At 62.6% G+C, this 57,671-nt stretch carries 53 protein-coding genes (2 of these 53 running past the window's edge); 30 read left to right on the top strand and 23 right to left on the bottom strand.

Annotated features, from left to right (window positions below):
* Window positions 1–748 carry the 5' portion of a sulfite exporter TauE/SafE family protein gene (locus tag L1075_RS04880; protein WP_245798011.1) on the bottom strand. The gene continues 59 nt to the left of window position 1, outside the view, so 748 of the gene's 807 nt are visible here — the first part of the coding sequence; the start codon lies at window positions 746–748; the stop codon falls past the left edge of the window.
* 62 nt (window positions 749–810) lie between these two features.
* Window positions 811–1,296, bottom strand: a complete 486-nt coding sequence (locus L1075_RS04875; RefSeq protein WP_246895528.1) for a DUF192 domain-containing protein — start codon at window positions 1,294–1,296, stop codon at window positions 811–813.
* Window positions 1,297–1,367: 71 nt separating this feature from the next.
* On the opposite strand from L1075_RS04875, the gene L1075_RS04870 reads away from it, so the two are divergent.
* A complete protein-coding gene (locus L1075_RS04870) occupies window positions 1,368–2,231 on the top strand; it encodes a DMT family transporter (protein WP_246940464.1) in 864 nt (287 codons plus the stop codon).
* 6 nt (window positions 2,232–2,237) lie between these two features.
* Here the strand turns inward: L1075_RS04870 and modC are convergent, their stop codons facing one another.
* The 4 genes from modC to L1075_RS04850 all read right to left on the bottom strand — a co-directional run bounded on the left by modC (window position 2,238) and on the right by L1075_RS04850 (window position 6,964).
* Window positions 2,238–3,332, bottom strand: a complete 1,095-nt coding sequence (modC, locus tag L1075_RS04865) for a molybdenum ABC transporter ATP-binding protein (RefSeq protein ID WP_246940460.1) — start codon at window positions 3,330–3,332, stop codon at window positions 2,238–2,240.
* Entirely contained in the window at window positions 3,325–4,020 is a 696-nt protein-coding gene (gene modB / locus L1075_RS04860; RefSeq protein ID WP_175575829.1) for a molybdate ABC transporter permease subunit, read from the bottom strand. Before modB ends, modC begins: the two co-directional genes overlap by 8 nt.
* Window positions 4,020–4,820 carry a molybdate ABC transporter substrate-binding protein gene (modA, locus tag L1075_RS04855; RefSeq protein WP_246940458.1) on the bottom strand — a complete coding sequence of 267 codons (801 nt, stop codon included), beginning with the start codon at window positions 4,818–4,820 and terminating at the stop codon, window positions 4,020–4,022. The genes modB and modA overlap by 1 nt, the downstream gene beginning before the upstream one ends.
* Window positions 4,821–5,005: 185 nt before the next feature.
* Window positions 5,006–6,964 carry a ligand-gated channel protein gene (locus L1075_RS04850; RefSeq protein WP_246940455.1) on the bottom strand — a complete coding sequence of 653 codons (1,959 nt, stop codon included), beginning with the start codon at window positions 6,962–6,964 and terminating at the stop codon, window positions 5,006–5,008.
* Between the two features lie 251 nt (window positions 6,965–7,215).
* Here L1075_RS04850 and L1075_RS04845 point away from each other — a divergent pair, with 251 nt between their 5' ends.
* The 5 genes from L1075_RS04845 to L1075_RS04825 all read left to right on the top strand — a co-directional run bounded on the left by L1075_RS04845 (window position 7,216) and on the right by L1075_RS04825 (window position 11,939).
* Window positions 7,216–8,154 carry a LysR family transcriptional regulator gene (locus L1075_RS04845; RefSeq protein WP_246920126.1) on the top strand — a complete coding sequence of 313 codons (939 nt, stop codon included), beginning with the start codon at window positions 7,216–7,218 and terminating at the stop codon, window positions 8,152–8,154.
* A 191-nt stretch (window positions 8,155–8,345) separates the two neighbouring features.
* Window positions 8,346–8,564 carry a DUF1656 domain-containing protein gene (locus L1075_RS04840; protein ID WP_246940452.1) on the top strand — a complete coding sequence of 73 codons (219 nt, stop codon included), beginning with the start codon at window positions 8,346–8,348 and terminating at the stop codon, window positions 8,562–8,564.
* On the top strand, window positions 8,565–9,434 hold the full coding sequence (locus L1075_RS04835; protein WP_246940449.1) for an efflux RND transporter periplasmic adaptor subunit: 870 nt from the start codon (window positions 8,565–8,567) through the stop codon (window positions 9,432–9,434). It abuts the gene before it with no gap.
* Between the two features lie 7 nt (window positions 9,435–9,441).
* The gene (locus L1075_RS04830; RefSeq protein ID WP_246940446.1) at window positions 9,442–11,493 is read left to right on the top strand and encodes an FUSC family protein; all 2,052 of its coding nucleotides are present in this window, start codon (window positions 9,442–9,444) and stop codon (window positions 11,491–11,493) included.
* A 26-nt stretch (window positions 11,494–11,519) separates the two neighbouring features.
* Window positions 11,520–11,939 (top strand): GNAT family acetyltransferase, encoded by a 420-nt coding sequence (locus L1075_RS04825; RefSeq protein ID WP_246940442.1) that lies wholly within the window; start codon window positions 11,520–11,522, stop codon window positions 11,937–11,939.
* Between the two features lies 1 nt (window position 11,940).
* On the opposite strand, the gene L1075_RS04820 is transcribed toward L1075_RS04825, so the two are convergent.
* On the bottom strand, window positions 11,941–12,699 hold the full coding sequence (locus L1075_RS04820; RefSeq protein ID WP_246940439.1) for an SDR family NAD(P)-dependent oxidoreductase: 759 nt from the start codon (window positions 12,697–12,699) through the stop codon (window positions 11,941–11,943).
* A gap of 54 nt (window positions 12,700–12,753) precedes the next feature.
* On the bottom strand, window positions 12,754–13,464 hold the full coding sequence (locus tag L1075_RS04815) for a glutathione S-transferase N-terminal domain-containing protein (RefSeq protein ID WP_246940437.1): 711 nt from the start codon (window positions 13,462–13,464) through the stop codon (window positions 12,754–12,756).
* A gap of 381 nt (window positions 13,465–13,845) precedes the next feature.
* On the opposite strand from L1075_RS04815, the gene L1075_RS04810 reads away from it, so the two are divergent.
* The 10 genes from L1075_RS04810 to L1075_RS04765 all read left to right on the top strand — a co-directional run bounded on the left by L1075_RS04810 (window position 13,846) and on the right by L1075_RS04765 (window position 26,843).
* Complete coding sequence (locus L1075_RS04810) at window positions 13,846–15,540, top strand: L-lactate permease (protein ID WP_246940434.1); 1,695 nt, start codon at window positions 13,846–13,848, stop codon at window positions 15,538–15,540.
* 244 nt (window positions 15,541–15,784) lie between these two features.
* Window positions 15,785–17,284 (top strand): glycolate oxidase subunit GlcD, encoded by a 1,500-nt coding sequence (glcD, locus tag L1075_RS04805; RefSeq protein ID WP_246940432.1) that lies wholly within the window; start codon window positions 15,785–15,787, stop codon window positions 17,282–17,284.
* A gap of 170 nt (window positions 17,285–17,454) precedes the next feature.
* Complete coding sequence (gene glcE / locus L1075_RS04800; RefSeq protein ID WP_246895538.1) at window positions 17,455–18,579, top strand: glycolate oxidase subunit GlcE; 1,125 nt, start codon at window positions 17,455–17,457, stop codon at window positions 18,577–18,579.
* Between the two features lie 2 nt (window positions 18,580–18,581).
* On the top strand, window positions 18,582–19,841 hold the full coding sequence (glcF, locus tag L1075_RS04795; protein ID WP_246940429.1) for a glycolate oxidase subunit GlcF: 1,260 nt from the start codon (window positions 18,582–18,584) through the stop codon (window positions 19,839–19,841).
* A gap of 32 nt (window positions 19,842–19,873) precedes the next feature.
* Complete coding sequence (locus tag L1075_RS04790) at window positions 19,874–20,275, top strand: heme-binding protein (RefSeq protein ID WP_246940426.1); 402 nt, start codon at window positions 19,874–19,876, stop codon at window positions 20,273–20,275.
* 193 nt (window positions 20,276–20,468) lie between these two features.
* Window positions 20,469–22,820: an FdhF/YdeP family oxidoreductase gene (locus L1075_RS04785; protein WP_246940423.1), complete on the top strand. Its 2,352-nt coding sequence runs from the start codon at window positions 20,469–20,471 to the stop codon at window positions 22,818–22,820.
* A gap of 52 nt (window positions 22,821–22,872) precedes the next feature.
* Window positions 22,873–23,142: a DksA/TraR family C4-type zinc finger protein gene (locus tag L1075_RS04780; protein WP_246940422.1), complete on the top strand. Its 270-nt coding sequence runs from the start codon at window positions 22,873–22,875 to the stop codon at window positions 23,140–23,142.
* Window positions 23,143–23,388: 246 nt separating this feature from the next.
* Window positions 23,389–25,278: an aminodeoxychorismate synthase component I gene (gene pabB / locus L1075_RS04775; RefSeq protein WP_246940419.1), complete on the top strand. Its 1,890-nt coding sequence runs from the start codon at window positions 23,389–23,391 to the stop codon at window positions 25,276–25,278.
* A complete protein-coding gene (locus L1075_RS04770; protein ID WP_075368388.1) occupies window positions 25,262–25,882 on the top strand; it encodes an anthranilate synthase component II in 621 nt (206 codons plus the stop codon). Before pabB ends, L1075_RS04770 begins: the two co-directional genes overlap by 17 nt.
* A 25-nt stretch (window positions 25,883–25,907) precedes the next feature.
* A complete protein-coding gene (locus L1075_RS04765; RefSeq protein WP_075368101.1) occupies window positions 25,908–26,843 on the top strand; it encodes a diiron oxygenase in 936 nt (311 codons plus the stop codon).
* A gap of 72 nt (window positions 26,844–26,915) precedes the next feature.
* Here the strand turns inward: L1075_RS04765 and L1075_RS04760 are convergent, their stop codons facing one another.
* Window positions 26,916–28,646: an NADPH-dependent assimilatory sulfite reductase hemoprotein subunit gene (locus L1075_RS04760; protein WP_246940416.1), complete on the bottom strand. Its 1,731-nt coding sequence runs from the start codon at window positions 28,644–28,646 to the stop codon at window positions 26,916–26,918.
* 10 nt (window positions 28,647–28,656) lie between these two features.
* Window positions 28,657–30,459 carry an assimilatory sulfite reductase (NADPH) flavoprotein subunit gene (locus L1075_RS04755; RefSeq protein ID WP_246940414.1) on the bottom strand — a complete coding sequence of 601 codons (1,803 nt, stop codon included), beginning with the start codon at window positions 30,457–30,459 and terminating at the stop codon, window positions 28,657–28,659.
* A 227-nt stretch (window positions 30,460–30,686) separates the two neighbouring features.
* On the opposite strand from L1075_RS04755, the gene L1075_RS04750 reads away from it, so the two are divergent.
* The 10 genes from L1075_RS04750 (at window position 30,687) to L1075_RS04705 (ending at window position 40,225) form a co-directional block, all read left to right on the top strand.
* Complete coding sequence (locus tag L1075_RS04750; RefSeq protein WP_246940412.1) at window positions 30,687–31,397, top strand: dienelactone hydrolase family protein; 711 nt, start codon at window positions 30,687–30,689, stop codon at window positions 31,395–31,397.
* A 92-nt stretch (window positions 31,398–31,489) separates the two neighbouring features.
* Window positions 31,490–32,173 carry a glutathione S-transferase family protein gene (locus L1075_RS04745; RefSeq protein ID WP_246940410.1) on the top strand — a complete coding sequence of 228 codons (684 nt, stop codon included), beginning with the start codon at window positions 31,490–31,492 and terminating at the stop codon, window positions 32,171–32,173.
* 383 nt (window positions 32,174–32,556) lie between these two features.
* Complete coding sequence (locus L1075_RS04740) at window positions 32,557–33,474, top strand: ABC transporter substrate-binding protein (protein ID WP_246940408.1); 918 nt, start codon at window positions 32,557–32,559, stop codon at window positions 33,472–33,474.
* 44 nt (window positions 33,475–33,518) lie between these two features.
* Window positions 33,519–34,559, top strand: coding sequence for a FecCD family ABC transporter permease (locus tag L1075_RS04735; RefSeq protein WP_246940406.1), 1,041 nt, complete (start codon window positions 33,519–33,521; stop codon window positions 34,557–34,559).
* A 49-nt stretch (window positions 34,560–34,608) separates the two neighbouring features.
* Window positions 34,609–35,691 carry a FecCD family ABC transporter permease gene (locus L1075_RS04730; RefSeq protein WP_246940403.1) on the top strand — a complete coding sequence of 361 codons (1,083 nt, stop codon included), beginning with the start codon at window positions 34,609–34,611 and terminating at the stop codon, window positions 35,689–35,691.
* 56 nt (window positions 35,692–35,747) lie between these two features.
* The gene (locus L1075_RS04725) at window positions 35,748–36,560 is read left to right on the top strand and encodes an ABC transporter ATP-binding protein (protein ID WP_246940496.1); all 813 of its coding nucleotides are present in this window, start codon (window positions 35,748–35,750) and stop codon (window positions 36,558–36,560) included.
* A gap of 102 nt (window positions 36,561–36,662) precedes the next feature.
* A complete protein-coding gene (locus L1075_RS04720; protein WP_246940400.1) occupies window positions 36,663–37,283 on the top strand; it encodes a flavin reductase family protein in 621 nt (206 codons plus the stop codon).
* A 155-nt stretch (window positions 37,284–37,438) separates the two neighbouring features.
* Entirely contained in the window at window positions 37,439–37,705 is a 267-nt protein-coding gene (locus L1075_RS04715) for a DksA/TraR family C4-type zinc finger protein (protein ID WP_246895572.1), read from the top strand.
* A gap of 135 nt (window positions 37,706–37,840) precedes the next feature.
* Window positions 37,841–39,412: a carbon-nitrogen hydrolase family protein gene (locus tag L1075_RS04710; RefSeq protein ID WP_246940397.1), complete on the top strand. Its 1,572-nt coding sequence runs from the start codon at window positions 37,841–37,843 to the stop codon at window positions 39,410–39,412.
* A 39-nt stretch (window positions 39,413–39,451) separates the two neighbouring features.
* Window positions 39,452–40,225, top strand: coding sequence for a M90 family metallopeptidase (locus L1075_RS04705; protein WP_246940394.1), 774 nt, complete (start codon window positions 39,452–39,454; stop codon window positions 40,223–40,225).
* Window positions 40,226–40,229: 4 nt separating this feature from the next.
* Here the strand turns inward: L1075_RS04705 and L1075_RS04700 are convergent, their stop codons facing one another.
* Complete coding sequence (locus L1075_RS04700; protein WP_246940392.1) at window positions 40,230–42,053, bottom strand: DUF748 domain-containing protein; 1,824 nt, start codon at window positions 42,051–42,053, stop codon at window positions 40,230–40,232.
* Window positions 42,050–42,730, bottom strand: a complete 681-nt coding sequence (locus L1075_RS04695) for a haloacid dehalogenase type II (RefSeq protein ID WP_246940389.1) — start codon at window positions 42,728–42,730, stop codon at window positions 42,050–42,052. The genes L1075_RS04700 and L1075_RS04695 overlap by 4 nt, the downstream gene beginning before the upstream one ends.
* A gap of 200 nt (window positions 42,731–42,930) precedes the next feature.
* Here L1075_RS04695 and argC point away from each other — a divergent pair, with 200 nt between their 5' ends.
* Complete coding sequence (argC, locus tag L1075_RS04690) at window positions 42,931–43,878, top strand: N-acetyl-gamma-glutamyl-phosphate reductase (protein ID WP_246940385.1); 948 nt, start codon at window positions 42,931–42,933, stop codon at window positions 43,876–43,878.
* An 86-nt stretch (window positions 43,879–43,964) separates the two neighbouring features.
* On the opposite strand, the gene egtB is transcribed toward argC, so the two are convergent.
* The 10 genes from egtB to L1075_RS04640 form a co-directional block, all read right to left on the bottom strand.
* A complete protein-coding gene (gene egtB, locus L1075_RS04685) occupies window positions 43,965–45,269 on the bottom strand; it encodes an ergothioneine biosynthesis protein EgtB (protein WP_246940382.1) in 1,305 nt (434 codons plus the stop codon).
* 63 nt (window positions 45,270–45,332) lie between these two features.
* Window positions 45,333–46,742 (bottom strand): NADH-quinone oxidoreductase subunit N, encoded by a 1,410-nt coding sequence (locus L1075_RS04680; protein ID WP_246940379.1) that lies wholly within the window; start codon window positions 46,740–46,742, stop codon window positions 45,333–45,335.
* Entirely contained in the window at window positions 46,742–48,229 is a 1,488-nt protein-coding gene (locus L1075_RS04675) for a complex I subunit 4 family protein (RefSeq protein WP_246940376.1), read from the bottom strand. The genes L1075_RS04680 and L1075_RS04675 overlap by 1 nt, the downstream gene beginning before the upstream one ends.
* Entirely contained in the window at window positions 48,226–49,899 is a 1,674-nt protein-coding gene (locus L1075_RS04670) for an NADH-quinone oxidoreductase subunit 5 family protein (protein WP_246940373.1), read from the bottom strand. The genes L1075_RS04675 and L1075_RS04670 overlap by 4 nt, the downstream gene beginning before the upstream one ends.
* A 212-nt stretch (window positions 49,900–50,111) precedes the next feature.
* Window positions 50,112–50,417, bottom strand: a complete 306-nt coding sequence (locus L1075_RS04665; protein ID WP_246940371.1) for an NADH-quinone oxidoreductase subunit NuoK — start codon at window positions 50,415–50,417, stop codon at window positions 50,112–50,114.
* A 27-nt stretch (window positions 50,418–50,444) separates the two neighbouring features.
* A complete protein-coding gene (locus L1075_RS04660; RefSeq protein ID WP_246940368.1) occupies window positions 50,445–51,080 on the bottom strand; it encodes an NADH-quinone oxidoreductase subunit J in 636 nt (211 codons plus the stop codon).
* Complete coding sequence (locus L1075_RS04655; RefSeq protein ID WP_246940365.1) at window positions 51,080–52,003, bottom strand: NADH-quinone oxidoreductase subunit H; 924 nt, start codon at window positions 52,001–52,003, stop codon at window positions 51,080–51,082. Before L1075_RS04655 ends, L1075_RS04660 begins: the two co-directional genes overlap by 1 nt.
* Window positions 51,996–53,306, bottom strand: a complete 1,311-nt coding sequence (locus L1075_RS15800; protein WP_246940362.1) for an NADH-quinone oxidoreductase subunit D-related protein — start codon at window positions 53,304–53,306, stop codon at window positions 51,996–51,998. Before L1075_RS15800 ends, L1075_RS04655 begins: the two co-directional genes overlap by 8 nt.
* Window positions 53,297–53,644: an NADH-quinone oxidoreductase subunit A gene (locus L1075_RS04645; protein ID WP_246940359.1), complete on the bottom strand. Its 348-nt coding sequence runs from the start codon at window positions 53,642–53,644 to the stop codon at window positions 53,297–53,299. Before L1075_RS04645 ends, L1075_RS15800 begins: the two co-directional genes overlap by 10 nt.
* 222 nt (window positions 53,645–53,866) lie before the next feature.
* On the bottom strand, window positions 53,867–54,862 hold the full coding sequence (locus L1075_RS04640) for a DMT family transporter (protein ID WP_246919953.1): 996 nt from the start codon (window positions 54,860–54,862) through the stop codon (window positions 53,867–53,869).
* A gap of 104 nt (window positions 54,863–54,966) precedes the next feature.
* Between L1075_RS04640 and L1075_RS04635 the strand changes: the two genes are divergently transcribed.
* Window positions 54,967–55,896 (top strand): LysR substrate-binding domain-containing protein, encoded by a 930-nt coding sequence (locus L1075_RS04635; protein ID WP_246940356.1) that lies wholly within the window; start codon window positions 54,967–54,969, stop codon window positions 55,894–55,896.
* A gap of 10 nt (window positions 55,897–55,906) precedes the next feature.
* Here L1075_RS04635 and L1075_RS15795 read toward each other — a convergent pair whose 3' ends face one another.
* Window positions 55,907–56,239, bottom strand: a complete 333-nt coding sequence (locus L1075_RS15795; protein ID WP_343310881.1) for an exopolysaccharide biosynthesis protein — start codon at window positions 56,237–56,239, stop codon at window positions 55,907–55,909.
* A gap of 24 nt (window positions 56,240–56,263) precedes the next feature.
* Here L1075_RS15795 and hemN point away from each other — a divergent pair, with 24 nt between their 5' ends.
* Both hemN and L1075_RS04620 read left to right on the top strand, forming a co-directional pair.
* A complete protein-coding gene (gene hemN / locus L1075_RS04625; RefSeq protein ID WP_246895556.1) occupies window positions 56,264–57,652 on the top strand; it encodes an oxygen-independent coproporphyrinogen III oxidase in 1,389 nt (462 codons plus the stop codon).
* 3 nt (window positions 57,653–57,655) lie between these two features.
* Window positions 57,656–57,671 carry the 5' end (the start) of a hypothetical protein gene (locus tag L1075_RS04620; RefSeq protein WP_075368147.1) on the top strand. It continues 458 nt past the right edge of the window, so 16 of the gene's 474 nt are visible here — the first part of the coding sequence; its start codon is at window positions 57,656–57,658; the stop codon falls past the right edge of the window.

Here is a 57,671-nt window from a genome sequence, read left to right as displayed (position 1 = left end):
AAATGCGCTTGAGCGCAGACACGGGTAGACGATGGGCGAGCCGAGCGCCCAATGGCGCGGTGAAGAAGCTCACGCTCGCCATCAGGATCACCGCCGGCCAGTAGACGAACCCCAGCGTCCCCACAGGCAACCCCGGCTCTCCCCAGCCATTGATCAGGTAGCCGATCGCCCCTGCCAACGCGATCGGCAGGCCCACCGCCGCGGACGTGCCGATCGCACGCCGCATGGAGACGTTGCACCAGGTGAGAAACGGCACCGTCAACGAACCGCCACCGATGGCGACCAAAGCGGAGATACCGCCGATGCCCAGTCCCACGCCTGATACGCCCCAGGCGCCCGGCAAGGTGCGCGACGGCTGGGGCTTGAGATTAATCAGCATCTGTAACGAGACGAAGGCCATGAAACAGGCAAAGAAGATGGCCAACCCCGACGTGGGTACGTGGGACGCCAGGAATGTGCCCAGAAACGTCCCCACTAGAATGCCCGGCGTGATGGAGCGCACTACCGGCCATACCACCCCGCCGCGACGATGATGCGCTCGCAGGCTCGCCAGCGATGTGGGTACGATGGCGGCCAGCGACGTCCCGAGCGCCACATGCACCAGGGTGTCATGCGGGAACCCCTGCAGAGCGAACAGCGATGTCAGTATCGGCACCATGATGCCGCCACCGCCGACCCCCAACAGGCCAGCGAAGATACCCACCACACCGCCCAAGGCCAGATAAGCCAACCACCATATCGGATCCACGTGCTCACTCCTTGTCATCGAACATTCGGTACCACTTCAGCGTCGACAGCCGGCCCGCTAGCCTAGCGCGGCGATAGCAATGGCGCGATCGGAAGCCGATCCCCCACTTCGATATCGTGCCGGTCGAAGTATCCGGCATTGACCTCCAGTGCCGCGCGAAACGGCACCTTGGCCGCATAACTGGGGCACTCGGCGCTGGAAGCGGCCTGGCACGGCAGCATGCGCCGGATGGCGCGTACCTCACCGTCCGCGCCTAGAAAGGCAATATCCAGCGGGATACGCGTGCGATACATCCAGAACGCCGCCTCAGGAGGTTGTCGGCGTGGGTAGACGAATAGCATGCCAGCATCCGTTGCGAGCACGTCGCGCTCCATCAATCCCCGGGAACGCTCGTCGGCCTGCCTGGCTACCTCCACCGATAGCGTCTCTCCGGCCACTTCCAAGGTGGCGCGTTCGAGCGTCGAGCGCTCCTCTCCAAACGCCGGCACGAATGTCAGCGCCAACAGGCCCAACACCATCCAGCCCGACACGTACAATGTCCGTTTCATGCGCTATCCTCTTGCGTTCTACCACCCAACGCGAATGATGCCTGACGTCACTCGCCTACAAGGACGCCCCCGTGCCGCTTCGCGACCTCCTGCTTGGCCTTCTGGTCATCGTCATCTGGGCCTTCAACATCATCGTCATCAAGGTCGGCGTGGATGACATGCCGCCACTGATGCTGATGACACTGCGTTTCATGCTGGTCGCCGTTCTGGTCGTCCCCTTCACCCGCGTGACACGACGGCAACTGCCGTGGCTGCTGGTGCTATCGGTCACCTTCGGGGGGCTGCATTTTCCGTTGCTGTTTCTGGGCCTGGGGCAGGCCGAGGCCGGTACCGGCGCTTTGCTGGTGCAGATGGGGACGCCCTTTGCCACCTTGCTCGCCGCCGTATTTCTCAAGGAACGCCTCGACCTTCGGCGCTTGCTTGGGTTGTTGCTGGCCTTCGCCGGCGCCGTGATACTCGCCGGTGGGCCGGCACTGCCCAATGCCACGGCCACGTTGACGCTCTTGACCAGCGCCCTGGCCTGGGCAGTGTCGACGTTGATCATCAAGCGTGCGCCGGCTATCTCGCCGCTGACGCTGACCGGCTGGATCGCGCTGTTCGCGATTCCCCAGGTCGCACTGGGCAGCTGGCTTTTCGAGACTCAGCACTTGCAGACGCTTCGCCATGCCGGCTGGATCGGCTGGGGCGCGGTATTCTACACGGCGGTAATGTCGTCGATCATCGCCTACGGCTTGTGGTATGCGTTGCTGCGCCGTCACCCGATCAACCGCGTCGTTCCGCTGACGTTGCTTATGCCGGTCATCGCCGTTTTCCTCGGCGTCTGGCTGCTCGACGATGGCCTGGATAGTCACAAGTTGCTCGGCGGGGCACTGGTCATCGCCGGGCTGGCGGTGATCAACCTGCCAGGAAGGCGACGTCCTCGCGCCGCGTCCTGAATACACTCACATCACAATCACATCATGGCGGGAAATCGTCACGCTACGCAGCCGCGCCTGCAACGCTTGGCCCGTATGCAGCCCCATTTGGCTGACCGCTTCACGGGTGAGACGCGCCCGCAGCGCCTGCCCGCCGACGTCCAGCATCACCTCGACGAAGGGACCGTGGGTTTCATCACCGATCTCTCGCAGCGTCGCCGGTAGGCAATCGACATCCGGCATCGGCGGCGTCCGCGTGGAGGTGACGCCCACATCGCGCGCTCGAAGTCGCAAGCGCACCGCATCACCGACCCTCCCCTCGAGACGCGCGACGCTCAGCATCTCGCCCTCGGGCATGCCCGGCAGCGCCAAACGCGTCAAACAAAGCGCCTCGTCGTGCGCGACGATACGTGCCTCGAGCAACGAGGACGCCTCGAAGTGCCCTGTGCGCGGTCCCAGATCGAGGCGTGCAAACATCTCGTCCACCGGCCCGCTGGCCATCACGCGCCCCTCCTCGATCAATGCCACACGATCAGCCAGCGCCCCGATTTCACGCGTGTCATGGCTAACGAAGAGAATCGGCACGCCAGTGTCGCGCGCCAAGCGCCGGATATAGTGCAGGAGCTCCTGCTTGCGCACCCCATCCAACCCGGTAAGCGGCTCGTCCATCAGCAGCATGCGCGGGCGCGACAGCAACGCCCGACCGATAGCCACGCGCCGTGCCTCGCCTCCCGACAGCAGCCCCGGCGTACGCGATAGCAAATGGCCGATACCCAGAAGCTCGACAAGGTCATCGAAATCCGCGCGCGCCGCGCGCGGCATACCGTAGCGTAGGTTGCCGCGCACCGAATAATGTGGAAACAGTCGCGCTTCCTGAAATACGACGCCCAGCTGGCGCCGGTGGGGCGGCACCCAACGGCGACGCTGGGTATCCACCAGCCATGTATCGCCCAACCGAATACTGCCACTATCCGGCACGCCCAATCCGGCGATCAGCCGAATCAGGCTGCTCTTGCCGCTACCAGAGCGTCCGAACAAGGCCGTGACGCCTTCCGCCGGCACCGCCAGCGAGGTATCGAGCGTGAAATCGCCCAGCCGTTGCGAGACCTTCGCCTCAAGCATGGCGTCCCTCCAGACGCCGGCGCGCACGCCGCGCCAACCATTCCGACGCCACCAACGCGATCAACGCCACGATCACCGAGATCACACACAGCCGCGCTGCCGCGGCCTCTTTTCCGGGCGTTTGCACCAGGCTGTAAAGCGCCAGCGGCAAAGTGCGCGTCTCACCGGGGATGTTGGAGGCAAAGGTAATCGTCGCGCCAAACTCGGATAGCGAGCGTGCGAACGCCAGCACGCCGCCGGTCAGAATGCCCGGCAATATCAGCGGCAGGGTCACCGTCAGAAAGGTCTTCCAACGGCTCGCGCCGAGCGTGCGCGCCGCTTCCTCCAGCTTGCGATCGACCGACTCCAGCGACAGGCGCACGGCACGTACCAGCAATGGAAACGCCATCACCGCCCCAGCAAGTGCCGCCCCTTGCCAGGTAAAGGGAAGACTCACGCCCAGCGTTTCGTGCAGCCATTGGCCCAGCGTGCCTTGTCGCCCCAGCGACACCAGCAGTAGATACCCCACTACTACCGGCGGCAGCACCAACGGCAAATGCACGATGCCATCGAGAAGTGTCTTGCCCGGAAAGTCGAAACGCGCCAACACATAGGCCATGCCCAGCCCCGGCAGCAGGATCGCAGCCACCGCGACACCGGAAACCCGCAGACTCAGGGACAGCGCTTCCCATTCCAGCGGTGTCAGCATTATGACGCGTCTTCCGCCGCCACGCTCGCAAAGCCAAAGCGTTGAAAGATCGCGGCCGCCTGACGGCCATCGAGCCAATCCGCCAGAGACTTGGCCGCATCACTCGGTGCGTCGCCGATCAATGCCATCGGATAGATAATCGGCTCATGGGACGCGTCCGGGAACAGGCCTAGCGTCTTGACCTTGTCGCTGGCTTGGGCATCGCTGGCATAGACGACACCCAACGGTGCCTCGCCACGCTCGACCAGTGCCAAGGCACTACGCACGTTGTCGGCACGCGCTAGCCGTGGCGCGAGCGACATCCATTGACCGAGCGATGTCAGCGCCTGTTTGGCATAGATCCCCGCGGGGACATGCTCCGGGTTGCCGAGTGCCAGGCGCCCCTCTCCCAACCGTTCGGCGATCGAGGCGGTCTCATCCGGTGTGAAGTCCTCGAGATCGCTGTCCCGAGGCGCAATCAGAGCCAGGCGATTGCTCAGCACATCGTGGCGATGCGAAAGCGTGATCCCCTCCTGCGCGTCGAGCCAGTCCATCCAGCGCTCATTGGCCGAGAGATACACGGCCGCCGGTGCACCGTTGGCGATCTGTCGAGCCAGTGTCGATGAAGCGGCGTAAACGGGAACGACCTCGACATCATGATCGCGCATGTAACGCTCGGCCAGCGCATCCACGGCATCGGTCAACGAGGCCGCCGCAAACAAGGTCACGCGCTCGGCAGCCTGCGCCGAAGCACTGCCCAGCCCCAGCAGCAGAACGGCGCCACAAGCGAGACAGGTGCGAACCAATGAACGACGCAACATACGACTCTCCCGATAACCAATATTTAAGTACGCGTAACCGACCCATTCGCATCACGAAAATAGCATGAACGTCCTACGCCGGGCAGGTCACGCTCACTCACACGCCGATATTGGCTGCACACGCACGCACGAAAAGGGAGGCCCAAGGCCTCCCATGAAACACTCATCGGCGTATCGATAAACGCTTAGAACTCGACGCGGATGCCCGCGTTATAGCGGCGACCATCCAGCACCTTCTGGAAGTCTTCGTAATTCACGTCCTTGTCCAAAATGTTGTAGACGCCGCCGAACAGCGTGGCGCTTTCGGTCAAGCGATAGGCAGTCCCGACATCGACGAAGGTGTAGGAAGGAATCTTCTCCTCGACACCCCGGTGGCCCGTTCCCTCGCTCGTACGGCCGCGATAATTGACCCGCGTCCAGGCTGAAAGCGGTCCTTCCGGCTGCCAATTCAGCGTAGCATTGGCCATATGCTTGGGCAGATTGTTGAGCGGCTTGCCTTCATATTGGCCGCTCTTCTGCTCGGAATCGGTGTAGGTGTAATTGGCGCTCAACGAGTAATCCATTCCCAGCGGCAGGGTCAGCGTCGCCTCGACACCTTGCATGGTGACCTCGTCGACGTTATATCTCTCGCTAATGAAGTCGTAGTCATGCCCATCGTAGAGGCAGCTGGCATCCCCTGCACTTTGATCGCAGATACGCTCTTCGGTGATCTTGTCCTCGAAGTCAGTGTGGAATACGGTCAGCCCAGCCTGAGTACCCTGCTGGTTATCCCAAATCACCCCCAGTTCATGGCTGAGGCTTTCCTCCGGTTTCAAGTCTGGATTCCCCAGAATCACGGCATTGCCATTGCGCCCACCCGTGGCCTGCCCCCAGCCAGGAGAGGACTGACGCAGATCCGGCGCCCGATAGCCACTGGTCACGCCACCCTTGACCGTCCACTCAGGTGCGACATTCCATACGCCATACAAACGCGGCGACCAATGCGTGCCGTAGTTCTCATCCTTGTTGAGGCGCGCACCGCCGGTCAGCGAGAAATCCTCGGTGAGCAGCCACTCGTCTTCCAGGAACAGCGCCCACTGCCAGCGCGTCAATTCATCCAAGTCACCCGCCTCGTTACCCCCATCGGTCAGTTCCTGCTTCTCGTACTGCCCGCCCAGGGTCAGAATATGCGCCCCCAACGGCATCACGGTCTGGGAGTTGAACACTGTGCTTTCGTACGCCATATCGCGTGACGGATTATCGATCTCCTCGCGCTGCACGTAGCTGTCCGACGTGCCGAAATCCCAGCGCCCCTGGTGAGTCACAGCATAGTGGCGGCGAATATAGCCTGTCTCACTGCGTGTATTCGAAGCAGCACTAGACTTCCCCGGATTAGTAGTACGCTCCTGCTTGTTGACGCCGGCTTCGAAGTCGAGCGTCTGGCGGTCCGTCGGTGTCCAGGTGAGCTTGGCAGTGCCGTTTCTCATGCTCTGGTCGTTGTAGCCGTTTTCGATCTCGTCCTCGTTGCGCTGCGAATACTGGCCGTACACCTCCAAGCCCAGTACATCGTCCTTGAGTGGCCCACCGACATAGAAGCGAGTCTGATTGATATCGCCGGAGTCGCTATCTTCCTGAATCGTGGTTTCGGCGGTCACGCTGCCGTTCCACTCCTTGGCGACCTTGCGGGTGATGACGTTGATCACGCCCCCCAGCGCATCGGAGCCGTATAGCGAAGACATCGGCCCACGAATCACCTCGATGCGCTCGATGGCCGACAGCGGCGGCAGCCAGCCCTGCTCGATGCCAGGCCCATCGCTGTTGGGGCGCGTCTCCCGCGAGCCCTGACGCTTGCCATCGACCAGAATCAGCGTGTATTTAGATCCCATGCCGCGCAGGCTGATGTCCTGGGACGAACCGCCGCCGGTGACCATAACGCCCGGTACATCCTTCAAGGCATCGGTGATATCGCGGTAATGCTTGTTTTCCAGCGCTTCGCGATCAATGACGCTGATCGAAGCCGGCGCGTTCTTGACCTGCTGCTCGTGACCGCTGGCAGTGACGACGACGTCATTCAACTCGACGTCGTCATCGGCAGCATACGCCAAGGGCGTGCTACAGGCGGTAACGGCTAGCGCCAACGTCGATAGACGTGGAAGGTAGGACATGGTGCGTTGTTCTCCCTGATGAATCCCGCCCCGGCTGCTTCCGGGACTCTTGCGTGATGTTTTAAAATTTAATGCGAATTTTTATCATTTAGATTCTTTCACAAGGAACAACAACAGGCCACGGGACGGGGCGTTTCACAATCCGCAACGCAACGAGAGGCCATTACAGGCGTTAATGATTTTCAAAAACGTCATGCAATATGCCAGAATAGTGACCTACTCCACGCATCACACTGACGATGGCCTATGGCATGCACGATCTCGATGAACTGACCGCGTTCGCCTCGGTCATGGCGTCCGGCAGTCTGACTTCTAGTGCCCGCGAACTGGGGCTAGCGAAGTCGACCCTCAGTCGACGTATAAGTCAGTTGGAGGAACGGCTGGGCCAGCCGCTACTTCGGCGACAAGCCAACCGACTGCTTCCCACCGAAGCCGGTACGCTGTTTCTCGCCTACAGCCAGCAGATCCTGCATCTCGCTGAGCAAGGCCAGCAGGCACTCGACGACTTGCGCGCGGATGTCAGCGGAGAATTGACGGTCGAGGTGCATAATGCCTTCGCGCGTGGCTGGTTCAGCCAGCAAATGGAGGATTTCGTGGCACGTCACCCAGGCGTGCGCCTGAACCTGCATACCCGTTTGACCCCGCCTACGGGCCCCGAAGACGAAACCCTGTGCCTGTGGCTAGGCGACGTCGCCGACTGCGGCCTGCGTCAGGAGACGCTCGGCTACATGCGTCGCGGGGTCTACGCGCATCCCGACTACTTCCGGCGCCATGGCATGCCTCACCACCCCCGCGAACTGACCGAACACGCCTGGGTCGACCTGCTTGGCACCAGCGAACAAGGCGTAACGTTGCATCACGCCCGTGAAGGAGAGACCCGGATCACACTGCCACCGTCACGCCTGCACGTGGATCAATACGTGCTGCATATCGATGCCATCGCGCGGGGGCGCGGCCTAGGCCTTCTTCCCCACTGGATGGCCGAGAAACGCCTGCAGCATCATCCTGGCAGCCTGGCGCCTTGCCTCGCAGAATGGGCGCCCTCATCGCTTCCCATCACCCTGCTCTATCCATTCGGACGTTTGCCCCGCAAGAGCGTTACGCTTCTCGAGCAGATCCGCCAGACCGTTCCAGAGAGCTGGCGCCTGCATTCGCCTATCCCGCCCGAGCGCGTTTTCACGCTAGACTGACAACCTCAAAATGGCATGCTGTACTCTTTTAAAAATGCACGTTCATATAAAAGATGCGTGCATATAAAAGACTGGTTCATGTAGAAGTTGGTCCATGCGAAGGTCGGTTCATGCGAAATGCTGATATGCAGGTGTCGCGCATTTCGATAGCGTGCTAATATATTCGCTTGCCTTGGCGAACGGGAGAGGGAATGGGTCTCAAGGAAATCGCTGTAGGGGGTATTTATCTCAGTCCGCTGCTCATCTATGCCTTGTTAGGCTTCATCGGCGCACTCATCGTGCGTACCGTGTTGCACCGACTCGTCGGGCAACATATCCCGTGGTTCGAAGCGTGGTTCGATGCCGCCTTGTTCGTCATCATTACCGCCGCCGTCGCCTTTGCCTTCTCGTCCACAGCTGGAATCGTTTAAATGCGCACACCGCTACGCATGCTGATCACTCTCGTTGTCGTGGCACTGGCCGTCGCTGCCGGCGTCTGGCTTTGGCATTATTACCTTTATACGCCGTGGACCCGCGATGGTCGCGTTCGCGCCGACGTCGTCACGATCGCCCCGGATGTTTCCGGCTGGGTGCGCCAATTGCCAGTAAGTGATACACAACAAGTCGAGCAAGGCGACACTCTGTTCCAGATCGACCAGGCGCGTTATCAAGCGGCGGTCGACAAAGCCCAGGCCGTGGTCGCGTTGAACCAGGCGCAGTTGGAGCTCAAGCGACACGAGGAGAACCGGCGCAACAACCTGAGCAATCAGGCCATCAGCAGCGAGGATCGCGAAGTCGCGCGCATCGATACCCGCGTGGCAAAAGCCAATCTCGACGAGGCCCAGGCCGATCTGGAAAGCGCCCAGCTCGACCTGAAGCGGACCGTGGTCGAGGCACCCGCCGACGGGCATATCCTCAATCTGCGTCTTACCGAGGGCAACTACGTCTCGGCCGGCAATGCGGTGATGGCGCTGGTCAAATCGGATTCCTACTATGTGACCGGGTATTTCGAAGAGACCAAGATGTCGCGTATCGATGAAGGCGACACCGCCAGGATCACGCTGATGAACGGCGATACCGAGTTGCGTGGCCATGTCACGGGAATCGGTCGTGGGATCGCCGATAGCAATACCTCGCCCAACGATCAGCTCTTGCCCCAGGTCGAGCCGACCTTCAATTGGGTCAGGCTAGCGCAGCGGATTCCAGTGCGCATCGCCCTCGATGAGGTCCCCGACGAGACGCTGCTCAGTGCCGGCATGACCGCCACCATCCATATCGTCGACGACACGGACGCAGACTGAGCCGCCCATGTCGCCCTGGATCGAAACCTACCTCACTCCCTCGAAGGCGTCGCTGCAGTTCGCCACCAAGACCACCCTGGCGATGCTGCTGGCGCTTTACATCGCACTATGGTGCGATCTCGACCGTCCCTATTGGGCGTTGATCTCGGCAGCCTTTCTGCAGATTCGCCCAATGAGCGGCATGGTCGTCGAAAAGGGCATCTGCCAGATCGGTGGCACGCTCATCGGTGCGCTGGTCGGTATCGTCATCATGGCCTTCTTCGCCCAGGCACGCGTGCCCGCGCTGATTACGCTGACCCTGTGGATCATGCTCTGTACCTACGGCAGCTCGCTGTTGCGCAACAACTTTTCCTATGGCTGCATCATGGGCGCCGTGACCGCGATGCTGATCGTGGTGATTTCCGCCAACCAGCCTCCGAGTGGCATCTTCGACATCGCCGTGGCGCGGCTATCCGAACTCGGCCTCGGTGCGCTGTGTGCCACCCTGGTCAGTGCCTTGCTGTGGCCCACGCGCGTCAAGGATCATCTCGCTGGGCAGGCCGACGAAGTCATCAACCAGTCCTTCACACATGCCGGACAGCGGCTCGATGCCAGCGATGACCCCGAGGCCATGCAGCAGTCGCTGACCGCCAGCCTCGAGCCATTGACCATGCTCGAGACCGATAGCCAAGCAGCGCGCTACGAGGGGCCCGATGGCAACGGGCGTATGCGTGCCACCCACGTTCTCACCCGGCGCACGTTGCGTTTCTTCGCCACACTGGGCGCGCTTTATCAGTTGCTGCACGATCATCGCGAGCGTATCAGCACGCCCCTGCACCAGTTGGCCAGCGAGATCGCCGATGGCTTTCGCAACGCCGAGCACGTGCAAGGCGTCCCGGCGGCACGCCAACAGTTGCAGGAGCTTCGCAAGCGGGCGCACGCCTACGCCGATACTCAGCTCGATCCCTTGCAGCGCCGTGTCATTCTGGCGCTGCGTGAAGTACTCGGTCATGCCATGATCATGCTCGACGCGCGCGAGGCCATCGCCCACCCGGGGCGTAAACAACTACGCGGCGGCTCGCTTTCCTGGCACCGTGATCATCTGGTGGCGCTGCTCAACGCCGGCCGCGCAGGGCTGGTCTTCTCATGCCTGGCGGTGTTCTGGCTGCAGACCCACTGGAACAACGGCCAGGTGGCCATGCTGCTCGGCACCCTGTTCTCGGCCTTCTTCGCCACGCGCGACAACCCCGTGACGATCTGCATGATGTTCTTCAAGGGCATGCTGGCAGCGTTGCCCAGTGCCTTCCTGTTCGGGCATGTCCTGCTGTCGCAGGCCAACGGCTTTCCCATGCTCGCCATGCTGTTCGTCACGCCCCTGTTCCTGGGGCTGCTCGGCGCCTCCAACCCTCGGTTGATGGGTTACTGCCTGGCCTTCACCATCTTCAATATCCTACTGACCATGCCCGGCAACGGGATGGACTTCTCTTTTGACAGCTTCGCCAATCGCGCCATCGCCGTCATTGTCGGACTCAGCGCCGTGGTAATGGGCTTCCGCCTGTTCCCCGGTCTGGGGACACCGATCAGGCGTCGGCGGTTGATCGGCGCCATCAGTCACGACCTGCGATATATCGATCAGCAGCCTTTACATGAAGCCGAAAGCCGCTTCAGCGGTCGCATGGCCGACCGCCTACTGCAACTCGCACGGCACGACGATATGCTGCCCGAGGATCATCGCCATCTATTCATGATCGGCCTCAACGGCCTCGACCTGGGGCGCTCGTGTTTGCGCCTGCGCCATCGCCTGGACGATGCCGCACCGCCCGTGCGCGACGCCATGCGACATCTCCTGGACACGCTGGCCAACGGCTTCGAGGACAGTGCCCATGGCCGCTCGCCCCAGGGAATAAGCGAGGCCGGCCAAGCCCTGGACGACGCCATCGCACGCCATGGCGGCATCGAGGAAGACGCGCGCAAGCTCCTCGAAGGTTTGATCGAGCGACTAGTCTTGGTGCTGGAACGACAGGCCGAGGTCATGGCCGAACGTCAGACACCGGCCACTGCCACGGCCAAGACCGCCTGATGGCCGGCACCCTGCGAGAGGAACATATGCAGATTCGACCTTTTCAGCCTGTCGATGAAGAGAGCGTCATTGTGCTCTGGGAACGCTGCGAGCTAACGCGTCCATGGAACGACCCACGCCGCGACATCGCGCGCAAGCTGGCGGAAGACCCCAGTCTGTTTCTGGTTGGAGTAGAGGCGGGCACGGTGATCGCCAGTGCCATGGCGGGCTACGACGGGCATCGCGGCTGGGTGCATTACCTCGCGATCCACCCCGACCATCAGGGGCAAGGGCTCGGCACGTCTCTGCTCGCCGCCGTGGAACGCGCCTTGCAAGCCCGGGGCTGCCCAAAGCTGATGCTGATGGTCCGCAACGAACACCCCGAGCTCGTCGAGTATTACCGCCGCCAAGGGTACGACGATGGTGACTTCGTGACCCTTGGCAAGCGCTTGATCGCAGACGACTGACTCAGTCGCGGTCGACGGCGAAGGCCGACCATGCCTGGCGCGTCGGCATGACTTCGAGGCGGTTGATGTTGACGTGCGCCGGCAACGATACCGTATAGCAGATCAGCTCGGCGATATCCTCGGCCTCGAGTGGCGTGGTGTCACCGTAAAGCTTGTCGGAGGCCGCCTGATCGCCGCCAGTGCGCACCAGCGTGAACTCGGTTTCGGCCATGCCCGGCGCGATATCGGTGACCCGCACGCCGGTGCCTTGCAGATCGCAACGCAGGTTATAGGTGAACTGCTGCACGAAGGCCTTGCTCGCGCCGTAAACGTGACTCCCCGGATACGGCCACTGCCCCGCGACCGAGCCCAGGTTGACGATACTTGCGCCGGCTCCGGTCTCGATCAGCGTAGGCAGCAGCGCATGCGTCACGTTGACCAACCCGGTGATGTTGGTATCGATCATCGTATGCCAGTCGTCCAGATCCGCCTTCTGCGCCGGCTCCGGTGCCAGGGCCAAGCCGGCATTGTTGATCAGCGCCTTGACCGCGCGGAAACCCTCCGGCAACGCCGCAACGACGCCCTTGATCGCCTCGGCATCGCGCACGTCGAGCACCGCGGTATGCACGGGCACCTTGTCGCTTAGCTCCTTCTCGAGATCCTCGAGACGCTCCGCGCGCCGACCGGTGAGAATCAACGACCAGCCAGCCTCGGCGAAACGCCGTGCCGCGGCACGCCCGAAGCCCGAGGTCGCGCCAGTAATCAATACGATATCGCTCATGCTTTGCTCCTTATCCACGCACGCCCTGCCACTCATGGTACGTTCACAGCGCCATCAACCAGGATAGCCGCCCTCGATATCGACGATGCGCGTGGCATTGCGACCTACGCCACCATGCTGATCCAGCATGCGCTCGATCCAGGCATAGACCGGATCGGCATTGGAGACAAGATCCGCCGCCGAGACACACCGTGCCCACATGAAATGACCGAAGACCATGTAGTCGGCACCGCCGGGCGCTTCGCCGTCGAGGAAATCGGCCTCTTCGAGACGCCCACGCAGCGGCTCAAGGGCCGCATCGAGTGCCGATAGCCCCTTGCTGGGTGCATGCATTTCCTCGAGGCTGCGTCCCAGCGCCTTCTCACGCGTTTCTCGAAAATAGGCCTGATCGTCGGGATGCACGACATTGAACAAGTCCATGACGATGGTGCGCAGGATGCCCGGCGCCAGGGCCCGCTCGCTGTAGAACTTGAAGAAGCGCGCCCGTGACTCCGCCGTGTCGTCGCCCAACAGCGGCTTTTGGGGATATACGCGATCCAGATAGCGGAAGATCTCGTAGCTATCGGTGACCGAGGTCTCACCGTCGACGAGTACCGGCACCTTGCCTTGTCCTGAAAACGCGATCGCTTCCTTCTGCGTAAAACGCCATGGAATGAAATCGCATTCCAGGCCCTTGTGTGCCAGCGCATAACGCACGCGCCAGCAATAGGGAGAAAACCGCAGCCGCTCGTCGCGACCGCTCAACTCGTACATCTGCAACGCCATATCATCGCTCCTTCTCGAGATGCATCGCGTGGGAAGCGCCCACGCCCAGGAAGTCGACGCTACCACACGCCATGCAATCGCGCCTATGCGCTACGCACCCTGGCCACGATGTCCTTGAAAAGACTCGTCTATTAGTCGAACTCACACCGCGCAAAACGACTCGCCACTGCTCTGAATGCCTCCAACGAAGGTCACAAGAGAACACATAGATATTTGATTTTGAAATATATTTTAAGCCTCTCAGCTTACCGTCATTATTGGTAATACCAATTATCCACTAATTGGCTCCGTCGCGTTTCACGTTTATCTTTTGCTCGATGACGGGCGACATCCGTCTGCCTCCGTCTTGCGCTGTACAACAACACAATCAGGGGCATTTTCATGAATCAAACGCTGCTCTCGCTACTCGCCTTCCTGCCATTGGTGCTGGCCGGCGTATTGCTGATTGGCTTTCGGGTTCAGGCCAAGATCGCCATGCCTGTGGTGTTTCTGGTCACAGCCTTGATCGCCTTACTGGCCTGGGACATGACCTTCACACGCGTGCTGGCCTCCACGTTCCAAGGGTTGATCCTCACCGTGGCCCTTTTGTGGATCATCTTCGGCGCCATCATGCTGCTCAATACCTTGAAGCATTCCGGCGGGATCACCGCCATCCGCAACGGCTTCTCCAGCATTAGCCCCGACCGTCGCGTCCAGGCGCTGATCGTGGCGTGGCTATTCGGCTGCTTCATCGAAGGGGCATCCGGCTTCGGCACGCCCGCCGCCGTCGCCGCGCCGTTGATGGTCGCGCTGGGCTTCCCTGCATTGGGGGCTGTCACCGTGGGCATGATGATCCAATCCACGCCAGTCTCCTTCGGTGCCGTCGGCACGCCCATCGTGGTCGGTGTCACCGGCGGCCTCAATCGCAACGTGATTACCGAGCAACTGACCGCCAACGGCTCGAGCTGGGAAAGCTTCTTTCGACTGATCGCATCGGAAGTCGCCATCACCCACGCCATCGTGGGGGTCCTGATGCCGTTGATCATGGTCATCGTGATGGTGCGCTTCTTCGGTGCTAACCGCTCCTGGAAAGAGGGCCTGTCGATCACGCCGTTCGCGCTATTCACTGGTGTCGCCTTCGTGGTCCCGTACGCGCTGGTGGGCGTCGTTCTGGGCCCCGAGTTCCCGTCAATGATCGGCGCCCTGGTCGGGCTGGCCATCGTCGTGCCGGCCGCCAAGAAAGGCTTCCTGCTGCCCAAGGACACCTGGGATTTCCCCGACAGCACGACCTGGCCGGACGAATGGCTGGGAAACCTGGAGATCAAGATGGACCAAGTCGCCGGCAAGGCACCGATGTCGATCTTCATGGGCTGGGTGCCCTACGTGCTGCTGGCCGTCCTGCTGGTCATCTCGCGCACCGTGCCGTCGGTCACTTCGGCACTGCAATCGATCAGCGTGAGCTGGAACAACATCCTCGGCGAGAGCGGTGTGTCGGGCAGCCTTCAACCGCTGTACCTTCCCGGCGGCATCATTCTCATCGTCGTGCTGCTCACCGTACTGCTGCACCGCATGCGCGCCAGCGAACTGGGGGCGGCCTTCAGCGAGTCGACCAAGACACTGCTGGGCGCCGGGTTCGTGTTGATCTTCACCGTGCCCATGGTGCGCATCCTGATCAACTCCGGCGTCAACCAGGCGGACCTGGTCTCGATGCCGGTGGCCATGGCGCAACTGGTGGCCGATGGCGTGGGACACGTCTATCCGTTCTTCTCCCCCGCCGTCGGGGCGCTGGGTGCCTTCATCGCCGGCTCCAACGCGGTGTCCAACCTGATGCTCTCGGACTTCCAGTTCAACGTCGCCGAGGCGCTGGGCGTGTCCACCGCGATGATGGTGGCCCTACAGGCCGTGGGCGCCGCCGCCGGCAACATGATCGCCATCCACAACGTGGTCGCCGCCTCCGCCACCGTGGGGCTGCTGGGCCGCGAGGGCACCACGCTGCGCAAGACGATCCTCCCCACCCTGTACTACCTGATCTTCACGGGACTCATCGGGTTGATCGCCTTCTACGTGATCGGCGTGAGCGACCCGCTCATGGGCTAGCGCCCGACCACCACGCGCTTTCACATCATCGCCCACACTATCGCCCCGCCCCGGCCATGCCGGGCGGGGTTTTTCTTCGGGGGTATTATTGGTAAGACCAATTCTCCAATCATTAGGCTTTCGGCTAATAGGCACGGCCGCATGCCATAAGAGAATATGGAAACACTTTCCATAAGCGGCGGGGTCCGGCGCCATGCGCCTGACGTCCTCGCCCACGCGTGGCGGCATCGCCCAAGGAGACCGCATGAACATCCTCTTTGACGAACGCCTGGACGGCACGCTGCCGGCGGTCGACAAGGATGCCCTTGTCACGCATCTGACCGCGCACCTCCCCGACATGACGCTACTGCATCGCGAGGAGGACCTGCGTCCCTTCGAATGCGACGGCCTCTCGGCATACCGCGTGCTGCCCATGCTCGTGGCACTGCCCGATACCCTGGAACAGGTGGAAGCCCTGCTCGGCATCTGCCACGCCCAGGGCGTTCCGGTGGTCACGCGCGGCGCGGGCACCGGCCTCTCCGGTGGCGCCCTGCCCCTCGAAAAGGGAGTGCTGCTGGTGATGTCCCGCTTCAGCCGCATTCTCGACATCGACCCCGAGGCCCGCACCGCACGCGTGCAACCCGGTGTGCGCAACCTGGCGATTTCCGAGGCGGCTGCGCCCCATGGGCTGTATTACGCACCCGACCCTTCTTCGCAGATCGCCTGCTCGATCGGCGGCAACGTTGCCGAGAACGCCGGGGGCGTGCACTGCCTCAAGTACGGGCTGACCGTGCACAACGTGCTCGCGGTGAACATCCTGACCATCGAAGGGGAGCACATCACGCTCGGCAGCGAAGCCCTGGATACGCCGGGCTTCGACCTGCTGGCGCTGTTCACCGGCTCTGAAGGCATGCTCGGCGTGATCACCGAAATCACCGTCAAACTGCTGCCCAAGCCGGAAAGCGCCAAGGTACTGATGGCCAGCTTCGACGACGTCGAGAAGGCCGGCAAGGCGGTGGGCGACATCATCGCCGCCGGCATCATTCCCGGCGGCCTGGAAATGATGGACCGACTGGCCATTCAAGCCGCCGAGAACTTCGTCAAGGCCGGCTACCCGGTGAAGGCCGAGGCCATCCTGCTGTGCGAGCTGGATGGCGTGGAAGCCGACGTTCATGATGACTGCGAAACGGTTCGCCGAGTGCTCGAGGCCGCCGGCGCGACCGACATTCGGCTCGCCCGCGACGACGCCGAGCGCGCCACCTTCTGGGCCGGGCGCAAGAACGCCTTCCCCGCGGTGGGACGCATGTCGCCCGACTATTATTGCATGGACGGCACCATTCCCCGGCGCGAGCTACCGCGTGTGCTCAAGGGCATCGCCGACCTCTCGGCAACCCACGGCCTGCGCGTGGCCAATGTCTTCCATGCCGGCGACGGCAACATGCACCCGCTGATCCTGTTCGATGCCAATGCGCCGGGAGAACTGGCACTGGCCGAGGAAGTGGGCGGTAAGATCCTCGAACTCTGCGTCGAGGTCGGCGGCAGCATTACCGGCGAGCATGGCGTGGGGCGCGAAAAGATCAACCAGATGTGCGCCCAGTTCTCCCCCGACGAGATCACGGTCTTTCATGCCGTCAAAGCCGCCTTCGACCCACTCGGGCTGCTCAATCCCGGCAAGAACATTCCGACGCTGGCGCGCTGCGCCGAATTCGGTGCCATGCACGTGCATCACGGCAACCTGCCGCACCCCGAGTTGCCGCGTTTCTAAGGAAGCGCTTAATAAATCGGCGAGCGGTGTAAAGCACGAGGCGTACGGAGCACAGGAACCGGAGCCTATGGGGTATAGGTGAGGATGCCGCGCACCGCACAACGAAGTGATTTGCCCGCGCAGACATTTATGCAGTGTTTCCCCAACGGCATGCGTGCGAAGGAGACAACATGACGCATCCACAGGATCAACATCCGCCACAGGACGCACGCACCTTGCCGGCGCGCGATCACGATGCCAGCGAGACCCTGCTCGAACGCGTGCGCCAAGCCGCGGCGACCGGCACGGCGCTGCGCCTCGTCGGGGGTGGCAGCAAGGGGTTCTATGGTCGACCGGTCGCCGGCGAAACGCTCTCGCTGGCCGAGCACACCGGCATCGTCAACTACGACCCCGTCGAACTGGTGGTCACGGTACGCGCCGGCACCCGCCTGGCCGATCTGCAAGCCGTGCTGGCCCAAGAGGGACAGCAACTGGCCTTCGAACCACCTCATTTCGGCGAGAACGCGACCGTGGGCGGCACGGTGGCCTGCGGGCTTTCCGGCCCACGCCGTCCGTGGGCCGGCAGCGTGCGCGATTTCGTGCTCGGCACACGCATGATCACCCATGACGGCAAGCGGCTGCATTTCGGTGGCGAGGTCATGAAAAACGTCGCTGGTTACGACCTCTCGCGGCTCATGGTCGGCGCCCAGGGCACGCTCGGCATCATCGACGAGGTCTCGTTCAAGGTGTTGCCGCGCCCCGCCGCCAGCGCCACGTTGCGCCTCGAGATGGGGCTGGGCGACGCCATGGCACGCCTCGCCGAATGGGGACGCAAGCCGATGCCCATCACCGGCGCCGCCCACGACGGCGAGACCTTGCATGTGCGGCTCGAGGGAGGTGCCAGTTCGGTGGCCAATACCCAGGCGCAACTGGGTGGCGAGCCGGACGATACGGCGTTCTGGACGCAACTGCGCGAACTCGAACTAGCGTTCTTCTCGCGCCGACACGACGACCGCCCGCTCTGGCGGCTGTCGCTACCGCATCGCGCACCGCCCCTGGCACTCGACGGCGACACGCTCGTCGACTGGGCCGGCGCCCAACGCTGGCTGCGCAGCGAGCTTCCCGCCGCGACGATTCGCCAGCACGCCGCTCAGGCCGGCGGCCATGCCACCCTTGTCGACCGTGACCGAGCGCACGGCGTCGACGCGCCGTTCACACCGCTTTCCGTGGTGATGGACAAATATCATCGCCAGCTCAAGGCCAAGCTCGACCCCAAGGGGATCTTCAATCCCGGGCGACTCTACGAGGGGCTATAGCCATGCAGACGAATTTTTCCGACGAGGCGCTGCGCCAACCGCACATCCGTGAGGCCGACCGCGTCCTGCGATCGTGCGTGCACTGCGGCTTCTGCAACGCCACCTGCCCGACCTATCAACTGCTGGGCGACGAGCGCGACGGCCCGCGCGGGCGCATCTACCTGATGAAGGAGCTGCTCGAAAGCCGCGACGATGACGACCAGGTCACCCACGAAACGCAAACCCACCTTGACCGCTGCCTGAGCTGTCGCAACTGCGAGACCACCTGCCCCTCGGGGGTCGAGTACCACAAGCTGCTCGACATCGGGCGCGCCGAGGTCGAGCGTCGCGTCGGGCGTTCCTACAAGGAGCGTGCCTTGCGTTACGGCCTACGCAAGGCACTGGTCGAGCCGCGTCGCTTCCAGGCATTGCTAGCTTTGGGACAAACCTTTCGCCCTCTAGCGCCGGGGCCTCTCAAGGACAAGATTCCTCCCCGTGCAGTCAACGTGGGGCGCGCCGCGCCCGCGACTCACGCCCGCCATATGCTGGTGCTCGAGGGCTGCGTACAGCCTGGGCTGTCGCCGAACACCAATGACGCCGCGACCCGCGTTCTCGACCGGCTGGGCATTGCCCTGAACTCAGCCCCCGCGGCAGGCTGCTGCGGCGCCATCGACTATCATCTCAATGCCCAGGAGGCTGGCCGCGAGCGCATGCGGGCCAACATCGACGCCTGGTGGCCATACATCGACCAAGGCGTCGAAGCCATCGTGCAGACCGCCAGCGGCTGCGGGGCGTTCGTCAAGGAATACGGTGATATGCTCGCCGACGACCCGCGCTACGCCGACAAGGCCAAACGCATCAGCGCCCTGGCCAAGGACCTGGTGGAAATCCTGCGGGAAGAAGACCTGGACGCATTGGCGATTCACGGCGACGCACGACTCGCCTTCCATTGCCCTTGCACGCTGCAGCACGCCCAGAAACTGGGCGGCGCGGTGGAAAGCGTGCTCGGCCGCCTGGGATTCACACTGTCCCCGGTGCGCGATCCCCATCTATGCTGTGGATCGGCCGGTACCTACTCGATCACCCAGCCCGCCTTGGCAACACAGTTACGTGACGACAAGCTCGACGCGCTCGAGGCCGGTCAGCCCGACGAAATCGTCACCGCCAACATCGGATGCCAGACTCACCTGAGCGGCGCAGGGCGCACCACCGTCCGGCACTGGATCGAAGTCGTCGATGAGGCGCTGACATCGGCACCGAATGACGAGGCGCGGACAGCATAGCTCGTAGCTCACATTTCCCACAGGAGACCTGCATGAAAACTCAAGCCGTACTCGAACTCAGTGACGTCAACCGGCTGCTCGACGCCGGGCAACAGGAAGCCGAGGCCAATGGCTGGGCGGTGACCATCGCCGTGGCCGATGCCGGCGGCCATCTGCTCGGCTTGCGCCGCCTGGACGGCGCAGCCCCGTTCAGCGCCGGGATTGCCACCGAAAAGGCCCGCAACGCCGCCATCGGCCGCAAGGAAACCCAGGCCTTCGAGGACATGATCAACAATGGCCGCACCGCCTTCATCAGCGCGCCGATGCAGGCGTTGCTCGCCGGTGGCGTGCCGGTGATCGTCGAGGGCGAGGTCGTCGCCAGCGTGGGGATCTCGGGCGTCAAGCCCGACCAGGACGTGCAGGTCGCCAAGGCCGCCGTCACCGCCTTGGCGTGACCCTTCGCGCGACGTGAGACACGCCGCAGGCGTGTCTCCGCTTCCCCACCCTTTCCTCCACTTCTCCCTTATCGACCCTGCAAGATCGTTTTTTCGTTGCCATACTCGCTAGTCACATACTTACTAGCCACCATACGATGAGTTCGCGACGTATCGTATTCATCGTAGGTGGGTGACCGCAGGAGGAGTCAGCATGGCACGTTCGCTCACGGATGATGCAGTACACGGCCAGCAAAGCGCGCACGATGCGCCGGGTGGCGGCTGGCAGTCGATCCGGGCCACCGAGACGCATTTCCTGCGCGAGAAAGTGCCCTTCCAGGGCAACGCCTTGATGCTCAAGATCAATCAACCCAAGGGCGGATTCGAATGCCCTAGCTGTGCCTGGCCCAATCCGGCAAAGCCCGGCCCGGCGGAGTTCTGCGAGAACGGCGCCAAGGCCGTCGCCTGGGAAGCCACGGCGGCCCGTACCACACCGGAGTTCTTCGCCCAGCATACGCTGACCGAACTTCTCGACTGGTCGGATCACGCGCTCGAGAAGCAAGGCCGGTTGACGCATCCCATGCGCTACAACGCCACCACCGACAAATACGATCCCATCGACTGGGACACTGCCTTTCGCGAAATCGGCGAGCGCCTCAAAACCTACGATCCTCAGAAAGTCGAGCTTTATACGTCGGGGCGCACCTCCAACGAAGCGGCGTTTCTGTGGCAGCTATTCGGTCGCATGCTCGGCACGCACAATTTCCCGGATTGCTCCAACATGTGTCACGAGACGACCACCGTGGCGCTCCCCCAAAGCATCGGTGTGGGCAAGGCCACCACCACGCTGGAAGACTTCGAGCATGCCGATGTGATCTTCCTCTTCGGTCAGAATGCCGGCACCAACAGCCCGCGCATGATGGGTCTGCTCCATGAGGCTCGCCAGCGAGGGGCGGAAGTCATCACCTTCAACCCATTGCGCGAGCGGGCGCTGGTCAAGTTCGCCAACCCGCAGACGCCACGCGACATGCTGACCAACCGCGGCGTACCGATCAGCAGCCAATATCATCAACTGCGTATCGGTGGGGATATCGCTGCGATTCAGGGCATGTGCAAGCGTATTCTGGAGGTCGACGATCAAGCACGCCAAGACGGGCGTCGGGGCGTGATCGATCACGACTTCATCAGTATGCATACCGCCGGTTTCGAGGACTTCGCTGCGCATTGCCGAGCGCTGTCCTGGGAACGTCTCGAACGTCATAGTGGCCTCGAGCGTAAGGCCATGGAGGAAGCCGCCGAGGCATGGATGCGTGCCGAGCGCGTTATCTGCTGCTGGGGCATGGGCATTACCCAGCACATACGCGGTGGCGACAACGTCCACCAGATTCTCAATCTGCTGTTGATGGGCGGACATATCGGTCGCCGGGGGGCCGGCGCCTGCCCGGTACGCGGCCATTCCAACGTCCAGGGCGACCGCACGGTGGGCATTTTTCACAAGTCGGGCGAGGCCTTCCTGTCGAAGCTGGATGAGGTCTTCGGCATCGACTGCCGTCGCGAACACGGTCACGACGTGGCGCTTTGTTGCGAAGCCATTCTGCGCGACGAGGTCGACGCCTTCCTCGGCATGGGTGGCAACTTCTTCCGCGCGATTTCGGATCAGGCGCGCGTCGCCGCACGCGTCAAACATATTCCGTTGACCGTGCAGATCGCCACCAAGCTCAACCGTAGCCATCTGCTCCACGGCAAGGCCGCTTACTTGCTGCCGCCCTTGGCGCGTACCGAGAAAGATGTCCAGGCCGGGGTCGAACAGACCATCACCATCGAGGACGGCATGTGCAACGTGCAAGGCTCGACCGGCGCACTGGAGCCAGCCTCACCGCATTTACGTTCGGAGATCGCCATCGTCGCCGGGCTAGCGCGGGCCACGCTCACCCCCAATCCCAAGGTCGATTGGGAGTGGTTATGCGAGGATTACGCACGCATTCGCGACAAGATCGAAGCCACGCAGCCCGAGACGTTTCGCGACTACAACCGCCGGCTCGACGCAGAAGGCGTGTTTCATCTCGATATCGCCGCGCGTGACCGTCTCTGGCACACCGACTCGGGTAAGGCTAATTTCCTGTTTCCCGGCGACATGCTCACCGAGGACGACTCTGCCCCCGACGACACGCACTTCCAACTGCTCTCGATCCGCGGCCACGACCAATACAACACCACCGTATATTCATACGACGACCGTTATCGTGACATTTATGGCACCCGCAGCGTGGTGATGATGAACCCCGCGGACATGGAGAAACACGGCTTCGAAGCGGGACATCGCGTTACGTTGACCGCCGTCAGCGACGATGGCATCGAACGCCAGGTAGCCGGTTTCAAGCTCATCGCCTATGATTTACCAGAGAACTGCCTGGGCGCGTACTACCCGGAAGTGAACGACCTGATTCCTGTCACCAACCGGGACCGCCAAAGCAATACCATCGCCGGCAAGTCGATACCGGTCACCTTATCGCTGATGTCGAGCGAAGAAGTCGAGAACGCCACGGGAATGCTCGCCACGAGTTGAGCGCCCATGAGTCCCACCGCAGGCACGGCATGCCACATGCCGAGGAGACGACATGGCAGGAGGATGGTCGAAGGACGGTGCCGTACAGGAGCAGATCGATAGCACCGTCGAAGACGCTATACAACGCTCGCGCCAACGGCTACCCAGCGGCGAGAGCCTGCGTCATTGCGAGGAATGTGGCGCCCCCATTCCCGAGGCACGACGCGACGCCGTGCCCGGGGTGCGCTTGTGCGTTGACTGCCAAAGCGAGCGTGACCGTCATGAGCGTCGTGATGACAGCGGTTATAATCGCCGGGGCAGCAAGGATAGCCAATTGCGTTGAACCAATCGTTCCGCCGTCGGTGAATCGCATTGCAGCCGACGGCGGGATGATCGTTTTCATCATCACGCGGTAATTTCCTGCCACGCATTGTGTAGATTTATCATCCCCCTATTAAGGCAACTTTTAAACACACAATAATAGTTTTTCATTAAATATATGACATAATAATGCCAATATAATCATCATTGACACAAACACCTGCGCACTCTTAAATAAACACATAAACAATATTAGGGAGCCAGGGTGATGCGCAGCCTAAACAAACAACAAAAAGACAATGTCTTCATATTGCTCGAGAACACCCGTTGCTCGAGCGATCACCGTGCTTCATTGCTGTTCGAAAACCCTGAATACGAAGTGATCTGTTACCGCAACGATGCACTTCAAGGAGCCTTGCGCGAGCTCGATGAGTTGCGTGAGCAAGGCTATTACGTATCCGGCTACCTCGCCTACGAAGCGGGCTACGCGCTTGCCGACAAGCCGGATTTCAAGTTTTGCAAGCGCGCCAAGAGCGATTCCCCACTCGTGCATTTTTATGCGTTTCGCGATGTGCGCCGTTTATCACAGCATCAAGCCGGCCGGTTCCTCGAAGCGCGCACGCCCGACACGACACCCGCGGCCATTCGCCACTTGGCGCTCAACGCGCGACGCGAAGAGTATCTCGCCAATATCGACAAGATAAAATCTTATATTCGTGAAGGCGATACTTACCAAGTCAACTACACACTAAAATATCGCTTCGAATATCAAGGCGCACCCGTCGCCTTGTATAGCAAACTCCGAAGTCGCCAGAAAGTCGAGTTCGGGGGATTACTCAACTTTCCGGAGTATGCGGTGCTATCGTTATCGCCGGAACTCTTCCTGCGTAAACAAGGTACGGCGCTAGAATCCAAGCCCATGAAGGGCACCTTTCCACGCGGCACATCGGCCGAAGAGGATGCCCATATTCTCGACACGATGCGCAACGACACGAAGACACGTTCCGAGAACGTGATGATCGTCGATTTGCTGCGCAACGATGTCAGCCGCGTCGCCTCGCCAGGCTCCGTGGCGGTCAAGAATCTGTTCGAGATACAGACCTTCGAGACGCTGCATCAGATGATTTCCACCGTGACCGGCAAGATCGACACCAACGCCAGAATCGAGCAGGTATTCCGCGAGCTGTTCCCCTGTGGCTCGATCACCGGCGCCCCCAAGATACGCACGATGCAGATCATCGAGGAACTGGAGCACGAGCCGCGCGGTGTCTATACCGGCGCGATCGGCTACCTGACGCCGCACAACGATTTCTGCTTCAACGTGCCCATCCGCACCTGCATCGCGCATGCCGATGGCCATGCGGAGATGGGCATTGGCGGCGGCGTGCTTCATGAGTCCGACCCCGAGGCCGAATACGAGGAATGCCTGCTCAAGGCACGTTTCTTGAGCGGGCTCAATCAGGACCTGCAACTCATTGAGACCATGCGTTACCGGGCGGATGGTGCCCATATCGAGCACCTCGAAAAACACCTGCAACGGCTGTCACACGCGGCACGCGATCTACACTTCGTCTATGCAGCCGCCAGCACCCGACTGGCACTCGCCGAAGCCATCGACGGGCTCGAGCAAGATACACGTGTGCGCCTTTCCCTAGCCCATGACGGCCAGTTCGATATTACCACCACGTCGCTTGGACCGGAGGACGAAGCGCCCTCTGCGGTGCGACTGGGCATCAGCACCCACCCCATCGATCAGCACGCCTTCTTGCTGCATTACAAGACCACCGCACGCGATCTCTACGACAGCGAATACCAGCGACATCAGGCTCAGGGCGACTATGACGTCGCCTTCCTCAACCACGAAGGCCGGGTCACCGAGGCCAGTCGTCATAATCTATTCATCGAGAAGGACGGCTTGCTGCTGACACCGCCTCTCGACGAAGGCGTCCTGCCCGGCATCGCCCGCGACACGCTCATCGAAGCGAGTTGCGAACGCTGTTGCGAACGCCCGATCACGCCGCGGGATCTACTCGACGCCGACGCCATATGGCTAACCAACGCCGTACGTGGCGTCATACCGGTCACGCTCAGCGATCAAGCCATACAAACCCTTACCGCCTGGGCAGGCCAGGAGACTACCTATGCTGTGTCTAATTGATAACTACGATTCGTTCACCTACAACATCGTGTCCTACCTCAACCAACTGGGCATCCAGCCCTGGATCGTCAAGAACGACGCGATGACGCTTGACCAACTGGCGAGCCACGACATCGAGGGCATCCTGATCTCACCGGGACCCTGCACGCCATCGCAGTCCGGCATTACGCTCGAGGCCGTCAAGGCCTACGCGGGTAAAGTCCCGATTCTGGGGATCTGCCTGGGTCACGAAGCGATCGCCGAGGCCTTCGGTGGGTATATCGAGCATGCTCGCGAGGTCATGCACGGTAAGGTATCGCACGTACACCACGACGGACGTGGCGTGTTCGCCGGCGTCAGCCAACCGGTGCGCGTGACGCGCTACCATTCACTGATCGTCACCCGCCAGCGCATGCCCGCCGATTTCGAGATCAGTGCCTGGACCTGCGACGCACAGGGCAATATCGAGGACGTCATGGGCATCCGACATCGCGACCTGGACATCGAAGGCGTTCAGTTTCACCCCGAGTCTATCCTCACCGAGCATGGCCATCTCATGCTGGCGAACTTTCTCCGAAAACTCGATCAACATCGCCCATCGCTAGGGAAAGCAGTCGGTTTCTAGGTAGATATTTCAGGGAAAGATCCACATGTACACCGGTACCGAAAGCCCCACGACGGCGCGTGACAGCGAGATACTCGCGCGCCTCACCGAGAACTGGAACCAGCGCGTCGCGGTGCGCAAGGCGCGGCTCGACTTGAGCGAATATTACGACACCACGGCGCCAGATTTCCCACCATCAATGGTGCCCTTCTGGGACGACCCGCGTTTCCAGACCATCGACGAAGCGGACAAGCGCCGTGTGCTCGCCGGCGCCTGGATCAACTACAACGAGAAGACGATCTTCGTCGAGGACAAGGTCATCAATCCCATGTGCTCGTTGCTGCTGCGCGATGCCTTGCCCGGTGTCAGCGACACTGTCTCCAAAAAGGCGATCGCGCAAACCCAAGTGGATGAGCAATTCCACATCCTGATGTGCTTGGAGGTCTGTGACTGCGCACGCCGCCAGCACCAGCTACATGACTTGCGCATTCCCACGCCCCTGCTCGAGCAGCGCATGGAGACAGCGCTTTCCAAGGCGGACAACGAGCGCGAGTTCGCCTTGATCCGCATGGCCTACGCCACCGTGGCCGAGATGACCATCAACGTGTTCTTGAAACGTCTCTCGCAGGACCGCAGCATCCAGCCACTCAACCGTCTGAACACCGAACTTCACCGCCAGGACGAAGCCTCGCACGCCGCCATTTTCGGCGAGATTGCCCGCGCCGTTTACGAGCGTCTCGGTGCCGGACAGCAAGCCATCTTTCGCGCTCACCTGCTGCGCGCCATCGACGACTTCGTCGAACTCGACGTAGGCTTCTGGCGCGCCATTCTCGATTACCTGGCGATTCCCGAACGCGAGAGCATACTTCAAGACATGGCCTCGAAGAGCCGCACGAACCGCTCACTTCGCGATTACAGCGCGCTGGTCAAACTGTTGCGACAGATCGGCATTCACGAAGGCTCGAGTTTCGTTTTCCAATAACACGACACCGCACGAGCGGAGGCAACGCCTTGGCGCACTCAGGCGCCAAGGCGGCATCAAAGTGGGGCAGGCTCAGCGCGCGTGGAATTCACGCCCGGCCAGGGTCGGCGCGATCACGCCCGCGCGCACCACGAAGTCGCCGAATGCCTCATCCGCCTCGCGTTCGGCGGCGTAACGTTGAATCAGCGGCGTGAGCTCCTCGAGAATGGTCGCTTCGTCGATGTTCTCGCGGTAGAGCTTGTTGAGGCGCTCGCCGGCGAAGCCGCCCCCCAGATAAAGGTTGTAGCGTCCCAAGGTCTTGCCCACGAAGCCGATTTCCGCCAGGTAGGGCCGCGCACAACCGTTGGGGCAACCCGTCATACGCACGATGATGGCGTCGTCACTCAGGCCCGCGTCATGCATGATCGCCTCGAGCCGGTCGATGAGTGACGGCAGATATCGTTCGCTTTCGGCCATCGCCAAACCACAAGTGGGGAATGCCACGCAGGCCATTGCATGACGGCGCAGCGGCGTCGTCTCGAACGTCATCGCGTAATCCGCTAACAATGTGTCGATGGCCTCGCGACGCGCCTCGGGCACCTGAGTGATGATCAGATTCTGGTTGGTGGTCAACACGATATCGCCATCGTGCGCCTTGGCGATCTCGCGCATGCCCGTCATCAGCTGAGCGCCCCCGTCGACATCTGCCAGACGCCCGTTCTGAACGAACAATCCGTAATGCCAAAGGCCGTCTTCACCCTGATACCAGCCGAGCCGATCACCATTGTGAGTGAGCGGCAATTCATGCGCCGGCGCCAGCGACTCGCCCAAATACTCCTCGACACGCTCGCGGAAGCCTTCAACGCCCAGGGCCTCGACGGTGTACTTGAGACGCGCCTGCTTACGGTCGTGGCGATTGCCGTTATCACGCTGCACGAGCATGATCGCCTCCGACACGGCGGCCACGCGATCCGGCGTGCAGTAGCCGACGATGTCGGAAAGCCGCGGAAAGGTCGCGGTCTCACCGTGTGTCATGCCCATACCGCCACCGATGCAAACATTGAAGCCCTTGAGCTCGCCGGCCTGTACGTCGGCGATGAAGCCGACATCGTGGGCGAACACATCGACATCGTTTTCAGGCGGAATCGCCAGCGCGACCTTGAACTTGCGCGGCAGATAGTGCCGCGTATAGAGCGGCTCGACCTCGTCATCGGTTTCTTGAGGCCCGCCCGCCACGCGCTCCTCACCGAGGAAGATCTCGTGGTAGGCCCGAGTGCTCGGCAACAGACGAGTGCTGATCTCGTGCGCGAGGTCGTAGACCTGACGGTGCACCGGCGAGCGGTGCGGGTTGGCACTGCAGATCACGTTGCGGTTGACGTCGCCACAGGCGGCGATGGTGTCCATCATCGCCTTGTCCAGCGCTTGCAAGTGGCCGCGCAGGTTTTCCTTGAACACGCCGTGATACTGAAAGGTCTGGCGCGTAGTGATACGCAGCGTGCCGTTGGCATAGCGCATGGCGTTGTCGTCCAGTGTCAGCCACTGCTCAGGCGACACCCGCCCACCGGGTAAGCGCAGGCGCACCATGAACGAATACAGCGGCTCCAGCTTGCGATGGCGACGGTCGTCGCGCACATCACGATCATCCTGCTGATAGAAGCCGTGAAATTTGGTCAGTTGGGTATCCGCTTCATTGACCGCGCCGGTGGCCCGGTCGGCCAAGCTCTCCTCCAAGGTGCCATACAAATAGTGGCTCTCGACCTTGAGCCGTTCGTTGGTGTGCAGCTCGTCGAGCGACACGTCACGCATCTTGGCGATGATATCCATGTCGATCTCCTCAATAGACGTCGCGCTGATAGCGCTTTTGCTGCTGCAGGTCACGCAGGTACTCGGCAGCGGCTTCATCGTCGTATTCACCCTGCTCACGAATCACATCGAGCAAGGCCTGGTGGACGTCCGGCGCCATGCGCTCGGCATCGCCGCACACGAAGACATAAGCCCCGGCCTGTAGCCAATCATAGAGGGTAGCGGCCTGTTCGCGCAGGCGATCCTGCACATAAACCTTGTCTTGTTGGTCGCGGGAAAACGCCACGTCCAGTCGCGACAAGAGTCCTGTCTTGCGCCATTGCAGCCATTCGGCCTGATACAGGAAGTCGCTTCGCCGCCGCCGATCGCCGAAGAACAGCCAGTTGTCACCGCTCGCCCCACGCGCTTCGCGCTCCTGGAGAAAGGCCCGAAACGGTGCCACACCCGTGCCCGGACCAATCATCACGATGGGTGCCGCATCATCGTCGGGTAGCTTGAAGTGCTTGTTGTGATCGATGTAAATCGGCACTGAATCGCCGGGCTGCACGCGATCGGCGAGATAGGTCGTCGCCACACCGCCGCGAGCGCGACCATGCGTCTCGTAGCGCACCACGGCCACCGTGAGATGCACTTCGTCGGGAGACGCGGCCTGGCTCGAGGCAATCGAGTACAAGCGCGGCGGCAACTTGCGCAGCGCACGAATGAAGGTGTCCGCCTCCAGCCCCTCGACCGGAAAATGCTCCAGCACATCGATGATATGCCGTCCCTGAAGCCATTCGCGCAGCTCGTCGCGCGATTCCTCGTCGAGCAGGCGACGCAGTTCGGCATCGTCGCTGATCTCGGCCCAATGATTGAGGAAGGGACGCGTCAGCGTGGTGACCTCGAAATCGTTGAGCAAGGCATCGCGCAGCTGGCGCCCTTCCTCGAACGGTGCCTCGCCATCCAGTCGCAAGGCGGCCAGCAATTCATCGACATAAACAGGGTCGTTCTGCGGCACGACGCCCACGGCGTCACCGGGACTGTATTCCAGACCCGATTCTTCCAGGGACAACTCGACATGCAGCGTCTGCTTGTCGGAATCCTCAGTATTGAGCGGCTGCGCCTCCAGCACTTCCGCCTGGAAGGGATGCGAACGTGAGTAGGTCACCGCGACGTTCCCGGAACCCGACACGACACCCGCATCGCTCTGCGCCGAGGCCCCTGCAAGTTCCGCGAAGGCCGCGAGGGTCGATTCGATCCACTGCGTGGCGGTCTCCTCGTAGTCGACATCGGCATCGACACGTGCGCACAGGCGCTGCGCGCCGAGGGCCTCGAGACGGGAATCGAGGACCTTGCCGGACTCGCAGAAATATTCGTAACTGGCGTCGCCGAGTCCAAAGACGGCGAAGCGATGGTCGTCACTCAAACGTGGCGCCTTGCGTCCGGCCAGCAACTCGTAAAAACCCAAGGCGCTATCCGGCGGGTCGCCATCGCCCTGGGTACTGACCACCGCCATCAGCCGAGTGGCCTGCTTGAGGTCTTGCTTGCCGAAGGACGCCATATCCTTCAGCTCGACATCAAGCCCCCAAGCACGTGCCCGCTCGGCCGCCTGTTCGGCCACACCTTCGGCGTTGCCGGTCTGGCTGCCAAACAACACGGTCAGCGGCTCGCCAGGCGACGACGCCGTTTCGGCGCCCGGCGCGGCCGTCGGCGTATCGTACGCATCAAGTCCAGCCAAATATCCCTGCAGCCAGGCACGCTGCCGGGCGTCGAGATCGGCCAGCGCGTCATTGAGCCGTCGCGCCTGATCGGCACTGAGGGGGCTGTTCGATTCGGACAAGCGTCCCTGCGACATTGGACCTCTCATCGTTGCCGTAAATGATCGGGAGACGAAAACCCCTAGGCTAGGCAAATCTAAAAAGAATTAAAAATTCTAAAACGCGATCTTTATATTCTTTTTAAGCTTAAACCATCGAATCACGCACCTGGCCATCGTTCGCCTGCGAACCTCCTGGTCTTCAAGGTGTCAGCTCTCTAGACTAGATCCATATCTCGAACGCTTCACCCATCCAAGGAGACACCATGAGCGACTCCGCCGTCACGACCCAGTGGATCGACATTCCTTCGCATGACGGGCAGACCTTCAAGGGCTATCTGGCCCTGCCACCCGCGGGCAAGGGCCCCGGTATCGTCTTGATTCAGGAAATCTTCGGCGTCAACGCGCATATCCGCAGCGTCGCCGAACAGTACGCGCAGGACGGCTACGTTGTCCTCGCGCCGGATGTGTTCTGGCGTCAGGAGCCAGGCGTGGAACTCGCCTACGAGGGTACCGACATGGACAAGGCCTTCAAACTCGTCGGCGATATCGACTTCACGGTGGCCGTCAAGGACCTGGCCAGCACCACTCAGGTCTTGCGCCAGCGCGCCGAATGCGAAGGCGACATCACCGCTATCGGCTACTGCATGGGCGGTATACTCGCCTATCTGGCCGCCATTGAGTCAGGCGTCGACCGCGCGGCGAGCTTCTACCCCGGAGGCATCCACAAGCACTTGGACAAGGCGCCGCGTCTCGACGTACCGGTACAGTTCCATTTCGCCGGCAACGACGGGCATATCCCCGCCGAGACCGTCGACCAAGTCCGCACCACCTTCGCCGACCGCGACGACGTCACGATCAACGTCTACGATGGGGCCGACCACGGTTTCAACTGCTGGGCACGTAGCGCCTACCACCGTCACGCGGCTGCGCTTTCCCATGGTCGCACCCTGGTCTTCCTCGAAGGCCAGGACTGACCTCGGCGAGGCCCACGATCCCGAGAAACCCTCGCCTGAGGGTTTCTCGTCATCAACGAACGGACGCCCCGGCGTTTTCCATGGAGTCCCGCATGTCATATCGCTTCTTTATCGCCAATAAGAACTACTCGTCCTGGTCCATGCGCCCATGGGTGGCACTCAAAGCGCTTGATATTCCTTTCGAAGAGGTACTGACGCCGTTCGATGGCGCCGGCCCCCAGACGGCTTTCACGTCATTTTCGCCCACCGCCAAGGTGCCGTGCCTGCATGAGGGCGACAACGTGGTCTGGGACTCGTTGGCGATCATCGAGTATGTCGCCGAAGCCCACCCGGACCTCTGGCCTCGGTCACGCGCTGCCCGGGCTTGGGCACGTTGCGCCACCGCCGAAATGCATTCCGGCTTCCCGGCCTTGCGTGACGAATGCTCCATGAACTGCTCGTTGCGTATTGAACTGGACATGCCAAGTGAGGGCCTGCAACGGGACCTGGAGCGGCTGGAGACCCTATGGTGCGAAGGCCTGAAACGTTTCGGCGGCCCGTGGCTGGCGGGCGAACGCTTTACGGCCGTCGATGCTTTCTTCGCTCCGGTAGCAGTGCGCGTCCAGGGCTATGACCTGCCGCTCGGAGAAACAGCCTTAGCCTATGCGCAACGTCTACTCGAGCATCCCAGCGTCGCTGACTGGATATCCCAAGGCATCGCCGAGCCATGGATCGACGAGCCTCATGAGCAGGATTGCCTACGCGGCCGACGCGTCCTTGCGGACCGCCGCGCCTAATCACCACGTTCCCGCACCGCTCACCGAGCGGTGCGGCCCTCCACAGCAACTCGACGACCGGCGAACACCTTGTTTCGTCATCTAGAACGCCTGTGTCACCGCCATCGCCCCGGACACGCCTGCTTCGCGCCTCCCCGTCACGAAATATTAATTTAAAAACAACAAGTTAATAAACTACGAGCCAACTCCGAACATTACCTCGTGGAACACGAACCAATGGAGACATGCTCGCTCGACATGGCGCTGCTAACCGGAATGCGACCAGCAACCTCATGAGATGACTTCTCATTTACATTTGTTCTCGTTTACTATTCCACCCGCTCAAGCACAGGATGCATTTCTCCGGGATCGACCAGCACGGTATTCACCATCAGGAGCCTCTCATGACCTCGCTACGACACCTATGCATGGCGACTGCCGGTATTGCCGCGCTTTCCGCGACACTTCCGGCCAACGCCAAATCCCTGGAGACCGCCTTCGGTACGGTAGAGATCGACGACGATCCCACGCGTGTCGTCACGCTTTATACCAACGCACTGGATAGCGCGCTGACGGCGGGCGTGGCCCCTTTAGGAGCGGTCGCTACCCGAGGCGGTGACGGCGTCGCGCGTTACCTCAGCGAGCAGGCCGGGGATATCGAGATCGTCGGCACACCGCGTGAGACCAACATCGAAGCCGTGGCGGCGCTCAAGCCAGATGTCATTCTGGCTTCTCCGCGACTACCCGAGGCTCAGTACGACCTACTGTCGCACATCGCCCCGACCGTGGTGCCAGATGTCAAGCCCTACCAAATGGATAGCTGGGAGAATGAGGCACGGGTCTATGGCGAGGCACTCGGGCGCAGCGACGCCATCGATGACGCCATCGCCGAGGTCAATGCCAAGGCCGAGACGTTGAGTGAACATCAGAACGACTCTCCGAGCGCCAGCTTGATTCGCTGGATGCCGCAAGGCGCGCTCGTGATGGCGCCGCAAATCTTCTCCAACACACTCCTCAGCAAAAGCGGTTTTGCGGTCGACGACGGCGGTACCGTCAAAGAGGGACGCCCGCACAGCGACCCGTTGAGTCTCGAGAACCTCTCACGGATCGATAACGATTGGTTGTTCCTGGCCACGCTGAACGCCGAAGGCGACGAAGCTTACGAGGCGGCCAAGCAATCGCCGGCCTTCGAGCGTCTCGATGTCGTTCAGCGCGATCAGGTGGTTACCGTCGACGGTCAGTTGTGGACCAGTGCTACCGGGCCGATGGCGGCAAGGGCCATACTCGACGATATCGCCTCCGCCATGGATACGGCCCAATGATGGCGCCCACGGATGCCTAAGCACTTGATGGTGACGATGCTCTCATGCGTGTCCTGACTCATTGCCTGTCATTCGGCAAGCCGCGCTCATTGATCGGCCTGTGGCTTGGCTTGAGCGGACTGCTGGCCGCCATTGCGCTGTTGAGCTTGCTGTATGGGGCCGGTGATGTCGGCCCTGCACGCGCCTGGCAAGCACTGCAAAACTTAGGTGACGCCGCCTCATACGATAGCGAGGCTCATTTCGTGATCGCCGAGCTACGCGCCCCCCGGCTGTGGATCGGCCTGGTGGTGGGCGCCGCACTGGGTATCGCGGGCGCGTTACTTCAGGCCGTGACGCGCAATCCGCTGGCAGAACCCGGGCTGCTGGGCGTCAGCGCAGGGGCTGCATTCGCCGTGACGCTGGCGATCCTGTGGGGCGCCGATACCGCCACGCTACGCGTCTCGGTCGCCCAACTCGGCGCCCTGGGCGGTTGTCTCTGCGTACTTGCTGCCGCGCGCCTGCAAGGCATCGGCAGTGATCCCATCCGCCTCATCCTGGCCGGCGCCATCCTGTCGGGCCTGTTGCATTCGTTATCGTCGCTGATCCTCCTCTACGACCAGCACACGGCGGATGAAATTCGCTTCTGGGTGGTGGGCAGCCTCGCTGGCCGCCAACTCGACGACCTGGTGCCGCTATTCCCCACCCTGGGAGTGGCCGCATTGCTGACCATCCTCCTCGCGCGCCCACTGGCGGCGCTGGCGCTCGGTGAGCACGTCGCCATCGGGCTCGGGCATCATCCTCGCGTCGTGCGTCTGCTGGTAATCGTGGTCGTCGCCCTTCTAGTGGGTGGCGCCACCGCCGCGGCCGGCCCCATCGCCTTCGTAGGGCTGGTAGTCCCCTTCGCCGCACGCGCACTGGCCGGCCCCGACATTCGGCGCACGCTATGGTTATGCCTGCCGTTGGGCCCTATCGTCGTCGTCAGCGCGGATATCGTCTCGCGGCTCGTGGTGCCGCCTTCCGAACTCCCGCTGGGCGTGCTCACGGCGCTGATCGGTGCTCCGGTACTGATCGGCGTGGTGCGTGGCCGCCGGCTGCCGACGCTCTAGGCCGTTTATGCCCGACTCTGTATCCACGACATCTTCCATGGGACACGCCATGACGTCCCCCGCTGATACCCCGAACGCGGTGCGCCAGGACAAGTACTATCTCGCGTTGCCGCTGGGCCAGCGCGCCCCGCTGCGCGTGATCGTCGACAAGCGCAACCTGCTCGCCAATCTGCTGCTGTTAGGGCTCCTGATACTGCTGGCAGGCGTCTCACTGAATATCGGCAGCGCCGCGTCGCTATCGCTGCCGGCGACGCTTCGCGCCTTGCTAGGCGACGGCAGCCCACTCGACACCTTCGTGATTCAAGAATTGCGCTTGCCACGCGTGATTGCAGGCATCGTTACCGGTGGCGCCTTTGCGCTGGCCGGTTGCCTGATGCAGACCGTCGCGCGCAACCGCCTGGCGACGCCGGGGATCGTCGGTCTCGATAACGGCGCCACCGCCTTTGCCGTGGCCTCTGTGGTGGGCACCGGCATCAGCCTGGCGCCACCGGCCATGGCCCTGACCGGCGCCGCCGTCGCCGCAGCACTCACCTTCGGCTTGACGGGCCGCATCGGCGTGCGCGGGTATCGCTTCCTGGTCGCCGGCATCGGCGTCGGGGCCGTCTTTGGTGCCCTAACCCAACTCATGTTGACGCGGGTCTCCATCGACGCCGCCAATGCGGCCTACCCGTGGACGGTGGGCAGCCTCAATGCCCGCCCCGATCACGCAGTACTGAGCCTGTCCCTGGCCTTGCCGCCCGCGTTGCTGGCTGGCATATGGCTGACCCGCTCGCTCACCGTATTGCGACTTTCCGACGCCGTCGCCATCAGTTTGGGCATCGCGGCGGGACGCTGCCGGATGGCCGCCCTGAGCGTCGCGGTGATTCTCACCGGGCTCGCCGTGGCGGTCGCGGGACCGGTGGGAATGGTGGCGTTGATCGGCCCGGAGTTTGCGCGTCAGCTCAGCGCCAAGAACACGGTACCCGTGGTCGGAGCGACCCTCGCCGGGGCGGTGGTCATGGTCGCCGCCGACCTGCTCGGGCGCATGCTGCTCGCACCCATCGAGATCCCGGTGGGGATCGTCACCGCCCTGATCGGCAGCCCACTACTGCTGTGGATACTCTTGAACCCCAATGCCAGGACCGCGCCATGACACACGATGCCCCAGCCTGCGAGCGTGACACTGCTCAGCCCGACACCGCACCGGATATGACGGCGCCGGATATGGCGACTCAGGGCTTGTCGCTGGCGTACGGCTCGGTCGCGGTCATCGAGGATCTCGACCTGCAACTACCCGCTGGCCAGGTCACGGCCATCGTTGGCCCCAATGGCTGCGGCAAGTCGACGCTGCTGGCGGGCCTTTCGCGGCTGCTCAAACCCCGGGGCGGCACGGTGCTGCTCAACGGTACGGACATCCGGCACCAGCCGACCCGCCAACTGGCCAAGCGGCTGGCACTATTGCCGCAGCAGCCGCATGCCCCCGAGGCGTTGACCGTCGCTGAACTGGTGCGCTTCGGTCGGCATCCGCACCAGAGCTGGCTGCGCCAATGGTCCCCCGAGGACAAACGTATCGTCGATGAAGCACTGGATATGACAGGGCTCACGCCGCTTGCCCAGCGTCCCGTCGACGCGCTTTCCGGGGGCCAGCGCCAACGCGCGTGGATCGCCATGGCCATCGCCCAGCAGACCGCAACGCTGCTGCTCGACGAACCCACCTCGGCGCTCGACCTCGGCCATCAGGTCGAAGTCTATGAGCTCATCCAATCACTCGCCGCCTCGGGCAAGACCATCGTCATGGTCATCCACGACCTGGTCAGCGCATGTCGCTACGCCGACCACCTGATTGCCATGCACCAAGGCCATGTCATCGCCGAGGGGCTGCCCGGCGAGACGGTCACGCCGGAACTGGTCAGACGGCTGTACGGTGTCGAGTGCTCACTGATCACAGACCCCGTCACGGGCGCGCCTCTTCTTACCAACATCCGACGCACGCGTGACGCCCTCGACGGCAGTGCCACCTAGCCGCCCTATCACTGACACGCGTCTCTGGCTACCATCACGCCATATCCGGCAGCGGGCGACAGGCCCGGTGCCACGCCTTTCGCCGTCAGCAAGGACAACGCCATGCGTGATACGTTTCACTTTTACGAGCCACGCCAGAGCCACGAACTGCCGCACGACCCCTTCAATGCCATCGTCGGCCCCCGCCCTATCGGCTGGGTCTCTTCCCAGGACCGCGACGGCCACCTGAACCTGGCACCCTACAGTTTCTTCAACGCTTTCAATTACACGCCGCCGATCGTGGGCTTCTCCAGCATCGGCTACAAGGACAGCGTGCGTAATATCGAGGCCACGGGAGAATTCTGCTGGCACCTAGCGACCCGAGCACTCGCCGAGCAGATGAACGCCAGCTGCGCCAGCGTGGCACCCGAGGTCGACGAATTCGCGCTGGCCGGCTTGACGCCGCGTACCTCCCAGGTCGTCGACGTGCCGCATGTCGCCGAAGCGCGCGTCGCCTTCGAGTGCCGGCTGAGTCAGCTGATTCAGCTCCACTCCGCCGCCGGTGAGTCGCTCGAGACCTGGCTGGTGCTCGGCGAAGTCGTCGGTGTGCACATCGACCAGTCACTGCTACATGACGGCGTCTATCAGACCGCCGAGGCGCACCCCATTCTACGCGGCGGCGGCCCGGCCGATTATTTCGAAATCAGCGCCGAGCAAAACTTCAAGATGGCTCGCCCGAAATAACGACACCCTCCTCGGCACCGGCGCTTGAATGCAAGCATGTGTCGCCGCCCGAGTTGCCCCATACTGTCAGCGTCCCCGACATTGCATGAGCGACGCAAAGGGGGCGCAGATGGCAACCTTCCCGAAACGACCGTTAACCATGAAGGAGGCAGAACATGGCAGGCGGATGGTCGAAAGACGGCGCCGTCCAGGAGCAGATCGACAGCACCATCGAGGACGCTCTGGAACGCGCGCGTAGCGAGCTACCCAGCGGGGAAAGCCTCGAATACTGCGAAGAATGCGGCGACCCGATTCCACAGGCACGACGTGAAGCGATAAAAGGCGTGCGGTTGTGCATCGCATGTCAGAGCGAGCGCGACAAGCAGCGCACCACCGTCAGTGGCTACAATCGACGCGGCAGCAAGGACAGCCAATTGCGCTAGGAGCTGGCGATCATACCCGTCAGGATGGCAATGCTCTGTTTGCCGGTGGCTCCCCCACACCGTTGCCTCATGGGCCACGCCCCCCCGCGTGATACACTAGCGCTCACTTTCGTATCCGCAACGCAGGACGCCGCCATGTCCCTCGACGATCTTCACCTCAACCTTCGCAACTTGACGCCCGAGGACTATCCACAGCTCAAGACGCTGATGGATCGTGTCTATCACGATCTCGGCGGCGCCTGGCCGCAGCGCACCATCGAGCGTTTGATCAGCGAGTTCCCCGACGGCCAGATCGTCATCGAGGATGACCAGACACTGGTCGGCGTGGCGCTGACCGCTCGCGTCGACTACGAGGAATTTTCCAACCCGCACCGCTACGACGATCTGATGGATCAGCGGGAGATCATCCTCAACGCCCCCAAAGGCGACGCCATGTATGGCCTGGACGTGCTGATCGATCCTGCTTATCGCGGCTACCGGCTCGGCAGGCGCCTCTACGAAGCCCGCAAGGATCTGTGCAAATCGTTGAACATGCGGGCCATCCTTGCCGGCGGGCGGATTCCCAACTATCACCAGCACGCCAGCGACATGTCGCCGGCCGAGTACCTGGATCAGGTCTCGCGCAAGGAGATCCACGACCCCATCCTGTCCTTCCAACTGGCCAACGATTTCCAGGTCAAGCGGCTGTTGCGCAAGTACCTGCCGGAGGACGAAAAATCTCAGGGCTACGCGACCCTGCTCGAGTGGAACAACATCCTTTTCGAACCGGCCGAGTCAGTGCTCGACACTCGCAAGACCCAGATTCGGGTCGGCGCGGTGCAATGGCAGATGCGCGAGTTCTCCTCGGTGGAGGCGGTCTTGCAGCAGGCCGAGTACTTCGTCGATGCGCTGTCGGACTATCAAAGCGACTTCGCGGTCTTCCCGGAGCTCTTCAACGCGCCGCTGATGGGCCTGCAGGACCGCGCCGCTCAGCAGGATCAAATCGCGGCCATCCGCTTTCTGGCCGGCTTCACCGAACACTTCAAGACCGAGCTGTCACGCATGGCGGTGTCCTACAACATCAACATCATCGCCGGTTCGATGATCGAGGAACACGACGACGGGCACCTCTACAACATCGCCTACCTGTTCCACCGCGACGGCGACATAGAGGCGCAGGCCAAACTTCACATCACCCCCCAAGAGCGCCGCGACTGGATCATCGAGGGCGGCGATGACCTAAAGGTCTTCGATACCGATGCCGGCCGAATCGGCATCCTGATTTGCTACGATGTCGAGTTTCCAGAGCTCTCACGTCTGCTCGCCGATCAAGACATGGACATCCTCTTCGTGCCGTTCTGGACCGATACCAAGAACGGCTACCTGCGTGTGCGCCACTGCTCTCAGGCACGCGCCATCGAAAACGAATGCTACGTGGTGCTCTGCGGTAGTGTCGGCAACGTGCCCTCGATCGAGAACATGGAGATCCAGTATGCACAGTCCTCGGTGTTCTCGCCTTCGGACTTCGCCTTCCCCCACGATGCGGTGCTGGCCGAAACCACGCCCAATACCGAGATGATCATGTTCTCGGATCTCGACCTGACCCGTCTCACAGTAGTGCGCAACGAAGGCTCGGTCACCAACCTGAAGGACCGCCGCCAGGATCTGTTCGACCTGCGCTGGCGCGACTGGTCATGGAAGTCGGGCTCGCGCCAGGAAGACGCTTGAATCGATGCGTCGTGGGAGACGTCGAGAAGGAGCCCAGTCATGAAATGGTGGAACGCCTGGCGTGGCGCGCGTCACCCCTTCCCCGCCGAGGCCTGGGCTGAGGGCCTTGCGCGGGTACCGCTATTGATGACATTACCCGATGAGGACGCACGCCGCCTCGGCGAGCGCGCCTGGGCCTTCCTTCGCCGCAAGCGGCTTTCATTATTCGATGACGAGTTGTTCGACCTTCCCGCACGGTTGGCGCTGGTCGCCCAGGCCTGCCTGATGACGCTCTACTGGTCGGAGGGTGACGCCCGCGAGGCCTTTGCTAACGTCCATGAGGTGCGCGTACTGCCGGAGGCATTCCGCAGCAAGGTCGCGGAGATGGACGAGGCGGGCGTGGTCCACGAATTCGAGGACGAACGCGTCGGCGAGACTTGGCATCAGGGGCCTATCGTCCTGGCGTTGTCGGACATCCAGGAAAGCGGCGGCTGGGGCGGCTTCAACGTCATCATTCATGAGTTCGCCCACAAGCTGGACATGGGCAACTCACTGGACGCCGACGGCTTCCCACCCTTGCCACGCGATATCGATCCACGTGACTGGCACCGCGTCTTTACCGACGTGTGGGAAGACCTTCAAGCGCATCTGGCTCGCGGCGACGCGCCCCCCATCGACGACTACGCCGCCAGCCATCCCGGCGAATGCTTCGCGGTTTGCTGCGAGTACTTCTTCACCGCCCCCGATGTCCTGAACGCCGCCTATCCTGAGCTCTACGCGCTGCTGGGACGCTACTTCCGGCAGGACCCGCTGAGGCGTTACCCGTCGCACTGAGTGCTCACTGGCGGGTGCGGGCACGCTCGTAGAGTGTGGGGTCATCCTTGCTGCTCTCGTCACTTCCGCCGCTCTCATTACTCTCACCGCTACGGGTGCCTTCACCATTATCGTTTGCATCGTCCGAGTGACTGTCGTCGCTGCCACCGACCACCTCGGAGAGCGTTTCCAGTGGCGATGACACCAGATTCTCAAGCGCCTCACGGATCGCCTGACCGGCAACACTGCCGAAATCCACCGATCCTGGTTCGTCGAGTGGCAAGCGCATGGGGATATCGAGTTCAATAGTGCCGTCGTCACTCTTCAGGACACCGACCAGTGTCTTGAGCGGCAGATCGGTGGCCGAAGCATTGACCTCTTCACCAAGCTTGAGCCGATGCAAAACAAGATGATTCTGTGCTCTCAGGCGGCCTTGCTCGAGCCGGTAGTCGAGATCCAGCGTCGCCTGGCCCCGCTCGACGGCATAGCCACCGAACTCGCGCAGGTAGGGCGCCAAGGTCTTGAGGTCGAGACGCTCGAAGTGCAAGTTCAGGTTGCCGTTCAGGGCGTCACCGAGCGGGTCGAAGGCACCCTCTATGCGTAGCGGCGAGCCGTCGGCCACCTGGCCCTCGAGCGATAACTGGCCGTCACCCGGCTGGTTGGAGTTGAGGTGTCGCCACTCACCATTCAATGCCGAAAAATCGAGCTCGAACGGACGCGGCAGGTGACGGTCGCTGAAGGCCACCGCGCCACGCTCGATGGCTAGGGTGTCAAGCGCATAGCGCATGCCGCTGCCCTCGGAGCCATCATCCTCAGAACCGCCATCCTCAGAACCATTGTTCGGTGACGGCGGCCGCCAGGCGGTAAGGTTAGTGTCGAGTCGTTCATCGATCGTCACATCGAGCCAGGGTGCTGCAAGCGACACCCGCTCGGCGGTCAGTTCAGGCACCGCGCTGGCGAACGTCAGTCCTTTCACGGCGACGCGTTCAGCACGGGCGATGGTCTGATCCTTCTCAGGATCACGCATCTCGAGCCCTTCGATCACGCCCTGACCGTTGACCTGTGTGCCGGCATCACTGGCGCGGCCCGCACGCAGTCGAATCTGCGCGCCAAGCGACCCTGCCGCCGGCTCGGCGCGAACGACGTATGCCAGATAGCCGGACAGCGTCGTCAGCGGCACTTGGTCCGCCTCGAGATCGACATCCACCGTCCACGGCGAGAAACCCATCTCGCCCGCCCCCTTCAGCGTGCCGCCATTCCAGTCTGCCTGCCCCTGCAGAGAAAAGGGCCGATCATCGCTATTGTCATAATGGCGCACTTCGAGATCGAGGCTTTTCAGGCTCAGCGTCAGCGGCTCATCGGGTCGCCGATTGATCCAGTCCAGCCGGCCATCGCTGACGTTGAGTTGGGCGATACGCAGTGGTGCCGACTCACCGCCCCCACCGTCACCGCCGAATAGTTGGGCCAGGTTCCACTCGCCTCCGGAGCGCCAGATCAGTTGCAGCCGCGGCGACTTTAACTCGATTCGCTCGAAGCGCCAGCCCGATTCGAACAGCGAGTGCCAATCGAAGGTCGCCACTACCCGTTGGCTCAAGAAAACCGGTGTGTCGGCCTGACCAGCAATACGTAGCCCGTCGAGGGTGACCTGGTGGCGCCATGGGGTGAGGGTGACGTCGTCGATGGATACTTGGCGGCCGCTGCGATCGCTCAGCGTCTGGCTGAGGCGCTGGTCGATATACGCCGGTAACGCCCACAGCCAGGCGACCAGAAATAGCAGCACTAGCGCCGCCAGTACACTCAGCCCTATGCCAAGGCGACGCAGCGGCTGAGCGTGTCCTGTCGAGCTCACCTCGCCAGGCGCTCGGCAAGCTCGTCGAGATCGCTCACCGTCATGTCGGGTTCATCGCCCCAGGGGTCGAAAGGCGCCTCAGCGCTGCGACGTACCCAGGCCGCGTGCAAGCCGGCATACTTGGCCCCGATGATGTCGAAGGGATTGCTGGAAATCAGCCAGGTATCGGCAGCGTTCGACTCGGTGCATTGGCGCAGATAGGCGTACACGGCGGGGTCGGGCTTGAAGCGCTTGATATCGTCGACACTAACGATAGCGTCGAACCGCTCGCGGATACCCGCCTGCGCCAGCAATTCCGTCACAGCCTCCTGGGTGCCGTTAGAAAACGCCACGCAATACATGCCGGCATCGCTCAAGCGTGCCAACCCCGCCGCGACATCGGGGAACGCCGGCAAGCGCCCATAAAGCGCCATCAACCGATCCTTGGCGACTTCCGAAAGCTGGCTGCCCATGGCGCGGTCGGTGAATTCCAGCGCATCGCGCGTGCAATCGGCGAAGCTCGCATAGGCCCCCATCAGCGAGCGACGGAAGGCAAACTCGAGTTGCTTATCCCGCCAACGCTGCGAAAAAGGCAACGCCATGTCGGTATCGCCCAGTTCCTTGTTCAAGGCTTCCACGACACCGTGGGTGTCGATCAAGGTGCCATAGACATCGAAAGCCAATACACGCTTATTCATATGTCGTCCTTATCACGCTTGTCTCAGTGGGTGACACGAAGTCCCAACCCTTCTCAGATTGGTCGTTTTTGCGAGTCACGACAAGCGGATTGACGCCCGGAAACATGACAGCGCGGCCGCATCGACGCACAATGGAGGACAATACGCTGGCAGGTGCTGCCAGCATGTACGGACCCGGTCAACGAGGCAACGAATTTCCCATGGCATTCAAGGTATACGTAGACGGTCAGGAAGGCACTACTGGGCTGCGGCTGCTGGATTATCTCGAGGCACGCGAGGACATCGAACTGCTGCGTATCGACAGCAATAAGCGCAAGGATGCTACCGAGCGTGCACGTCTTCTCAACGCCGCTGATGTGGCCTTTCTGTGCTTGCCGGATGCCGCTTCTCGCGAGGCAGCAGCGCTGCTCGACAATCCCCAAACTTGCCTGATCGATGCCAGCACGGCTTTTCGCACCGATGCCAAGTGGACCTACGGCCTACCCGAACTGACGCCAGGCCAGCGTGATGCCATTCGCGCCAGCAAGCGCATCGCCAATCCAGGATGCCATGCCAGCGCCTTCATCATGCTTACGCGGCCGCTGGTCGACGCTGGCCTGCTGCCCGCCGACACGCCGCTGGCAGCGCATTCGATCACCGGCTACAGCGGCGGCGGCAAGAAGTTGATCGCCGAGTACGAGGCCGGCCACGACGATCGTCTTGCCGCCCCACGTCCCTACGCCATGGGGCTGGCCCACAAGCATCTGCCGGAGATGCGCGTGCACGGCGGGCTCGAGCGCATCCCGGTTTTCCAGCCGATCGTCGGCCCCTTCCTCAAGGGCCTCTCGGTGACGATTCCCCTGCATGTCGACCAACTTAGCCCCGGCACCACGGCGGAGGCGCTGCGCAAGGCTTACGCCGATCACTACGCGGGCGAGACCTTCGTCCGCGTCATGCCTCTTGAGGACCCGGCCAATCTAGATGGCGGCTTTTTCGAGGTGCAGGGCTGCAACGACACCAACCGAGCCGACCTGTTCGTGTTCGGCAACCATGAGCAGGTTTCACTCGTCGCTCGGCTGGACAATCTAGGCAAGGGGGCCGCCGGCGCCGCCGTACAGAGCATGAACTTGCACCTGGGCGTGGACGAGGCCAGCGGCCTCTCGGCGTGAGCGCCGGGGCTCAACCCATGGCCGATCATGCCTCAATGGGAGCCGCTTGCCGTTAGCGAGCGGTGTGGCCAGGGTCACGACGTTAATCAGAGGCTCTCCTTGGCAAGACGGAAACCGGAAAATGCCCAGCGGGCATGAGGCGGGAAGAAGTTGCGATAGGTGACGCGGATGTGATCGGCCGGCGTCGCACAACAGCCGCCTCGCAACACCATCTGGCCGGACATGAACTTGCCGTTGTATTCCCCCAGGCTGCCCGGCAACTTGCGAAATCCCGGATAGGGGCGATAGGCGCTGCCCGTCCACTCCCAGACATCACCGAACATCTGTCCCAGCACACCTGTGGACCCGGCGGCGGAGACCGGCTGCAGATGATCTTGTTCGACGAAGTTCCCCTGAATGGCGGCATCATGAGCCACTGTCTCCCACTCAGCCTCGGTGGGTAGGCGGGCACCGGCCCACTGCGCATAGGCATCGGCTTCATAGAAGCTGACATGGCACACTGGCGCGTTCATGTCGACCGGCACCAGGCCACCCAGAGTGTAGTGGTGCCAGACACCGTCACGCTCGACCCAGTAGAGCGGCGCCTGCCAGCCTTCGGCCTTGACCGTGGCCCAGCCGTCCGACAGCCAGTGATCGGGCTTGTCGTATCCGCCCGCCCGCATGAATTCGAGAAACTCGCCGTTGGTCACCGGACGGTCGGCGATCTGGAAAGCCTCGACGAACTGGCGGTGGCGCCCCATCTCGTTGTCATAGGCAAACCCCTCTTCGGTGTCGTCATGGCCGATGTACTGGACGCCGGCCGGATAGGCATGCCAGCCGAGCGCAGCGACTTCATGCACAGGCGTCGGCGCCAGGTCGTCCCGATAGGCCGGGCACAGCGGGTTCTGGGCCAGGATGTGCTTGATATCCATCAGCAGCAGTTCTTGATGCTGCTGTTCATGCGGCAGGCCCAGCTCGAGACGTCGGAGAATCTCCTGGAGATGTTCCTGAGGTGGGTCATTAAGCAGCTCTTCCATGGCCCGGTCGACGTGAGCGCGATAGCGATAGACATCGTCCACGGTTGGCCGCGAGATCATGCCGCGTTCGGGCCGGGGAAACGGCGTACCGTGAGTCACGTAGTAGGAATTGAAGAGGTGGTCGTACGCGGGGTCGAGAGTCTGGTAGGCGGGATGAAACGGTTTCAGAATGAAGGCTTCGAAGAACCAGCTGACATGAGCGATGTGCCATTTCGGAGGGCTGACATCCGGCATGCTCTGCACCATGTAATCTTCCTTGTGCAGAGGCGCGCAAATGGCCTCGGTGGCGGCACGGATCCGCTGGTACGCGCGCAACCATTCCTTGATATGCAGGCTATCTGGCGTTTCGATTGTCAAACCTTGAGCGGGTGACATGGACGACTCCTTTCTCAATATCACTCCATTGACGTGGATCCGGCAGGCCAGGCCCGCCGGGGCCTACAGGGCAAAGCGTATCGAGCCTGTGAATAACGAGAGAGCTTCCGCGCCGAGCCCTCCGACGATCAGCAGCACGCCCGCCACGGCCATCGCGGAGCGCGCCCACTGGCCCGACAGCACATGCACGGCGGACTGGCGACTACCGAACATCATCGGCGCGACGATGCGCAAGTAATAGAACAGCGAGACGACGGTGTTGATCACCGCCACGAGCGCCAGCCAGGCGTAACCGCCCTCGAGGGTGACGCGAAACAGCATCAGCTTGCCGAAGAAGCCGACCAGCGGCGGGATGCCCACCAGGGATAACAGCGACACGATCAGTATCGTGGCCGCGATCGGTGCGTGCCGGGCCAATCCTCGGTAATCGTCCAATGCGGTACGTCCCCGCAGGTGCGTGACCACGGCGAAGGCGGCCAGGTTGGCCGTGGCATAGCTCGCCAGGAAGAACACCAGCGCCGGCAGGGCCTGGTCGCTGACACCCAGCACCACAATGGCCATCAGGGCATATCCGGATTGGGAAACCGATGACCAGCCCAGCAGGCGACGCACGTCCGTCTGGCGCAACGCCGCCACGTTGCCCAGCGTCATGGTGGCGACGGAGATCGATGCCACGATCGCTCGCCAGGCGACATCCGGCGGCAACAGGGAAACGAAGCGGGCCAGCGCTACCGCGGCGCCGATCTTGGGAATGACGGTCAGGAAGGCTGCCGCCGGTACCGGTGAACCCTGCGCCACGTCCGGCATCCAGGCGTGAGCCGGAAACGCCGCCAGCTTGAAGGTCAGCCCCAGCACCACGCAGGCCGTGGCGATAGTCAGTGCCAGGCGGTCGCTGTCCGTGGCAAGCGCCTGGGCGATATCCGGATACCCGGTACTGCCGGTCAGGCCGAACAGCACCACCACTCCGATCGTCAACAACGTATTGGTCAAGGCGCCGATCAGGAAATACTTCATCCCGGCCTCCAGCGCGGGCGCCCAGCCACGGTGATAGGCGGCCAGCGGGTAACTCGCCACCGAGGACAGCAGCACGCCCAACACCAGCTCCATGGTATCGCTGGCCGATGCCATCATGATGACGCCCAGCAGAGCGAACAGCACCAGCGCATAGTACTCGCCATGGCGGCGATCGGTCCGCATCCATTCAGGCGACATCGCGACGACCAGCGCACCGGCGATCAGCACGACCAGCTTGCTGGCAAGCGCCACGCCATCCAGCGCCCAGACACCGGAAAACGTCAGCCGCGGCGTCCCGCCCCATTGCGCGACGGTCAGCCCCGCACCGAGGCCGATGGCGAGCAGGGCCAGCACGGCTGCCCAGTGATGCTGCCGCTGACGGACGAAGCTGGCGAACAGGACAATCGCCACGGCGCCGAGCGTCAGGCTGATTTCCGGCAATACGTCACCGATAGGCATCAGCGGCCTCCTACCAGCAGTGCCGCCGATGCTTCGACCAGGGTCAGCAGAAACGCCGGCGCCACGCCGATGAGCACGAAGCCTGCCGACAGCACCACGAGCACGCCCCACTCGATGGGACGCAGATCCTCGAACTGCGCCCAGCGCTCCGGCATCGCCCCGAAGAACACCTTCTGCAGCATCTGCAGAAACAGCGCCGCCGTCACCAGGATGCCCAGCACACCGATGACGGCGAGCCATGGATAGACACCGAAGGTGCCGGCAAAGATATGGAACTCCGCCACGAAACCGGCCAGGCCGGGCAGGCCCAGGCTGGCAAAGGACGCGAGCACGGCGAAGGCGGTCAGCCACGGGGCCTGACGAAGCAGACCACCATAGCTGTCCAGGTCATACTCCTCGGTACGCTGCCAGAACGAGCCACAGATGAGGAACAGCGCCCCGGTAATCAGGCCGTGCGCCACCATTTCCACCGTGGCCCCCACCAGGGCCAGCTCGCGGGCATACTCGGTGTCCTGGATCAGGGCCCCGGCCACCGCGATCCCCAGCACCGTGTAGCCCATGTGATTGACCGACGTGTAGGCAATGCGTCGCTTCAGGTTACTCTGACCAAGAGCCACGAAGGCCCCGTAGAGAATCGACGCGACCGCGAACAGTGCAATGATCAGGGCATAGCGAGAGAACGTCTCCGCCATCATGGCGAATGGAATGCGGATGATCCCGTAAGTGCCCATCTTGAGCAGCACCCCAGCGAGAATCGCCGAGACCGGCCCCGGGGCATCGACATGCGCCTGGGGCAGCCAGGTATGCACAGGCACCACCGGTGTCTTGATGGCGAAGCCGAGCATGAGGGCGAGGAACACCAGGCCAGCCGTCATGCCCGCGCCCGCCAGCGGTTGCTGCTCGATAAGCACGCGCATGTCGAAGGTACGCGGTTCGACCGACAGATAAAGCCCGATGATCGCCAACAGCAGCAACAGCGAGCCGAAGAAGGTGTATAGAAAGAACTTGAACGCGGCGAGCTGCGCCTGGCCATGTCCCCAACGGCCGATCAGGAAGAACATCCCCACCAGGCTCAGGTCGAAAAAGACATAGAAAAGCAGCAGGTCCAGCGCCAGGAAGACACCCAGTGACACGGACTGCAGGAAGAGCATCCAGGCGTAGTACTGGCGAGGCTGATGCTTCGTATCCACGGGGTAGGCGATACTCGCCGAGAAGACCAGAGCGCTCATCGTCGCGACAGCCAGGGCAATGCCATCCACGCCCAACCTGTAGCCCATGCCCAGGCTGGGGACCCAGGGCACCTCCTCGACGAACTGGAATAGCACACCTTGCGGATCGAACTGTCGCCACGCCCAGGCCAGCAACAACACCGGCAACACCGAGACCACGATGGCACACCGGCGAGCCGCGGTCTCGGTCCAACGGCTTGAAACGGCGAGTGCGAGGGCCCCCAGCATGGGAAGCCCCAGGGCTGCAGTCAAAATCAAAGGAGCGCTCCTATGCTCAGGATGATCAGGATCGCGGCGAGTCCGGCCGCGATACCGGTGTAGTAGTGATGCATCTGCCCGGTATGCGCCCGACGTGCCACTTGTCCCGCCCAGTCGATGCCCTTCGCGAGCTGGTTCGTGGCACCATCGAACGCGCCTTCGCCACGCCGTTCTCCCAGCCTGGCCAGCCACGCACCAAAGCGGGCACTGCCCCGGATCCCGGCATCCACGGCGCGATCATCGAAGCGTGCCAGGCCATGGCTGAACATCATCACGGCATTCACGCCACGTGCTGACAGCGTTGGCAGGCCAAACCAGTCCGCCATAGCGGTACGCGTTTCGCTCTGCTGGCTCGACACCTCACGACGCACCGCCCAGGCACCCAGGCCAATGCCCAGCGCCACCAGCAGTAGCGACAGGATGAGTTCCCACGGCCTGGTCCCGGGAAAGTGCACGGACAGCAAATCGGCGAGGCCATTTCCGACACCGGGCCACCAGAGTAGCGACAGTGCCAATGTGCCTGCCGCCAGCAGATAGAGCGCGACGGCTTCCGCCCAGGAGTGGCCGGGCCGGGAGACAGCCTCGCTCATGCGGTCATGCCGCCCCCGCCCGAACGCCAGCAGTTGAAAGCGCGTGGCGTACAGCGCACTGAGCCCTGCCGCCACGGCGACGATCACGGCCAGCCAGGGCGCCTGATGGCCGGCGGCCGTGACGATCTTCTCCTTGCTCCACGCCGCACTCAGCGGAACGACGCCCGCCAGCGCCAGGCTGGCCACCATGCTGGCTGCCGCGACGCCAGGAAGCAGGCGACCCAGGCGCATCGCCGTCAGCGAATAGCTGTCGACATGGCGTTCGGCGATGCCGGCGGCCAGGAACAGCGCCGCTTTGGTGAATGCATGCGTGACGAAGTGCACCAGGGCGACGCCGGGAAAGCCCGCCCCTGCCGCCAGCCACATCAGGCCATACTGGGCCGATGTCGAGGCGGCCAGCAGCTTCTTGGCATGGCCCTGAAGACAGGCCACCAGTCCCCCTGCCAGGGCAGTGGTCAGCCCCAGCGTGATGGCGACCGGCGCAAACCAGGCGACGGCGGAGAGTTCCGCATGCAGCCGGACCACCAGGTAGATCCCCGCCGCGACCATGGTCGCCGCATGGAGCAATGCCGACACCGGTGTCGGCCCGGACATGGCAGCAAACAGCCAGGGAGAGAACGGCACCTGGGCGGATTTCGCGGCGGCGGCCAGCACGGCGCCGGCAACGAACACGTCCAGCCGCCACCCATCGAGTTGAGCCAGGTCTGCAAAGGCAAACGAGCCCGTGCCGGCGAACGCTGCCGCCGCGGCGATGTACAGCCCCAGATCCCCGAAGCGAGTGACCAGGAACGCCCAGGTGGCATCCCGCAGGTTGCCGGCCTTCTGCCATTCATGGGCGATCAGCGCCCACGAGCATGCCCCGACCAGTTCCCAGGCGATCAGCAGGGTGACGAAATCCTCGGCCAGGACGAGCAGTTCCATCGCGCCGACGAACGCCGTCAGCAGCGCCACCAGTCCGACGGGGGGGCGCGCCGCTCCCCCGCCACTGACCGGCGATGCTTCATGGTAGGCGCTGTAGACGATGATCGGCGCGGCGATCAGTGGCACGACGATGGCGAACACGGCGCTCGCGGATGTCATCCCGAGCGACAGAACGACTCGGGAACTCCAGCGATAGGTGCCGCTCCAGTCCACCGTGACCGCGACACTCACGAGCAGCAAGGTAGCGACCGTGATCGCCACCACCGCCAGGGTCAGCACGGCACGGCCCCTGTCGTCGCCCGGCCAGCGCTTGCCGACCCCATGAATGACGAGGGCCGCCAGCAGCGGCAAGATAGGAACGGACCACAGCATCAGTGTTTCAGCCCGGTCAGCGATTCGGTCATGTCGGCCTGTTTACCGCGGAAGGCCGCGACCACCAGGGCGAACCCCATCGCCATCTCGATGGCCATCACGGCCATGACGATGATCGTCAGCAGTTGCCCTTCCGGCACCCCGGCCCCGCTGAAGGCCCAGAACGCCACCGCCGCCAGCATGACACCGTTGAGGATCAGCTCCAGACCCATCATCAGCATCACGAACGACTGCTGGGAAAGCGCGCCATAGATCCCGATACCGATCAGTGCCGCTGCCAATAGCAAAAGTGTGGTGAGTGTCATGCAAGCCTCCCTGCCTGGCTGTGCCGCTCAGTGGTGATGGTGATGATGGTGATGCCCACCCTCGCCCGCTTCGTCCTCCTCGGGCTTGCCTGCCGGGTCGCCGCCCGGTTCCAGCCCCGGCGGCATCGAGCCCTCCGCCGCCGCGCCATAGCGCCCGCGATGGCTCGACAGCACCACCACGCCGATCATGGTGGTCAGCAGCACGAGGCCCGCCGATTCGAAAATCAGCATCGACTCACCGAGCATTTCGTTGCCCAGTGATCTGACGGGCTCGAGGCCTGCCGGCACCGGTTGATCGGGAAAGGTCGCCAACAGGGCCATGGCGCCCAGTATCAGAAAACCGGCGACGCCGGCCCCGATGGCGATACGTTCCTGATGGACCATGTTCATGGGATTCAGGCCGGCCGGGTTCATCATGAACATGACCATGAACAGCGCCATGACCGTCATTTCCACGGCCATCATGAAGAACATGGCAACGCCCAGGTATTCCGCCGCCAACAGGATCATGATCACACCCACGGCGATGAACGACACCAGCAGAAAGAAAGAGGCCCGTACCATCGAATCGGTGCGAAACACGCGCCACCCGGTGACCACCGCCAGCGTGGCCAGCAGCAGAAACGCGATATCGACACCGAGGCCGTGATTCATGCTCTCCATCACAACAGCGCTCCTATCCCGGCCCATACCAGATCGATGAACGACAGCGGCAGCAACACGACCCACATCAAGGTGACGCAGCGCTCCGGCGCCAGTCGCGGCAGTAGCCGCCCGAGCAACAGCAGCACGCTCAATACTGCCAGCATCTTGAGGGATATCCATAACGGGCCGGGCAGCCAGGGCCCCAGCCAGCCCCCCAGGAAGGCAGTCGCTGCCACGCCGCTGAACGCGACCAGCATGGCCGCCCGGGCCATGTCCCAGACCAGCCGTGGCGGCCCCGAGATCTCCGAGGCCGTGCCGCCGGCAAGATCCGTCGAATCGGCCAGGTTCAGCGGCCCCCAGAAGGTCATGCCCAGGCCGACGATGAGAAACAGCGGCAGTCCCAGCGGCTGGCGGATGACATTCCACAGGCCTTCCTGCGAAGCCACCACCTGGGTGAACTGCAGCGATTCGGCCGGCAATGCCACGCCGATCAGCACGAACATGCTGATCAGGATGTAGGAGAGCCCCAGCGCCACGTACCGGTACCCGCCGATCAAGGCCAGTAGCGAATTCGCCGACCAGCCATGCAAGAAGATGACGACGGTCGCCAGCGCTTCCACGCTGCCCCACAGCACCACGCTGGTGACCAGATCCGTGGCGACCAGCGATGCCGACCATGGCACCACCGCCAGCCCGCCCGCCGCCAATGCCAGATACAGGGCCGGTGCCAGCCGCCAGGCCCGCCAGTCCGGCGCTTCGGTGGCATTGGCGTGCTGGGTCAGCAACCAGGCGCCGCGCGCCATCGGCGCCAGCCAGATACCTCCGGCCTGGGGGACGCCAAGCGCGCTGGCAACCAGGCGATCGAGCACGGCAACGGCATAACCGCCGACAACCAGCATGAAGATCACCATGAGAACCGGCAGAAACAGCTCGCTAAACATCGTTCCCGGTACCTCCCCGTACCGCCCGGGACTCGCCGGATGGCCGTGTGCCGACAGGTTGATCGGCCAACCCCGCGACATCCAGACTGGCGACCGTCGCCAGGGCATCGCCCCACTCTAGCCCGGGTAACAGCTCGTCGAAGAGCGCGCTCGCATCCGCCGGCCGCCGCGCCGACCAGGGGCCACGCGGTGTCTCGACGCTGCCTGTTCGCTCCGTGTGTACCCTGTCGCGTTCGGCCAGACGGGCCAGATGAAGGGATTGGTCGATTTCGTCCAGAAGCTGCCGCCAGCGAGCATGGGTATCGCCCGCAGTCTGACAGACGGGGGAGAATCCCAGTCGTCGATAGCCGGCATCCTCCGCGCGCAGATCATCATCCAGTCCGGCGGCTCGGGCGGCGGGCCCGCCGATCATGCGTGCCTGCTCGGGGCCGAGCACGCCGCCGCCCGCCGTCAGGCGAAAGAAGCCGCGACGTGATAGTGCGCGCCGCAGCCCATCGAGGGTACTCGACGTCGACAATCCATGCGCCAGACGCAAGGTCCGCAGGCTCACGTTCTCCAGGCCCGCCAGATGCAATGCATGGAACAGCTGGTGAAGGTGATGGCGAGCCCGGGCAAGCTCGACCTCCGCAATGGGGACGGGGCGCTGGCGAGCGTCGAAAAACACCTCATCGAGAGGCTGTGGATACGGCGCCAGCTGCGTTTTCCATGTCTGCACGAGATCCCCCTGCAGGGTGATCTCCGCCGCCATGCCGGGCGGAAATGCGAAGAAGAACGGCCCCAGCCGGAACGTCAGTGAATCCAGCGTCAACCCGTCGCGAATGTCATCCTCCATGTTCATGGCCATGGGCCGCCCGTAGGGCACCCCGCCCATCATGCCTTCACCGCCCTGGCCGAAATCGCCCTCGCCTTCCCATGGATTGGGCGGCTCGTCCGGCAGGAGACGATGGGCACTGCCGCGGCGACCTTCCATCAGTTCGCGATGCGCCGTGACCAGTGCACCGGGCAGGTCGTCGAGATCGTCGATACGGGCCACGCGTTCCAGATGCGGCCAGGGTTCGCTGCGAAACCACAGCGTCGTGAAAGGGTATGGCAATTGGTCATGCACCCGGCGCAGGGGCTCGCAGCGGTCGGCCGGAACCTCCCCCGCCACCAGCAAGACACTGGCATGACGAGGCGAGTCGACCAGTTCGATTCGCGGCGATAACGCGAGGTGCCGCAGTACGCCATCCCCCTGCTTGCCCAGCACGGGAAACACGGGGACGCGGCCACGCGCGGCGAACTTGTGCAGCCAGCTCACTGCCACTTGAACACCCCCTCACGCCAGGCATAGACGATGCCCACCGACAGGATGGCGAGAAACATGCCCATCTCCATCATGGCCTTCATGCCCTTCTCGACGAACACGACCGCCCACGGGTACATGAACATCATCTCCATCTCGAAGGCGATCAACAGCAGCGTCATGGAGTAGTAGCGAACGTGGTAGCGGTTCCAGGCGTGGCTGTCGGGCGTCCCCCCGCCCAGAAACGGCGCGCGCTGAGACCAACTGGGCCGCGGCTGGTGACGCATGGGCAACCACTGCATCAGCAGCCCGGCGCCCAGTGCAAGAATCAGAATGATTAGAAGGGCGAACAGCTCCATGCGAATCCCTCGCGTTGCTGACTCAAACGAATCTTGGCCATACCTTGGCCTTGCACTTTCGCACACTCAATTTCAAAGACTAGATAGCGGTCCTGAACGCCACCTGCCAACATGCGACAGCTCCTTGTCCGTGTTGAGGTAACGTCTATCCCCTATGTATAATAGGGAAGGATCGCGGACGACTCAACCTGCATCCAGCCCCCAGGTTAAACAATGGCATCGTTATCTCGGCGGTCCCGCCGGATAGCCGGATCGGGTCTCGGTGCCGACCGATGCGGTAACGGACGGCATGCAGGCGGGCGTGGCGCGCCAGACGCACACCCCCGCCACGCCCACGCACAACATGCCCACCGCCGTGGCCACATCCGGCGTCTCGCTGAACAGCCACCATCCCCAACCGGCCGCGAAGATGAGATACGTGTAATCGAAAATGCCGATCAAGGCAGACGGGGCCATTTGATAAGCCTTGGCCACCGTGCTGCTGGCCAGCACGAAGAGTATCGCCAGTCCCGCCAGTAGCCACCAGGCTTCGGCTGGAAGCGAACGCCAGGGCGCCGTCAGGAAGGTCGGCGTGGTGCCATCGGCCGGTAGCTGCCCGTGCAGCGTCATCCATAGACAGCCCACCGCCCCCAGACACAGAAAGCCCAGATTCAGCGCCCCGGAAAGCACCAACGGCGCTTCGTCGCGGCAATGAACACGCGTCACCACGCAGGCCAGCGCATAACACACCGCCGCCAGCAGCGGCAGTGCCACCATGGGCGTGAAATGCATCGTCCCCGGGCGCAATATCAGCACCACGCCGGCAAAGCCCAAGACGATCCCCAACCAGCCTCCTGTCGAGAGCCGCTCGCCGGCCAACCAGGCAGCGAACAAGGCAATGAACAGTGGCGAGGTGTACAGCGCCACCGCCGCCATGGAAAGCGTCAACGTCGGAAGCGCCGCATAGAAGGTCAACCACATCGCCATCAACAAACCGGTTCTGACCAGCACCCAGCGGCGTAGCAGCGCTCGTCCCAGACGCATCACGCCACGTCTTCCGAGCAGCAACCCCAAAAGCGGCGACGCCAAAAGCGCACGCAGCACGTACAGCTGCCAAACACCCACGTCATCGCTGATATACTTAACCAGAGCGTCGGCCATCGAGAGGCAGAAGACCGAGGCGACAATACAACCGATGCCTTGCCATTCTGAGGTTTGTGCCCCAATTATCGGCTTCATGAACGTTCTCCCTGAGCAAGAAGCCGCTCAAGAGTGCGCGCCCCAGGCATGCACGACAAACGAGTTATACGTCACTTTCCATGAGCTGTGATTATGGATCTTATATGAACCGACTCGGCAAGGCCCTGCCCCCACTCGCCAGCCTGATGCCCTTCGAGGCTGCCGCACGCCTGGAAAGCTTCTCGCGTGCCGCCGAGGAGTTGCATCTCACCCAGGCCGCCGTCAGCCGCCAGATTCGCGCCCTGGAGGAAAACCTCGGCGTATCGTTATTCGAGCGTCGCAACCGGGGGGTCTTCCTCACCGCCGCTGGCCGCGAGTTCGGGCGCACGGTGAGTACCGCTCTGGAGAGCGTCGCAACGCATGCCAATACCTTGCGAGAGGAAGTGCATGACGGCGTGGTAGTACTCTTCTGCCAGCTCTGCGAAGCCTTCTACTGGGTCATGCCGCGTCTCGCCGCGTTCAACCGGCAGCACCCGGAAATCGAGGTACGCCTGGTCACCTCGACACGCCCCGTGGCCGAGCATCACGACTATTTCGATGTCGCGCTGCAAACGAGTGGGCGCCCCAGCGGCAGCCACGCGCTATCCTTCACCGCGTCCGACGAGATCTTTCCGATTTGCAGTCCCGATTATCTCGCCGCACAGTGCCACCCCATCACGCTGGCAAACCTCGCCGAGCATCGTTTACTGCACCATAGGGCCGACACACCGGACTGGTTCGAGTGGGACAGTTGGCTACGCGCCATGGGGCACTCCGTGCCCATCCTGGGAAACGGCATGATTTTCAATAGTTACCCGCTCGTGCTTCAGGCGGCACTCGCCGGCCACGGTATCGCCCTGGGCTGGCGGCGCACGGCCGAGCGCCTGGTGCAAAACGGCCAGCTCGTGAGACCGTTCGAGGCGTCACTGCCACTCAGCGACGCGCTCTCGGTGTATACACGACAAGGCGCTCAATCGCGGGTGGAAACGCTGGCACTGCTGGACTGGCTGCAGCACGAATTCCACGCCGATCATGGCGGTGAGACCGCCTTTTAAAGGTAGGGTATTACAACAAGGCGTAAGCCACGCCGCCAACCGTGCCGCCTGTGAGGATCAGCGCCAGCAGCGCCCAGAGGCCATCGTTGGCCATCAGCGACAAGCCGAACATCATCAAGGCAAGCCCCGCGCCATTGGCCGAGAAAGGCACCACTTCCATCAGTGGCACCGCCAGGGCAATGAGAAAGCAGAAAAGCGCCACGAGATAGGTGCCAGCACGTTGGAAGGCCTTACCGCTCAAGCCGACACCTTGCGGTTGCCTTTGAGCAAGGACGATACCGATCGCACCGAAAATGATCGAAAGCAACTTCGGCGACGGCGAGACCTCGTATAGTACCCTCATCACTCCCCCTCGGATAGCAGGATCATGAACCAAACGCAGGTCTTCGACCGTGCCCTGGTCAGCAAGTACGACTTCCCCGGGCCACGCTATACGTCCTACCCGACCGCACCGCAGTTCCATGAATCCTTCGCGAAGGACGACTACCGGCAAGCCATCGAGACGAGCAACGGCGACCCGTTGCCCAAGCCATTGTCGGTCTATGTCCATATCCCGTTCTGCATGAGCCTGTGCTACTACTGCGCCTGCAACAAAATCATTACCCGGAAGGCCGAGAAAGCCGCCGAGTACCTTGATTACCTGCAGCGCGAGATCGCCCTGCAGGCCGAACTGTTCGACGCCGACCGTCGGCTGACCCAGCTCCACCTGGGCGGCGGCACGCCGACCTACTTCACCGACGAGCAGCTCGCCGAGCTGATGGGCGCCTTGCGCCAGGCTTTTCGCTTCGATACCCGTAGTGCGCATGAGTTTTCCGTGGAAGTCGACCCGCGCACGGTCACGCCCGAACGGCTTCACGGCCTGCGGCAACTGGGCTTCAACCGCCTGAGCTTCGGGCTGCAGGATTTCGACCCGGACGTGCAGGCCGCCGTCAATCGCATCCAGAGCGAAGCCCAGGTCCGCGCTCTGGTCGAGGCGGCTCGCGAGGCCGATTTCGATTCGATCAGCGTCGACCTGATCTATGGCCTGCCACTGCAGACCGTGGAGAGCTTCGACGCCACGCTGAGCAAGGCCATCGACATCCGCCCGGACCGCATCGCCGCCTACAGCTATGCTCACCTGCCCAGCAGGTTCAAGGCGCAACGCTTGATTCGCCCCGAGCACATGCCGCCGCCGGAGCGCAAGCTGGAACTGCTTGAGCTGACCATCCAGCGCCTGACCGCCGCGGGTTACATCTACATCGGGATGGATCACTTCGCGCTGCCCGATGACGAACTCGCCCAGGCCCGCCAAAACGGCACCTTGCAACGCAACTTCCAGGGCTACTCCACGCATGCCGACTGCGACTTGATCGGCCTGGGTATCTCCGCCATCGGCAAGGTGGCCGACAGCTACAGCCAGAATGCCAAGACGCTTTCCCGATACTATGCTTGCCTCGATGCCGACCGCCTGCCGGTCGAGCGCGGCTACCGACTCGATGACGATGACCGCCTGCGCCGTGATGTGATCATGGCCCTGATGTGCCATGGCCGTATCGACATGGCACATTTCGAACGCCGCTACGATATCGAATTCGCTCGCTACTTCGCCGATTCGCTGGATCAGCTTTCCGGGCATATCGCCGATGGCCTGGTGGCGATAGAGGGAGGTGCAGTGAGGCTATTGCCCCGGGGGAAACTGATGATGCGCAGCGTAGCCATGGCCTTCGACGCCTACTTGGGCGAGGGCCAGCGCGGCCTGTTTTCGAGAACCGTGTGACACATGGAATACTACTTTC

It is taken from the genome of Chromohalobacter beijerinckii (assembly GCF_023061185.1).
GTDB lineage: Bacteria > Pseudomonadota > Gammaproteobacteria > Pseudomonadales > Halomonadaceae > Chromohalobacter > Chromohalobacter beijerinckii.
This window is presented reverse-complemented; position numbering and strand designations above follow the sequence as displayed.

Excerpts from the sequence above, each read along its gene's own strand:
- L1075_RS04875 (WP_246895528.1), bottom strand. The coding sequence starts at position 1,296 with ATGAAACGGACATTGTACGTGTCGGGCTGGATGGTGTTGGGCCTGTTG.
- modC (WP_246940460.1), bottom strand. The coding sequence starts at position 3,332 with ATGCTTGAGGCGAAGGTCTCGCAACGGCTGGGCGATTTCACGCTCGAT.
- modB (WP_175575829.1), bottom strand. The coding sequence starts at position 4,020 with ATGCTGACACCGCTGGAATGGGAAGCGCTGTCCCTGAGTCTGCGGGTT.
- modA (WP_246940458.1), bottom strand. The coding sequence starts at position 4,820 with ATGTTGCGTCGTTCATTGGTTCGCACCTGTCTCGCTTGTGGCGCCGTT.
- L1075_RS04850 (WP_246940455.1), bottom strand. The coding sequence starts at position 6,964 with ATGTCCTACCTTCCACGTCTATCGACGTTGGCGCTAGCCGTTACCGCC.
- L1075_RS04845 (WP_246920126.1), top strand. The coding sequence starts at position 7,216 with ATGCACGATCTCGATGAACTGACCGCGTTCGCCTCGGTCATGGCGTCC.
- L1075_RS04840 (WP_246940452.1), top strand. The coding sequence starts at position 8,346 with ATGGGTCTCAAGGAAATCGCTGTAGGGGGTATTTATCTCAGTCCGCTG.
- L1075_RS04835 (WP_246940449.1), top strand. The coding sequence starts at position 8,565 with ATGCGCACACCGCTACGCATGCTGATCACTCTCGTTGTCGTGGCACTG.
- L1075_RS04830 (WP_246940446.1), top strand. The coding sequence starts at position 9,442 with ATGTCGCCCTGGATCGAAACCTACCTCACTCCCTCGAAGGCGTCGCTG.
- L1075_RS04825 (WP_246940442.1), top strand. The coding sequence starts at position 11,520 with ATGCAGATTCGACCTTTTCAGCCTGTCGATGAAGAGAGCGTCATTGTG.
- L1075_RS04820 (WP_246940439.1), bottom strand. The coding sequence starts at position 12,699 with ATGAGCGATATCGTATTGATTACTGGCGCGACCTCGGGCTTCGGGCGT.
- L1075_RS04815 (WP_246940437.1), bottom strand. The coding sequence starts at position 13,464 with ATGGCGTTGCAGATGTACGAGTTGAGCGGTCGCGACGAGCGGCTGCGG.
- L1075_RS04810 (WP_246940434.1), top strand. The coding sequence starts at position 13,846 with ATGAATCAAACGCTGCTCTCGCTACTCGCCTTCCTGCCATTGGTGCTG.
- glcD (WP_246940432.1), top strand. The coding sequence starts at position 15,785 with ATGAACATCCTCTTTGACGAACGCCTGGACGGCACGCTGCCGGCGGTC.
- glcE (WP_246895538.1), top strand. The coding sequence starts at position 17,455 with ATGACGCATCCACAGGATCAACATCCGCCACAGGACGCACGCACCTTG.
- glcF (WP_246940429.1), top strand. The coding sequence starts at position 18,582 with ATGCAGACGAATTTTTCCGACGAGGCGCTGCGCCAACCGCACATCCGT.
- L1075_RS04790 (WP_246940426.1), top strand. The coding sequence starts at position 19,874 with ATGAAAACTCAAGCCGTACTCGAACTCAGTGACGTCAACCGGCTGCTC.
- L1075_RS04785 (WP_246940423.1), top strand. The coding sequence starts at position 20,469 with ATGGCACGTTCGCTCACGGATGATGCAGTACACGGCCAGCAAAGCGCG.
- L1075_RS04780 (WP_246940422.1), top strand. The coding sequence starts at position 22,873 with ATGGCAGGAGGATGGTCGAAGGACGGTGCCGTACAGGAGCAGATCGAT.
- pabB (WP_246940419.1), top strand. The coding sequence starts at position 23,389 with ATGCGCAGCCTAAACAAACAACAAAAAGACAATGTCTTCATATTGCTC.
- L1075_RS04770 (WP_075368388.1), top strand. The coding sequence starts at position 25,262 with ATGCTGTGTCTAATTGATAACTACGATTCGTTCACCTACAACATCGTG.
- L1075_RS04765 (WP_075368101.1), top strand. The coding sequence starts at position 25,908 with ATGTACACCGGTACCGAAAGCCCCACGACGGCGCGTGACAGCGAGATA.
- L1075_RS04760 (WP_246940416.1), bottom strand. The coding sequence starts at position 28,646 with ATGGATATCATCGCCAAGATGCGTGACGTGTCGCTCGACGAGCTGCAC.
- L1075_RS04755 (WP_246940414.1), bottom strand. The coding sequence starts at position 30,459 with ATGTCGCAGGGACGCTTGTCCGAATCGAACAGCCCCCTCAGTGCCGAT.
- L1075_RS04750 (WP_246940412.1), top strand. The coding sequence starts at position 30,687 with ATGAGCGACTCCGCCGTCACGACCCAGTGGATCGACATTCCTTCGCAT.
- L1075_RS04745 (WP_246940410.1), top strand. The coding sequence starts at position 31,490 with ATGTCATATCGCTTCTTTATCGCCAATAAGAACTACTCGTCCTGGTCC.
- L1075_RS04740 (WP_246940408.1), top strand. The coding sequence starts at position 32,557 with ATGACCTCGCTACGACACCTATGCATGGCGACTGCCGGTATTGCCGCG.
- L1075_RS04735 (WP_246940406.1), top strand. The coding sequence starts at position 33,519 with ATGCGTGTCCTGACTCATTGCCTGTCATTCGGCAAGCCGCGCTCATTG.
- L1075_RS04730 (WP_246940403.1), top strand. The coding sequence starts at position 34,609 with ATGACGTCCCCCGCTGATACCCCGAACGCGGTGCGCCAGGACAAGTAC.
- L1075_RS04725 (WP_246940496.1), top strand. The coding sequence starts at position 35,748 with ATGACGGCGCCGGATATGGCGACTCAGGGCTTGTCGCTGGCGTACGGC.
- L1075_RS04720 (WP_246940400.1), top strand. The coding sequence starts at position 36,663 with ATGCGTGATACGTTTCACTTTTACGAGCCACGCCAGAGCCACGAACTG.
- L1075_RS04715 (WP_246895572.1), top strand. The coding sequence starts at position 37,439 with ATGGCAGGCGGATGGTCGAAAGACGGCGCCGTCCAGGAGCAGATCGAC.
- L1075_RS04710 (WP_246940397.1), top strand. The coding sequence starts at position 37,841 with ATGTCCCTCGACGATCTTCACCTCAACCTTCGCAACTTGACGCCCGAG.
- L1075_RS04705 (WP_246940394.1), top strand. The coding sequence starts at position 39,452 with ATGAAATGGTGGAACGCCTGGCGTGGCGCGCGTCACCCCTTCCCCGCC.
- L1075_RS04695 (WP_246940389.1), bottom strand. The coding sequence starts at position 42,730 with ATGAATAAGCGTGTATTGGCTTTCGATGTCTATGGCACCTTGATCGAC.
- argC (WP_246940385.1), top strand. The coding sequence starts at position 42,931 with ATGGCATTCAAGGTATACGTAGACGGTCAGGAAGGCACTACTGGGCTG.
- egtB (WP_246940382.1), bottom strand. The coding sequence starts at position 45,269 with ATGTCACCCGCTCAAGGTTTGACAATCGAAACGCCAGATAGCCTGCAT.
- L1075_RS04680 (WP_246940379.1), bottom strand. The coding sequence starts at position 46,742 with ATGCCTATCGGTGACGTATTGCCGGAAATCAGCCTGACGCTCGGCGCC.
- L1075_RS04670 (WP_246940373.1), bottom strand. The coding sequence starts at position 49,899 with ATGACATCCGCGAGCGCCGTGTTCGCCATCGTCGTGCCACTGATCGCC.
- L1075_RS04665 (WP_246940371.1), bottom strand. The coding sequence starts at position 50,417 with ATGACACTCACCACACTTTTGCTATTGGCAGCGGCACTGATCGGTATC.
- L1075_RS04660 (WP_246940368.1), bottom strand. The coding sequence starts at position 51,080 with ATGGAGAGCATGAATCACGGCCTCGGTGTCGATATCGCGTTTCTGCTG.
- L1075_RS04655 (WP_246940365.1), bottom strand. The coding sequence starts at position 52,003 with ATGTTTAGCGAGCTGTTTCTGCCGGTTCTCATGGTGATCTTCATGCTG.
- L1075_RS04645 (WP_246940359.1), bottom strand. The coding sequence starts at position 53,644 with ATGGAGCTGTTCGCCCTTCTAATCATTCTGATTCTTGCACTGGGCGCC.
- L1075_RS04640 (WP_246919953.1), bottom strand. The coding sequence starts at position 54,862 with ATGAAGCCGATAATTGGGGCACAAACCTCAGAATGGCAAGGCATCGGT.
- L1075_RS04635 (WP_246940356.1), top strand. The coding sequence starts at position 54,967 with ATGAACCGACTCGGCAAGGCCCTGCCCCCACTCGCCAGCCTGATGCCC.
- L1075_RS15795 (WP_343310881.1), bottom strand. The coding sequence starts at position 56,239 with ATGAGGGTACTATACGAGGTCTCGCCGTCGCCGAAGTTGCTTTCGATC.
- hemN (WP_246895556.1), top strand. The coding sequence starts at position 56,264 with ATGAACCAAACGCAGGTCTTCGACCGTGCCCTGGTCAGCAAGTACGAC.